Annotated in this window: 56 protein-coding genes and 2 pseudogenes (1 of these 58 running past the window's edge); 36 read left to right on the forward strand and 22 right to left on the reverse strand. The window is 70.7% G+C overall.

Annotated features, from left to right (window positions below):
• Positions 1 to 82: pseudogene (locus AB0M63_RS41245) on the reverse strand (FMN reductase (NADPH)); the annotation flags it as partial.
• Between the two features lie 35 nt (positions 83 to 117).
• On the opposite strand from AB0M63_RS41245, the gene ssuE reads away from it, so the two are divergent.
• From ssuE to AB0M63_RS41265, 4 genes are all read left to right on the forward strand, one after another.
• Positions 118 to 672, forward strand: a complete 555-nt coding sequence (gene ssuE, locus AB0M63_RS41250) for an NADPH-dependent FMN reductase (protein ID WP_355902594.1) — start codon at positions 118 to 120, stop codon at positions 670 to 672.
• A gap of 5 nt (positions 673 to 677) precedes the next feature.
• Positions 678 to 1,898 (forward strand): SfnB family sulfur acquisition oxidoreductase, encoded by a 1,221-nt coding sequence (locus tag AB0M63_RS41255; RefSeq protein ID WP_355902592.1) that lies wholly within the window; start codon positions 678 to 680, stop codon positions 1,896 to 1,898.
• A 34-nt stretch (positions 1,899 to 1,932) separates the two neighbouring features.
• Positions 1,933 to 3,075, forward strand: coding sequence for an LLM class flavin-dependent oxidoreductase (locus tag AB0M63_RS41260; protein ID WP_366022990.1), 1,143 nt, complete (start codon positions 1,933 to 1,935; stop codon positions 3,073 to 3,075).
• 102 nt (positions 3,076 to 3,177) lie between these two features.
• Positions 3,178 to 4,056, forward strand: coding sequence for an oxidoreductase (locus AB0M63_RS41265; protein WP_366022991.1), 879 nt, complete (start codon positions 3,178 to 3,180; stop codon positions 4,054 to 4,056).
• Between the two features lie 286 nt (positions 4,057 to 4,342).
• On the opposite strand, the gene AB0M63_RS41270 is transcribed toward AB0M63_RS41265, so the two are convergent.
• A complete protein-coding gene (locus tag AB0M63_RS41270) occupies positions 4,343 to 5,806 on the reverse strand; it encodes a hypothetical protein (protein WP_366022992.1) in 1,464 nt (487 codons plus the stop codon).
• Between the two features lie 217 nt (positions 5,807 to 6,023).
• Between AB0M63_RS41270 and AB0M63_RS41275 the strand changes: the two genes are divergently transcribed.
• Entirely contained in the window at positions 6,024 to 6,428 is a 405-nt protein-coding gene (locus AB0M63_RS41275) for a hypothetical protein (protein ID WP_366023075.1), read from the forward strand.
• Here AB0M63_RS41275 and AB0M63_RS41280 read toward each other — a convergent pair.
• From AB0M63_RS41280 to AB0M63_RS41300, 5 genes are all read right to left on the reverse strand, one after another.
• Positions 6,329 to 6,634, reverse strand: a complete 306-nt coding sequence (locus AB0M63_RS41280) for a transposase (RefSeq protein ID WP_355902584.1) — start codon at positions 6,632 to 6,634, stop codon at positions 6,329 to 6,331. The two genes, AB0M63_RS41275 and AB0M63_RS41280, sit on opposite strands and share 100 nt — an antisense overlap.
• On the reverse strand, positions 6,615 to 6,956 hold the full coding sequence (locus tag AB0M63_RS41285) for a transposase (protein ID WP_355902582.1): 342 nt from the start codon (positions 6,954 to 6,956) through the stop codon (positions 6,615 to 6,617). The genes AB0M63_RS41280 and AB0M63_RS41285 overlap by 20 nt, the downstream gene beginning before the upstream one ends.
• 45 nt (positions 6,957 to 7,001) lie before the next feature.
• Positions 7,002 to 8,036, reverse strand: a complete 1,035-nt coding sequence (locus tag AB0M63_RS41290; RefSeq protein WP_366022993.1) for an acyl-CoA dehydrogenase family protein — start codon at positions 8,034 to 8,036, stop codon at positions 7,002 to 7,004.
• Positions 8,037 to 8,134: 98 nt separating this feature from the next.
• Positions 8,135 to 9,832: a hypothetical protein gene (locus AB0M63_RS41295; protein WP_355902948.1), complete on the reverse strand. Its 1,698-nt coding sequence runs from the start codon at positions 9,830 to 9,832 to the stop codon at positions 8,135 to 8,137.
• Between the two features lie 212 nt (positions 9,833 to 10,044).
• A complete protein-coding gene (locus AB0M63_RS41300; protein ID WP_366022994.1) occupies positions 10,045 to 11,079 on the reverse strand; it encodes a substrate-binding domain-containing protein in 1,035 nt (344 codons plus the stop codon).
• A gap of 111 nt (positions 11,080 to 11,190) precedes the next feature.
• Here AB0M63_RS41300 and AB0M63_RS41305 point away from each other — a divergent pair, with 111 nt between their 5' ends.
• From AB0M63_RS41305 to AB0M63_RS41345, 9 genes and pseudogenes are all read left to right on the forward strand, one after another.
• Entirely contained in the window at positions 11,191 to 11,655 is a 465-nt protein-coding gene (locus tag AB0M63_RS41305) for a MarR family winged helix-turn-helix transcriptional regulator (protein ID WP_355902576.1), read from the forward strand.
• A gap of 85 nt (positions 11,656 to 11,740) precedes the next feature.
• Entirely contained in the window at positions 11,741 to 12,106 is a 366-nt protein-coding gene (locus AB0M63_RS41310; RefSeq protein WP_355902574.1) for a YciI family protein, read from the forward strand.
• Positions 12,106 to 13,302, forward strand: a complete 1,197-nt coding sequence (locus tag AB0M63_RS41315) for an RNA polymerase sigma factor (RefSeq protein WP_366022995.1) — start codon at positions 12,106 to 12,108, stop codon at positions 13,300 to 13,302. Before AB0M63_RS41310 ends, AB0M63_RS41315 begins: the two co-directional genes overlap by 1 nt.
• 106 nt (positions 13,303 to 13,408) lie before the next feature.
• A pseudogene (locus tag AB0M63_RS41320) lies at positions 13,409 to 14,737 on the forward strand (aldehyde dehydrogenase family protein); the annotation flags it as partial.
• A gap of 61 nt (positions 14,738 to 14,798) precedes the next feature.
• Positions 14,799 to 15,164 carry a metalloregulator ArsR/SmtB family transcription factor gene (locus AB0M63_RS41325; RefSeq protein ID WP_355902571.1) on the forward strand — a complete coding sequence of 122 codons (366 nt, stop codon included), beginning with the start codon at positions 14,799 to 14,801 and terminating at the stop codon, positions 15,162 to 15,164.
• A gap of 10 nt (positions 15,165 to 15,174) precedes the next feature.
• Positions 15,175 to 15,822 carry an SRPBCC family protein gene (locus AB0M63_RS41330; RefSeq protein ID WP_366022996.1) on the forward strand — a complete coding sequence of 216 codons (648 nt, stop codon included), beginning with the start codon at positions 15,175 to 15,177 and terminating at the stop codon, positions 15,820 to 15,822.
• Between the two features lie 68 nt (positions 15,823 to 15,890).
• Positions 15,891 to 16,943, forward strand: a complete 1,053-nt coding sequence (locus AB0M63_RS41335) for an NAD-dependent epimerase/dehydratase family protein (RefSeq protein ID WP_366022997.1) — start codon at positions 15,891 to 15,893, stop codon at positions 16,941 to 16,943.
• Between the two features lie 127 nt (positions 16,944 to 17,070).
• A complete protein-coding gene (locus tag AB0M63_RS41340; protein WP_366022998.1) occupies positions 17,071 to 18,435 on the forward strand; it encodes an RICIN domain-containing protein in 1,365 nt (454 codons plus the stop codon).
• Between the two features lie 42 nt (positions 18,436 to 18,477).
• Positions 18,478 to 19,383, forward strand: coding sequence for an aldo/keto reductase (locus AB0M63_RS41345; RefSeq protein WP_366022999.1), 906 nt, complete (start codon positions 18,478 to 18,480; stop codon positions 19,381 to 19,383).
• Positions 19,384 to 19,396: 13 nt separating this feature from the next.
• Here the strand turns inward: AB0M63_RS41345 and AB0M63_RS41350 are convergent, their stop codons facing one another.
• Complete coding sequence (locus tag AB0M63_RS41350) at positions 19,397 to 19,855, reverse strand: pyridoxamine 5'-phosphate oxidase family protein (RefSeq protein ID WP_366023000.1); 459 nt, start codon at positions 19,853 to 19,855, stop codon at positions 19,397 to 19,399.
• Between the two features lie 302 nt (positions 19,856 to 20,157).
• Positions 20,158 to 20,868 carry a dienelactone hydrolase family protein gene (locus AB0M63_RS41355; RefSeq protein WP_366023001.1) on the reverse strand — a complete coding sequence of 237 codons (711 nt, stop codon included), beginning with the start codon at positions 20,866 to 20,868 and terminating at the stop codon, positions 20,158 to 20,160.
• Positions 20,869 to 21,029: 161 nt separating this feature from the next.
• Here AB0M63_RS41355 and AB0M63_RS41360 point away from each other — a divergent pair, with 161 nt between their 5' ends.
• The 4 genes from AB0M63_RS41360 to AB0M63_RS41375 all read left to right on the forward strand — a co-directional run bounded on the left by AB0M63_RS41360 (position 21,030) and on the right by AB0M63_RS41375 (position 24,068).
• Entirely contained in the window at positions 21,030 to 21,401 is a 372-nt protein-coding gene (locus AB0M63_RS41360) for a BlaI/MecI/CopY family transcriptional regulator (RefSeq protein ID WP_355902558.1), read from the forward strand.
• Positions 21,398 to 22,330 carry a M48 family metalloprotease gene (locus AB0M63_RS41365; RefSeq protein ID WP_366023002.1) on the forward strand — a complete coding sequence of 311 codons (933 nt, stop codon included), beginning with the start codon at positions 21,398 to 21,400 and terminating at the stop codon, positions 22,328 to 22,330. The genes AB0M63_RS41360 and AB0M63_RS41365 overlap by 4 nt, the downstream gene beginning before the upstream one ends.
• 232 nt (positions 22,331 to 22,562) lie before the next feature.
• The gene (locus AB0M63_RS41370) at positions 22,563 to 22,958 is read left to right on the forward strand and encodes a VOC family protein (protein ID WP_366023003.1); all 396 of its coding nucleotides are present in this window, start codon (positions 22,563 to 22,565) and stop codon (positions 22,956 to 22,958) included.
• A gap of 39 nt (positions 22,959 to 22,997) precedes the next feature.
• Complete coding sequence (locus tag AB0M63_RS41375; RefSeq protein ID WP_366023004.1) at positions 22,998 to 24,068, forward strand: adenosine deaminase; 1,071 nt, start codon at positions 22,998 to 23,000, stop codon at positions 24,066 to 24,068.
• Here the strand turns inward: AB0M63_RS41375 and AB0M63_RS41380 are convergent.
• Positions 24,050 to 24,565: a DUF664 domain-containing protein gene (locus tag AB0M63_RS41380; RefSeq protein WP_366023005.1), complete on the reverse strand. Its 516-nt coding sequence runs from the start codon at positions 24,563 to 24,565 to the stop codon at positions 24,050 to 24,052. The two genes, AB0M63_RS41375 and AB0M63_RS41380, sit on opposite strands and share 19 nt — an antisense overlap.
• A 27-nt stretch (positions 24,566 to 24,592) precedes the next feature.
• Positions 24,593 to 25,483 (reverse strand): LysR substrate-binding domain-containing protein, encoded by an 891-nt coding sequence (locus AB0M63_RS41385; protein ID WP_366023006.1) that lies wholly within the window; start codon positions 25,481 to 25,483, stop codon positions 24,593 to 24,595.
• 126 nt (positions 25,484 to 25,609) lie between these two features.
• Between AB0M63_RS41385 and mgrA the strand changes: the two genes are divergently transcribed.
• Positions 25,610 to 26,602, forward strand: a complete 993-nt coding sequence (gene mgrA, locus AB0M63_RS41390) for an L-glyceraldehyde 3-phosphate reductase (RefSeq protein ID WP_366023007.1) — start codon at positions 25,610 to 25,612, stop codon at positions 26,600 to 26,602.
• 12 nt (positions 26,603 to 26,614) lie between these two features.
• Here mgrA and AB0M63_RS41395 read toward each other — a convergent pair whose 3' ends face one another.
• Complete coding sequence (locus AB0M63_RS41395; protein ID WP_366023008.1) at positions 26,615 to 27,598, reverse strand: oxidoreductase; 984 nt, start codon at positions 27,596 to 27,598, stop codon at positions 26,615 to 26,617.
• 114 nt (positions 27,599 to 27,712) lie between these two features.
• Here AB0M63_RS41395 and AB0M63_RS41400 point away from each other — a divergent pair, with 114 nt between their 5' ends.
• The gene (locus AB0M63_RS41400) at positions 27,713 to 28,642 is read left to right on the forward strand and encodes an AraC family transcriptional regulator (protein WP_366023009.1); all 930 of its coding nucleotides are present in this window, start codon (positions 27,713 to 27,715) and stop codon (positions 28,640 to 28,642) included.
• Here AB0M63_RS41400 and AB0M63_RS41405 read toward each other — a convergent pair.
• Both AB0M63_RS41405 and AB0M63_RS41410 read right to left on the reverse strand, forming a co-directional pair.
• A complete protein-coding gene (locus tag AB0M63_RS41405) occupies positions 28,632 to 28,919 on the reverse strand; it encodes a DUF1905 domain-containing protein (RefSeq protein ID WP_366023010.1) in 288 nt (95 codons plus the stop codon). The two genes, AB0M63_RS41400 and AB0M63_RS41405, sit on opposite strands and share 11 nt — an antisense overlap.
• A gap of 75 nt (positions 28,920 to 28,994) precedes the next feature.
• Entirely contained in the window at positions 28,995 to 29,378 is a 384-nt protein-coding gene (locus AB0M63_RS41410) for a nuclear transport factor 2 family protein (RefSeq protein WP_366023011.1), read from the reverse strand.
• A 368-nt stretch (positions 29,379 to 29,746) separates the two neighbouring features.
• Here AB0M63_RS41410 and AB0M63_RS41415 point away from each other — a divergent pair, with 368 nt between their 5' ends.
• From AB0M63_RS41415 to AB0M63_RS41430, 4 genes are all read left to right on the forward strand, one after another.
• Positions 29,747 to 30,157 carry a hypothetical protein gene (locus AB0M63_RS41415; RefSeq protein WP_355902536.1) on the forward strand — a complete coding sequence of 137 codons (411 nt, stop codon included), beginning with the start codon at positions 29,747 to 29,749 and terminating at the stop codon, positions 30,155 to 30,157.
• A 72-nt stretch (positions 30,158 to 30,229) separates the two neighbouring features.
• A complete protein-coding gene (locus AB0M63_RS41420) occupies positions 30,230 to 32,569 on the forward strand; it encodes an FHA domain-containing protein (protein ID WP_366023012.1) in 2,340 nt (779 codons plus the stop codon).
• A gap of 26 nt (positions 32,570 to 32,595) precedes the next feature.
• Positions 32,596 to 33,144 (forward strand): hypothetical protein, encoded by a 549-nt coding sequence (locus tag AB0M63_RS41425; protein ID WP_366023013.1) that lies wholly within the window; start codon positions 32,596 to 32,598, stop codon positions 33,142 to 33,144.
• Positions 33,134 to 34,117, forward strand: coding sequence for a serine/threonine-protein kinase (locus tag AB0M63_RS41430; protein WP_366023014.1), 984 nt, complete (start codon positions 33,134 to 33,136; stop codon positions 34,115 to 34,117). The genes AB0M63_RS41425 and AB0M63_RS41430 overlap by 11 nt, the downstream gene beginning before the upstream one ends.
• Here AB0M63_RS41430 and AB0M63_RS41435 read toward each other — a convergent pair whose 3' ends face one another.
• Together AB0M63_RS41435 and AB0M63_RS41440 are read right to left on the reverse strand one after the other, a co-directional pair.
• The gene (locus AB0M63_RS41435) at positions 34,118 to 34,540 is read right to left on the reverse strand and encodes a nuclear transport factor 2 family protein (protein ID WP_355902528.1); all 423 of its coding nucleotides are present in this window, start codon (positions 34,538 to 34,540) and stop codon (positions 34,118 to 34,120) included.
• 31 nt (positions 34,541 to 34,571) lie between these two features.
• The gene (locus tag AB0M63_RS41440; RefSeq protein ID WP_366023015.1) at positions 34,572 to 35,861 is read right to left on the reverse strand and encodes a streptophobe family protein; all 1,290 of its coding nucleotides are present in this window, start codon (positions 35,859 to 35,861) and stop codon (positions 34,572 to 34,574) included.
• 169 nt (positions 35,862 to 36,030) lie between these two features.
• Here AB0M63_RS41440 and AB0M63_RS41445 point away from each other — a divergent pair, with 169 nt between their 5' ends.
• Positions 36,031 to 37,293 (forward strand): DUF6777 domain-containing protein, encoded by a 1,263-nt coding sequence (locus tag AB0M63_RS41445; RefSeq protein WP_366023016.1) that lies wholly within the window; start codon positions 36,031 to 36,033, stop codon positions 37,291 to 37,293.
• Between the two features lie 83 nt (positions 37,294 to 37,376).
• A complete protein-coding gene (locus AB0M63_RS41450; RefSeq protein ID WP_355902522.1) occupies positions 37,377 to 37,838 on the forward strand; it encodes an ATP-binding protein in 462 nt (153 codons plus the stop codon).
• Between the two features lie 4 nt (positions 37,839 to 37,842).
• Here the strand turns inward: AB0M63_RS41450 and AB0M63_RS41455 are convergent, their stop codons facing one another.
• Positions 37,843 to 38,622, reverse strand: a complete 780-nt coding sequence (locus tag AB0M63_RS41455) for a class I SAM-dependent methyltransferase (RefSeq protein WP_366023017.1) — start codon at positions 38,620 to 38,622, stop codon at positions 37,843 to 37,845.
• Between the two features lie 87 nt (positions 38,623 to 38,709).
• On the opposite strand from AB0M63_RS41455, the gene AB0M63_RS41460 reads away from it, so the two are divergent.
• Positions 38,710 to 39,099: a helix-turn-helix transcriptional regulator gene (locus tag AB0M63_RS41460; RefSeq protein ID WP_366023018.1), complete on the forward strand. Its 390-nt coding sequence runs from the start codon at positions 38,710 to 38,712 to the stop codon at positions 39,097 to 39,099.
• 9 nt (positions 39,100 to 39,108) lie between these two features.
• Here AB0M63_RS41460 and AB0M63_RS41465 read toward each other — a convergent pair whose 3' ends face one another.
• From AB0M63_RS41465 to AB0M63_RS41475, 3 genes are all read right to left on the reverse strand, one after another.
• Positions 39,109 to 39,711 (reverse strand): ATP-dependent Clp protease proteolytic subunit, encoded by a 603-nt coding sequence (locus AB0M63_RS41465; RefSeq protein WP_355902517.1) that lies wholly within the window; start codon positions 39,709 to 39,711, stop codon positions 39,109 to 39,111.
• A gap of 1 nt (position 39,712) precedes the next feature.
• Complete coding sequence (locus tag AB0M63_RS41470) at positions 39,713 to 40,366, reverse strand: ATP-dependent Clp protease proteolytic subunit (RefSeq protein WP_366023019.1); 654 nt, start codon at positions 40,364 to 40,366, stop codon at positions 39,713 to 39,715.
• A gap of 102 nt (positions 40,367 to 40,468) precedes the next feature.
• Entirely contained in the window at positions 40,469 to 41,668 is a 1,200-nt protein-coding gene (locus AB0M63_RS41475; RefSeq protein WP_366023020.1) for an epoxide hydrolase family protein, read from the reverse strand.
• A 133-nt stretch (positions 41,669 to 41,801) separates the two neighbouring features.
• On the opposite strand from AB0M63_RS41475, the gene AB0M63_RS41480 reads away from it, so the two are divergent.
• A complete protein-coding gene (locus AB0M63_RS41480) occupies positions 41,802 to 42,284 on the forward strand; it encodes a VOC family protein (RefSeq protein ID WP_366023021.1) in 483 nt (160 codons plus the stop codon).
• Positions 42,285 to 42,289: 5 nt separating this feature from the next.
• Here the strand turns inward: AB0M63_RS41480 and AB0M63_RS41485 are convergent, their stop codons facing one another.
• Together AB0M63_RS41485 and AB0M63_RS41490 are read right to left on the reverse strand one after the other, a co-directional pair.
• The gene (locus AB0M63_RS41485; RefSeq protein WP_366023022.1) at positions 42,290 to 44,806 is read right to left on the reverse strand and encodes a beta-L-arabinofuranosidase domain-containing protein; all 2,517 of its coding nucleotides are present in this window, start codon (positions 44,804 to 44,806) and stop codon (positions 42,290 to 42,292) included.
• A gap of 166 nt (positions 44,807 to 44,972) precedes the next feature.
• Entirely contained in the window at positions 44,973 to 45,731 is a 759-nt protein-coding gene (locus AB0M63_RS41490; RefSeq protein ID WP_355902507.1) for an ABC transporter ATP-binding protein, read from the reverse strand.
• A 154-nt stretch (positions 45,732 to 45,885) separates the two neighbouring features.
• Here AB0M63_RS41490 and AB0M63_RS41495 point away from each other — a divergent pair, with 154 nt between their 5' ends.
• The 8 genes from AB0M63_RS41495 to AB0M63_RS41530 form a co-directional block, all read left to right on the forward strand.
• Entirely contained in the window at positions 45,886 to 46,920 is a 1,035-nt protein-coding gene (locus tag AB0M63_RS41495; protein WP_366023023.1) for an ABC transporter substrate-binding protein, read from the forward strand.
• A gap of 5 nt (positions 46,921 to 46,925) precedes the next feature.
• A complete protein-coding gene (locus AB0M63_RS41500) occupies positions 46,926 to 47,726 on the forward strand; it encodes a methyltransferase domain-containing protein (protein ID WP_355902946.1) in 801 nt (266 codons plus the stop codon).
• On the forward strand, positions 47,723 to 48,481 hold the full coding sequence (locus tag AB0M63_RS41505; protein ID WP_366023024.1) for an ABC transporter permease: 759 nt from the start codon (positions 47,723 to 47,725) through the stop codon (positions 48,479 to 48,481). The genes AB0M63_RS41500 and AB0M63_RS41505 overlap by 4 nt, the downstream gene beginning before the upstream one ends.
• 163 nt (positions 48,482 to 48,644) lie before the next feature.
• Positions 48,645 to 50,228: an ABC transporter substrate-binding protein gene (locus AB0M63_RS41510; RefSeq protein ID WP_366023025.1), complete on the forward strand. Its 1,584-nt coding sequence runs from the start codon at positions 48,645 to 48,647 to the stop codon at positions 50,226 to 50,228.
• A gap of 2 nt (positions 50,229 to 50,230) precedes the next feature.
• The gene (locus tag AB0M63_RS41515; RefSeq protein WP_366023026.1) at positions 50,231 to 51,187 is read left to right on the forward strand and encodes an ABC transporter permease; all 957 of its coding nucleotides are present in this window, start codon (positions 50,231 to 50,233) and stop codon (positions 51,185 to 51,187) included.
• Complete coding sequence (locus tag AB0M63_RS41520) at positions 51,184 to 52,062, forward strand: ABC transporter permease (RefSeq protein WP_355902497.1); 879 nt, start codon at positions 51,184 to 51,186, stop codon at positions 52,060 to 52,062. The genes AB0M63_RS41515 and AB0M63_RS41520 overlap by 4 nt, the downstream gene beginning before the upstream one ends.
• On the forward strand, positions 52,062 to 53,792 hold the full coding sequence (locus tag AB0M63_RS41525; RefSeq protein ID WP_366023027.1) for an ABC transporter ATP-binding protein: 1,731 nt from the start codon (positions 52,062 to 52,064) through the stop codon (positions 53,790 to 53,792). Before AB0M63_RS41520 ends, AB0M63_RS41525 begins: the two co-directional genes overlap by 1 nt.
• A protein-coding gene (locus tag AB0M63_RS41530; protein ID WP_366023028.1) for a CocE/NonD family hydrolase crosses the window boundary here: on the forward strand, positions 53,789 to 55,052 show its 5' portion. 743 nt of this gene lie beyond the right edge of the window; the window shows 1,264 of its 2,007 coding nt (coding positions 1–1,264); its start codon is at positions 53,789 to 53,791; the stop codon falls past the right edge of the window. The genes AB0M63_RS41525 and AB0M63_RS41530 overlap by 4 nt, the downstream gene beginning before the upstream one ends.

Here is a 55,052-nt window from a genome sequence, read left to right on the forward strand (position 1 = left end):
GGACTATATGGGCCGCACCCATGGAGTTCAGCACCGGGCGGAGCGCGTAGTCGATGGCCCGCACATGTGCGGGCACCCCACCTCCTCGAAAGAGGAGGCATCCCCGAAAGAGGACCCATGGCCACCGTCCTGTCCGTCTCCGGCAGCCCCTCCGTCTCCTCCCGCACCAACCGCCTCCTGCGCCACCTGGACAAGCGGCTGATCGCCCAGGGCCACGAGGTGATCCCGCTCGACGTGCGGACCATCCCCGCAGAGGCCCTGCTCGGCGCGGACTTCCGGCACCCTGCCATCGTCGAGGCGACCGAGTTGTTCGCCCGTGCCGACGGAGTGGTCGTCGGCACGCCCGTCTACAAGGCCTCCTACTCCGGAGTCCTGAAGGCGCTGCTCGACCTGCTCCCGCAGTACGCCCTCACCGGCAAGACCGTGCTGCCCCTCGCCACCGGTGGGTCCACCGCACATGTGCTGGCCATCGACTACGCGCTCCGCCCGGTGCTGAACTCCATGGGTGCGGCCCATATAGTCCAGGGCTGGTTCACCCTCGACAAGGACATCACCGCCCACGAGGACGGCTCGCTCACCGTCGCCCCGGGCACCGCCGAAGCCCTCACCCAGGTGCTGGACCAGTTCTCGACGGCCCTCGGCCGCACCCCCCTCCTGGCGGCGGCGGGCTGACCACCATGACCGACCACGGGACCACCCACGAGCCCGGCCACGAGCCCGCCCATGTGATCGCCGACGACGCCGAGGCCCTCGTCCTCGCCGCCGCGCTGGCCGACGAGTTCCGGGCCACAGCCTCGGCCCGCGACACCGAACGCAGGCTTCCGCGCGCCGAGTTGGACCGGCTCTCCGCATCCGGACTGCTCGCCGTCACCGTGCCCGTCGAACACGGTGGCGCCGATGTCAGCGCCCGGACCCTCGCCGAGATCTTCCGCCTGCTCGGCTCGGCCGACGGCAGTCTCGCCCAGATCCCGCAGAGCCACTTCGCCTACGTCAATGTGATCCGCCGTCAGGGCACCCCGGATCAGCGGAAGTTCTTCTTCGCCGAACTGCTCGCCGGCCGCCGCTTCGGCAACGCCCAGTCGGAGGCCGGCACCCAACACGTCCAGGACATCCGCACCCGGCTGACCCCTCGGCCCGACGGCTCGTACGAACTGACCGGCGTCAAGCACTACTCCACCGGCGCCCTCTTCGCCGACTGGATCCCCGTCCTCGCCCGCGCCGAGCACGACAACCTGCACGTCGCGTACGTCCCGAGCGACGCCGAGGGCGTCACGATCGTCGACGACTGGGACGGAATGGGACAGCGTACGACGGCCAGCGGCACCGTCCGCCTGGAGGCGGTCGCCGTCCCGGCGGACCGGGTCCTGCCGCATCACCTCACCTTCGAGGGCCCCCAACTCCACGGCGCTGTAGCCCAGTTGCTGCACGCGGCCATCGACACCGGGATCGCCGGCGGAGCGCTGGCCGAGGCCGCCGAGTTCGTACGGACGAAGAGCCGCCCCTGGTTCGAGAGCGGGGTGGAGACCGCCGCCGAGGACCCGCTGCTGATCCAGCGGTTCGGCGAACTCGCCCTCCAGGTAAGGGCGTCCGAGGCCCTGCTGATCCAGGCGGCGGCAGCCGTCGACGCGGCGCGCGCGGCCCTGAACGACGACTCGGCGGCGGAGGCCTCCGTCGCGGTGGCGGCGGCAAAGGTGCACGCGGCGCAGACGGCCGTCGAGGTGGCGGGCGCCCTGTTCGAGGTGTCGGGAACGCGCTCGGCCCTCAACTCACTGAACCTGCACCGGCATTGGCGCGACGCCCGCACCCACACGCTGCACGACCCGGCGCGCTGGAAGATCCAGCACATCGGCAGATATGTGCTCAACGGCACCAGGCCACCCCGCCACGGCCTCCTCTGACCCACCCTCAGGACAGTCCGGATCGGAGACCCACATGTCCCTCACCTTCCACTGGTTCCTCCCCACCAACGGGGACAGCCGCCATGTCGTCGGCGGCGGTCACGGCACCCCCGCCACCGCCTCCGGACGGGACCGGCCGCCGACGGTCGCCTACCTCAGCCAGATCGCCCGCGCGGCTGAGGACCTCGGTTTCGAGGGCGCTCTCACCCCCACGGGCGCCTGGTGCGAGGACGCGTGGCTGACCACGGCGATGGTCAGCCGGCACACCGAACGGCTGAAGTTCCTGGTCGCCTTCCGGCCCGGCTTCGTGTCCCCGACGCTCGCCGCGCAGATGGCGTCCACGTTCCAGCGACAGACCGGCGGACGACTGCTCCTGAACGTCGTCACCGGCGGCGAGAGCCACGAGCAGCGGGCCTACGGCGACTTCCTCGACAAGGACGACCGCTACCGCCGTACCGGCGAATTCCTGGACGTCGTCCGGCAGTTGTGGGACGGCAAGACCGTCGATCTGACCGGCGAGCACCTGCGCGTCGAGGACGCGAAACTGGCGCGGCTGCCCGAGCCGGTGCCCGAGGTGTACTTCGGGGGCTCGTCGCCCGTTGCCGGAGAGATCGCCGCCAAGTATGTGGACGTGTACCTCACTTGGGGTGAGCCGCCGGCCCAGGTCGCGGAGAAGATTGCCTGGATCAGAGGGCTGGCGGCGAAGGAGGGACGGTCGCTGCGGTTCGGTATCAGGCTGCATGTGATCACGCGGGACACGTCCGCGGAGGCCTGGGCCGAGGCGAACCGGCTGCTCGAAGGGTTCGACTCCGAGACCGTGAAGTCCGTACAGGCGGGGCTTGCCCGGAGCGAGTCCGAGGGGCAGCGGCGGATGCTGGCGCTGCACGGCGGGAGCCGGGACGGGCTGGAGATCCACCCCAACCTGTGGGCAGGGATCGGGCTGGTCCGCGGCGGTGCGGGGACGGCGTTGGTCGGCAGCCACGAGGAGGTCGCCGAGCGGATCAAGGAGTACGCGGCGCTGGGGATCGAGGAGTTCGTGCTGAGCGGATATCCGCATCTGGAGGAGGCGTACTGGTTCGGGGAAGGGGTGCTTCCTCGGCTGGCAGCGGAGGGGGTCTGGAGGCACCCGGTCGGGGAGCGGAAGGGGTCTTCGGCGCAGGTGCCGTTCGCAAGTTGATGTCTGTGGCAGCCGGTGGCTATTTAGGTACAGTGGACTGTACTCAAAGTCCGGGTCCCGACAACCAGCCCCCGAGATCTGCACGTCAACGAAAGGCACGACATGATCACCGTGACTCCAGGCGGTCCCCTGACCCTGGCCGACGACCTCACCCTGAGCCGGATGGGCTTCGGCGCCATGCAGTTGGCCGGCCCCGGGGTGTTCGGTCCTCCCAAGGACCGCGCCCAGGCGCTGGCCGTGCTGCGCGAGGCGGTCGAGCTGGGCATCACCCATATCGACACCAGCGACTTCTACGGTCCCTTCGTCGTCAACGAGCTCATCAAAGAGGCCCTGCACCCCTACCCGGCCGGCCTGCACATCGTCACGAAGGTCGGGGCCCGACGTGACGAGACTGGCGCCTGGACCATTGCACAGCGCCCCGCCGACCTCGCATCCCAGGTCCGAGAGAACCTCCAGCACCTCGGCCTCGACGCGCTGGACGTCGTCAACCTGCGCATCCCCTCCTTCGACGGCCCCAGCGACGACTCCATCGCCGAGCCGTTCGGCGCGCTGGCCGACCTGCGCCGGCAGGGCCTGATCCGCCATCTCGGGCTCAGCGGCGCAAGCGACACCCAGCTCACCGAAGCGCAGACCATCGCTCCGGTCGTCACCGTGCAGAACCTCTACAACCTCGCCGACCGGCACGACGAGGCGCTCGTGGACCGTTGCGCCGCCGAGAACATCGCCTACGCCCCGTACTTCCCCCTCGGCGGCTTCAACCCGATCCAGTCGCGCGCCCTCGCCGACGTCGCCGCCCGGCTCGACGCCACACCACAGCAGGTCGCCCTCGCCTGGCTGCTCCAGCGCTCTCCCGCCATCGCCCTGATCCCGGGCACCTCGTCCCCGGCCCACCTCCGCGAGAACATCGCGGCCACCGACCTGGTCCTGCCCGCCGACGCGGTCGCCCGACTCGACACGATCGGCGGCAGCGGGCCGGCTTGAGGATGACCCCGCGCCCCTCCTGGGGCCTGTTGCGAAAGGGATCGTCTGTCAGACCTGCCTGGGATGCTCCGAGCATGGAGATGACAGTGCGGCTGCCGATCGACTGCTCCGATCGGCAGAGAATGGTGACTTGGTGGGCCGAGGCCCTGGGCTACGAGAGGTCGGAGTGAGACGCAAGCCAGTCCGGTCTGGCTGCGCCTTGAGTTTCAGTCATACCGCTGCCCCTGACGCCCGAACATCCCCGGCCACGCACCTTCGCCGGCACGAACCTCCTGGTCATCAACCTTTAGACGCCGCGCCGTCGTCGGTACATGACCACCGCCAAAGCTATGGCCAGCATGGCCACCCCCACGAGGAGGGGGACCAGGTGACGCCGGTACAGCGGCGCGGGGGACGCGTCCAGCGGGATGGCCGCGGTGTCGTTGCCGGGGGTGCGGTCGTACGGGTTGTACGTGCGGATGGTGCCCTGTGCGCCGGGGACCTGTCGGTCGATGCGGATGTGGAACGCGATGGCGGTCGTACCCCCCTCGTGCCTCACCTCGTAGAAGTCGTCGGAGCCGATGTCGCAGACGTACGGCCCACCGCGCCTCTTGGGCCGCGCGCACGCCCACTCGCTGCCGTCGCCCTCGAAGACGTACGGAATGGAGGTGACCGTGGTCCCCTCGGGCGGGACCACCTCGAAGCCGCCCATCGACTCGCCGGACTCCAGCCGCCCGGGTCCGAGGTCGCGCAGTCCGAGCCGTACTCTCACCGTGTCACCGACCCGGCCGCGGACGGTCGCCGTCACCGGCTCATAGTCGGCCTGCACGGTGGTCTCGACGCTCACGCTGCCGGTGGCGCCCGTGAGTTCGCGGGCGGCAGCTCCGGTCAGCTCTCTCAGGGTCAGCAAGGCGTCCGTGCCGCGCACGGTGAGGTCGTCGGGGCGCTCGGGCTCTGACGACCAGGTGTAGGAAAGCGAGCCCCCCAGCTCTCCGGGTCCGGCCGTGTACGTGATCGGGGAGCTGGTGGCGTACGCGGTGTGCGGTGCGGCCCTGAAGTTGAACCTGCACCACGCCACGGTGGCGTCGGAGTCGAACCAGCAGTTCTCGGGGCGCGACTTCAGCCGTAGCCCGTCCCCCGCGTTGACCTTCAGGGCGACGCCCCGCTCGGCGGTGAACCGGGTGCGGTTGGCGAACTGTGGGGTCAGCGGCACGGAGGCTCCCGGAGCCACTCCCCGCACCGTCTTCGTCTTCCCGGGTGTGTGCAGCGTGGGGCCGCCCACCGTCATGCGGGTGGTGCCGGTGACGGGGGCCGCGTTGTCGGCGGTGACGGTGTACGTCACTGTCCCGCTGTCGCCCGGCTCGACTCCGTCCACGCCGTGCAGGGTGAAGGGCGCGTTGGCCTCCCCGTCGCCGTTCTGCACATCGCCGTACTCGCAGGTGAACACGCGGTTCTTGCCGGTGCAGTTGCCGTAACCGCCCTTGCCCGCCGTGGCCACGCCCCTCAGGCCCGCCGTGTCCACGACCACCCTGACGTTGTGGGCGGGGCCGCCGTCGCTGCGCACGACGGCCACGGGGACGACGAAGTCACTGTTCGCGGCCTCGGCGCCTTCGTCGGCGTGGTACATCAGGAAAGCCGCCGGAGCCTCAAGCCGCAAGGCGACCTTGTCGGACCCGTCGGCCGCGGCAGGCGTCGAGAGCAGGCCGAGGACGGCGGCGAGGACGGCCACCAGAGGGGCCGGGCGTCTGGTGAACCGTATTCGTCGGGGCATGCGGGCACTATGCCAGCGATTCAGCGACGCCCATGCCGCCGCCAGGCCCTCTAGGGCCTGCATCGGAAGTGGGTTGGAGCGACTCGGTATCTGGGCATACAAGCCTGTCTCGCAAGATTGGCAGCGGTCGATGGGCAGGTGCTGGTAGTAGTCGGCCGTGGCAGGAGATCTGTGGACCCCAGTGATTTCGATGGCCGGTGTGGCTGTAGGTGGGGCGTTGACGTATCTGACCCAGCGCACGACGCAGCAGGCAGCTGACCGCGCTGACGAACAAAAGCGGGCTGCGGCGCGGTCGGAGGAGCGGCGTGCCGAGCAGATCAGGACCGTGCTGGAGTTCATCCGGTGCGCGCTGGCGGCTGAGGGCGTTGCGCATGCGCGGCCACCACAATGGGACGTCGGTGATGACTGGTATGTGACGGCCAGGCCGGCGATGGACGGTCTTCGAATAGCCGAGAAGAGCATCGAGTTGCTGTGTGCCCCAGGCCTGCACTCACCGACGACCGCCTACGCCCGCGCTCTTAATCAAGCGGTCTGGCAGGAGCGTGACGAGGGGAGCCTGGCCGAGCGCCTGGAGCCGTTCAAGGCGGAGTTTCTCGCTGCAGCCCGCCGCAGCCTGACCTGACCTCGCAGGTAGGCGCGGTTCTTCCGGGAGGCATACGCCTTGTCGGCGCGCACTCGATTGGGCCGGGTGCGCGGTCGTCCGGGCCCGATGCGGGACACGCGGACCTTGTCCAGGACGGGCTCGAACTGCGGGGAGTCGCCGCGCTGCCCCGCCGTGATGACGATCGACAGCGGCCTTTGCCGCTGCTCAACAGCCAGATGCAGCATGCTGGTGGGCGCGGACGATGGTGGAATCGACGTTGAGGTCCCAGGTGATCAGGCCCTCGGCGGCGGCCCGGGCCTGCAGCTCCGTGAAGATCCGCTGCCAGGTGCCGTCGCGCTGCCGTCGGCGGAAGAGGTCGTACACCCGGCCCCATGGCCCGTACTCGACAGGTATGTCCCGCCAGGGGACACCGGTGCGGACCCGAAACCGTACGCCGTCGATCAGCTGCCGCCCGGTCCATATCGGTGGTCGGCCGGGCTTCTTGGTTCTGGGCAACAGCGGCTCCAGTACCGCCCACTCCCCGTCCGTCGGATCTCCACGCACCACGAATCAAGATCACCTCATGTCAAAGATCCACTTTCGATGCACGCCCTAGGCGAGACCACCGGACAGTGCGGTCAGATGAGCCCTCCTCGACTCCGTCGTCTGGCCCTGGACCAGGAGGAACAGGGCCTCCCGCGCGAGGCGTTGGGCCCTGCTCGTCAGCGACAGGGATCTGCCGCCTCCGGCCACCACCGCTGCCGTGGTCGCTGCCATCAACACCTCGTACGCCTGTGTCCTGAGCGCCAGCCGTTCCGCCAAGTACTCATGCGGTACGGGGTGTTCGGCCAGGGTGTAGGCCTGCCGCCGTACCTCGTCGAGGCGGGTGCGCAGCTGACCGGAGGTGTCGTCGTCCAGCAGGCTCAGTGCCGCCTGCGCGACTCCGAAGACCGCCGGTGACGCGTTCGTCGGTTTCGGGCGGTCGGTCGCCGCCCACTCCTCGTACGGTGCGCGCAGGACCACGGCCTCCTCGGGCAGCCACAGCCCGTCCAACTCCAGTGACACCGTCCGGGACGCGGTGAGGGCCGCCAGCCGCATCGGCTCGGACGCCCGCATCCCGTCCTGCTCCCGTGCCTCAGTGAACGCGAACAACGCCTCGTCCGCGTCCGTCACCCCCGCGAGCAGCATCACGTCGTTCAGGCCCCAGCCCGTGTACCAGGGCACCGTCCCGTCGAACCGCCGGCCACCCCGCTCCCGCGTCACCCGGACCGGGATCCGGGGATACGCGCGCAGGTGCGCGTAGGCCACTCCCGACATCAGCTCGCCTCGCGAGAGCGGGCCCAGCAGCCGCTCCCGCACCGGCAGTTCACTCTTGGCCAAGGTCATGACCGGCGTGTGGTGCTGGGTCTGCACGAACCAGGTCGAGCAGCACGCCCCGGCCAGGATCTCCGCCGTCTCCCGTGCCACCGCACCGGGCGCGGCCGAGCCGCCGTAGGCCACGGGTGCGCTCACGCCCAGCAGGCCGGACCGCTTGATCGCCTCGATATGGCTCGCCGGGACGCCCTCCTGGTCGACCTGTTCGGCGTGCGGGGCGAGGAGGTCGTCCGCGAGTCGGCGGGCGCGGGTGACGAGAGAAGGGGAGGTCATGCGGGTGATTCTCCCGACCGGCCGCGCCGACCACACGCGCCACGCCATGTCGGCCCGTGTCGCGGGACACGGGCCGACATGGGGGAGTAGCGGAGTGATCAGTCCGCCGAGCGTACGGCGGGCATCGCGAGGTCCACCGGACCCGTCGCCCCCGGTCCGCTCTTGCAGGAGTCGTGGCAGTCCTTCTCCAGGCTGCAGCACAGGGAGCAGATCGCGCCCGCGTGGAAGGGGCAGTTGGCCACGTCGGGGCGTTCGAAGGCCGTCGTGCAGACCGTGCAGGTCAGTTCCACGGCCGAGGGGAGGCCGTCGGGGCCGAGGAGCGGCTCGTCTAGGTCGTCGAGGCGGGCGATGTAGTACTTGCCCTTCGTGAGGACCGCGAACAGGGGCGAGAGGACCATCGCCAGGAACAGGGCGATGAAGGGGGAGTACGCCTTGCCGTAGTCGCCGAACGCCTCGAAGTACGCGGCGATCGAGACGGCCGAGGCGATGAGCATCGAGCCGAAGCCGACCGGGTTGAAGTTGTACAGGTGGGCGCGCTTGAACTCGATGTACGAAGGGCTCAGGCCCAGCGGCTTGTTGATGACCAGGTCGGCGACGACCGCGCCGATCCAGGCGATGGCCACGTTGGAGTAGAAGCCGAGGACCGTGTTGAGGAAGCCGAAGACGCCGCCCTCCATCAGGGCCAGGGCGATACCGACGTTGAGGAAGATGTAGACCACGCGCCCCGGGTGACGGTGGGTCAGGCGGGAGAAGAAGTTCGACCAGGACAGCGAACCCGAGTACGCGTTCGTCGAGTTGATCTTCACCTGGGACAGGATCACGAAGAACGTGGCCAGGCCCAACGCGACCGGGGCGGCGAAGGTCTTGAAGCCGGACACGTACTGCTGGATGGGCTCGTTGGCCTTGGCCAGACCCACGCTGCCCGCGATGTAGAAGGCCAGGAACGCGCCGCCCATCTGCTTCGCCGCGCCGAGGACCACCCAGCCCGGGCCCGCCGAAAGCACCGCGCCCCACCACTTCTTGGCGTTCTGCGGGGTCTTGTCGGGCATGAAGCGCAGGTAGTCGACCTGCTCACCGATCTGCGCGATCAGCGACAGCGCCACACCGGCGCCCGCACCGACACCGAGCATGCTGATGCTGGAACCGGTGGGGGAGTTGCCCGCGAAGTGGGTGAACTGCGAGAACTTGCCGGGCTCCTGGATCGCGATGGACACGAACGGCGCGACCATCAGCACCAGCCACACCGGCTGGGTCCACACCTGCATCTTGGAGAGCGCGGTCATGCCGTAGATCACCAACGGCAGGATGATCAGCGAGCAGATCAAGTAGCCGACGGCCAGCGGGATATGGAGGCCCAGGTCCAGGGCCTGCGCCATGATCGAGCCTTCGAGGGCGAAGAAGATGAAGGTGAAGCTGGCGTAGATGACCGACGTGAGCGTCGAGCCGAGGTAGCCGAAGCCCGCGCCCCGGGTCAACAGGTCCATGTCGATGGAGTACTTGGCCGAGTAGTACGAGATCGGGATGCCGGTGAGGAAGATCGTCACCGCCGCCGCGAGGATCGCCACCATGGCGCTGGAGAAGCCGTTCGAGATGGCGATCGAGCCGCCGATGGCGAAGTCGGCGAGGTAGGCGATGCCGCCCAGGGCGGTGGTGGCCACCACGTAGGGCGTCCAGCGCCGGAAGGACTTCGGCGCGTAGCGCAGCGAGTAGTCCTCCAGCGTGTCGTTCTGCGCCCAGTCGTTGTAGGTCCGTCCGGCGGCCGTTGCAGGCGCCTCTTTGTCGACGATCTCCGTCACGACGCTTCCCTCTTCCACGGGTGTGGTCATCTCCCGGACAGCCCGGGGGAGTTGGACGGAAGAGTCACGCCGAATTGTTTCCCGGCCGTTTCGCGGACTTTAAATGGAGGAGTTTTCAAAATTCTTTTGGCGACGCGCGTAGATTTAATCAATGCTTCCTGTGGAAACTATTCCTGGAGGAAGGTAGTCTCGATCGGAGCAGGTGGGGGAGGTCAGAGTTGGGCGACGATGTCGAAGTCGAAGGCGTCCGCCCGCGCCAGGTACAGCCGTTGGCGGAGGTGATTGCCGTGCAGCCGCAGTACGCCTCTCGGGCCCTCGTACGAAACGGTGCCGCCCAGCGCGCACATGGCGCCCACATCGAGCGACCGTGCCTGCTCGGCCAGTGCCGCCAGCAGCCGTACGCCCTCGAAGCACGACTCGCCGAGGCTGCCCACGACGGGTGCCTCCACGCCGAACCGGGCCGCGTAACGCCCGCTGAAATCAAGGCTTTCGGCCGTGGCGAGGGTCTCGAAGTAGCCCGCCGCCGCCCACAGTCCCTCGGTGGCCTCCGCGCCGGTGGCCAGCAGGATGTTCTCGTCCATGTGCGTGCTCAGCCGCAGACACCGCTGGTGCAACCCGTGCGCGGCGAACGCCCGGTTGAAGCGTGCCGCGTCGTCCCCGACCAGGAGCATCAGCACGGCGTCCGCCTCGCACCGCTCGATCCGCCGCAGCACCGGCCCGAATTCGTACGTCTCCAGCGGCACGAACACCTCGCCCCGCACCCGGCCCCCGCACTCCCGCGCGTAGCGGCGCGCGGCCCGCGCGGTGACGCGCGGCCACACATAGTCGTTGCCCACCGTGCACCAGCGGCGCGCGCCGGTCTCGCCGGTCAGGAACACTCCGGGGGTGCGCTCGCCGCCCTCGTACTGTGCGGTGTAGACGTACGGCACCCGGCCCGCGATGCGCGGCACCAGCGCCTTGCGGACCGCCGAGGTGTGCCAGCCCACCACCGCGTCCACCGCGCGCATCGACACCAGGGCCTCGACCTCGGCCGCCACCTGCTCCGCCGGCGCGCCGCCGTCCACCACGACCAGGCGGACCTCGCGGCCCAACACCCCGCCGGCGGCGTTGAGTTCCTCCACGGCGAGTTGCGCGGCCAGTTCGCAGGACGGGCCGAAGACGCCCGCCGGTCCCCGCAGGGGTACGACCAGCGCCACGACCAGAGTCCTGGTCGGACCGCTGATCCGCCCGGGCGGCAGGGGATGCACCGGAGCACCTCCGTGAGGGTGTGAGGGCACGGATGTCCGTCCCGGCCCCGGCACCCTCGCTGAGGCTCGTAATCTGAACCGCACAGTAGACCTACCGGAAGGACAGCGGCAATGTCGTCCGTACCGTCGCCGGGCCTCGCCCACCTGCTCGCGCACGCCGAGCGGCGCCTGGGCCGGCGCATGGCCGCCGTACTGGCCGGGGAGGACTGCTCGGTCGAGCGGTGGCGCGTCCTGTCGATCATCGCGGACGGCAAGGGGCACCCGATGACCGAGATCGCCGACCAGGTCCTCATGCCCGCCCCGAGCCTGACCAAGCTGGTGGACCGGATGGTCGCCGACAACCTGGTCCACCGCCGCCCCGACCGGGCCGACCGCCGCCGGGTCCTGCTCCATCTCACCGCCCGCGGCCGCACCCTCCACCAGAGCGCCGCGCACCGCCTCCTCGCCGACCAGACCCGGCTCCTCGACGCGATCGACGACCACGGCGACCTCGTACGACTGCTCGCCCGGCTCACGGCGGTCCTCGACCAGGAACCCGCGGACGAACCCACGGAGAAAGTCCTGCCGGTTTCCTGAGGCGCGGTGTCGATCCGGGGGCACGGCATTCGTGTAGGAGGTGAAAGAACCCCACCGCGAATCCCCGATGCCCCTGGAGGACGTCATGCAGCACTACCTGCTCAGCGTGATCACACCGACCGACGGACAGATGCCCTCGCCCGAGGAGATGGCGGAGATCGGCCGCAGGCTGGAGATCTTCCACGGCGAACTCCAGGCCGCCGGTGCCTGGGTCTTCGCCGGCGGGCTGCACGGCCCGGAGACGGCCACCGTGCTGCGCCCCAAGGACGGCAAGGACGGTGACGTACTGATCACCGACGGCCCGTACGCCGAGGGCAAGGAGTACCTGGGCGGGATCTGCCTGATCAAGGCGGCAGACCTGGACGCGGCCCTGGAATGGGGCAGGCGGGCCACCTGGGCCACCACCCTGCCCATCGAGGTGCGCCCCTTCGTGAACGCGTCCGAGGGCTGATGTCGTTCACCACCGACGTCGAGGCCGTCTTCCGTGCCGAGTACGGGCGCGCGGTCTCCGTCCTGGTCCGCTTCCTCGGCGACATCGACCTCGCCGAGGAAGCGGTCCAGGACGCGTTCACCACGGCCGTACAGAAGTGGCCGGAGACCGGTGTGCCGCCGAGCCCGGCCGGATGGATCATCACCACCGCACGCAACCGCGCGATCGACCGGCTGCGCCGCGAGTCCTCGCGGGAGGCCCGGCACGGCGAGGCCGCCCTGCTGTACGCGTCCGACGCGCCCGCCGAGGAGGGACCCGTGCGCGACGACCGGCTCCGCCTGATCTTCACCTGCTGCCACCCCGCGCTCGCCACCCAGGCGCAGGTCGCGCTCACGCTGCGGCTGCTCGGCGGGCTCACCACCGCCCGGATCGCCCGCGCCTTCCTGGTACCGGAGCCGACGATGGCCCAGCGCCTGGTCCGCGCCAAGGCCAAGATCCGCGACGCGAGGATCCCGTACCGGGTGCCCCGCGACGCCGATCTCCCCGACCGCCTCAAGGGCGTCCTGGCCGTCGTCTACCTGATCTTCAACGAGGGGTATACGGACTCGCCCGAACTGTGCGCCGAAGCCCTGCGCCTCGGCCGTCTTCTGTCCGAGCTCATGCCCGATGAGCCCGAGGTGACCGGCCTGCTCGCGCTGATGCTGCTCGTCGAGTCGCGCCGGGCCGCCCGGGAGGGCCCGAACGGTGAGCTGGTGCCGCTGCCCGAACAGGACCGCGCCCGCTGGGACGGCGAGCTCATCGCCGACGGCCAGTCACTCGTCCGGCGGTGTCTGCGGCGGAACAACCCCGGGCCGTACCAGATCCAGGCCGCGATCAACGCCGTGCACAGCGACGCGCCGACCGCCGACGCGACCGACTGGCGACAGATCCTCCAGCTCTACGACCAGCTCATGGCCCTCGCCCCGAGCCCGGTCGTCGCCCTCAACCGGGCCGTCGCGGTCGCCGAGGTGGACGGCCCGGGGCAGGCCCTCGCCCTCGTGGACGAGCTGGCCCTCGACGACTACCACGTCCTGCACGCGGTCCGTGCCGACCTGCTGCGCCGCCTGGGGCGTGGCACCGAGGCCGTGCGGGCGTACGAGGCGGCCATCGCCCGGACGGCGAGTGCGGCGGAGCGCGGCTACCTCGAACGCCGCCGCGAGGAACTCGTCCGCGTGTGACAGCCTCGGTGCGGAGAGCGACCTTCTCGGCGCCGGAATTTATTCCGGCCCATCAATGGTTGGTATATACACCTGACCGTCGAGATTCCCCACGCACCACCAGCGAGGCACCGTGAACCAGTCCAGCCCCGAGCAGCCCGCCGACATCGTGGCCCGGCTGCGCGCCACCTTCCGCACCGGCCGCACCAAGCCCGTCGCCTGGCGCACCGCCCAACTGCGCCGCCTGCGCGACCTGCTCACGGAACACGGCGACGACCTCGCCGCCGCCCTCCACGCCGACCTGGGCAAGAGCGCCGCCGAATCCCAGCGCACCGAGATCGGCTTCACGATCCGCGAGATCGACCACACCCTCGACCACCTCGACGAGTGGCTGAGCCCCGAGTCCGCCCCCGTGCCGGCCCACCTCGGCGTCGACGCCACGGCCTGGACGCAGTACGACCCGCTGGGTGTCGTCCTGGTGATCGCTCCCTGGAACTATCCGCTCCAGCTCCTGTTGACCCCGGTCGTCGGTGCCCTGGCCTCCGGTGACGCGGTCGTCGTCAAGCCCAGCGAGATGGCCCCGGCCACCTCCGCCGCCATCGCCCGGCTGCTGCCCGCCTATCTCGACACCGACGCGGTCGCCGTCGTCGAGGGCGGTGTCCCGGAGACCACGGCCCTGCTCGCCGAGCACTTCGACCACATCTTCTACACCGGCAACGGCGCCGTCGGCCGTATCGTTCTGCGCGCCGCGGCCGAGCACTTGACCCCCGTCGCCCTCGAACTCGGCGGCAAGTCACCGGCGTTCGTCGACCGGGACGCCGATCTCGCGGTCGTCGCCGACCGGTTGGCGCGCGGCAAGTTCCTCAACGCCGGCCAGACCTGTGTGGCCCCCGACTATGTGCTGACCGACCCGGAGACCGCCGCCGCGCTCGAACCCCTGCTGGCGAGCGCGGTCGAGAAGGTCTACGGCGCCGACCCGCAGACCTCCGGCGAGTACGGCCGTATCGTCAACGAACGTCACTTCGACCGGCTCGCCGGACTGCTCGACTCCGGCCGGGTCGTCGTCGGTGGACGCAGCGACCGTGCGGACAAGTACATCGCGCCGACCGTGCTCGCCGACGTGGACCCGAAGGCGCCCGTCATGGCGGAGGAGATCTTCGGCCCGATCCTGCCGATCGTCACCGTCCCCGGCCTCGACGCGGCGATCGACTTCATCAACGACCGCGACAAGCCCCTCGCCCTGTACGTCTTCACGGACTCCGACGGCACCCGGGCCCGGATCGCCGCCGAGACCTCCTCGGGCGCCGTCGGCTACGGCCTCCCGCTCGCCCATCTCACCGTCTCCGACCTGCCGTTCGGCGGCGTGGGGGAGAGCGGCATGGGCAACTATCACGGCCGCTACTCGATCGAGACGTTCAGCCACCGCAAGGCGCTGCTGGAGAAGCCGCTGAACTGAGCCGACGAAGGGCATGCATCACCGGTCGCTTATATAAGTGGCCGGTGATACTTTTCTGTCCATGCACGCATTCGATGTGCTCGGGGACCCCGTGCGCCGCCGCATCCTGGAACTGCTCGCCGAGGGCGAGCAGCCCGCCGGAACGGTCAGTGATGTCGTCCGGCGGGAGTTCGGGATATCGCAGCCCGCGGTCTCACAGCATCTGAAGGTGCTGCGGGAGAACGGATTCGCGACGGTACGGCCGGACGGCACCCGGCGCCTGTACGCGGTCGACTCCGAGCCGCTGCGGGACATCGACGCCTGGCTCGACCGCTTCCGTCGCTTCTGGACCCCGCATCTGGACGCCCTGGCCACCGAATTGGCTCGGGGCAAGCGTGAGCGCCGGCTCCGTGAGGCCGACGACACCCCCGATTCTCCGACGAGTTGAGGTGCACCCCATGATCGACGTGACTCATCAGATCAACTCCGTGAGCCGCCGGGTCGGCCGGCGCGACTTCAAGGCCGGCGAGGCCCGCGTGGTCACCATCGGCCAGTCCTACGACTCACCGCCCGAGGACGTCTGGGACGCCTGCACCGACCCCGACCGCATCCCGCGCTGGTTCCTGCCGGTCACCGGTGAGCTGCGGCTGGGCGGGCGCTACCAGGTGCAGGGCAACGCGGGCGGCACGGTCGAGCGCTGCGACCCGCCCAAGAGCTTCTTCGCGACCTGGGAGTTCGGCGGCGAAGTCAGTTGGATCGAACTGCGGTTGACACCGGAGGGCGACGGAACGCGCTTCGAGCTGGACCACATCTCCCATGTCGACGACCAGAAATGGGCCGAGTTCGGACCGGGCGCGGTCGGCGTCGGCTGGGACTCGATCCTGCTCGGGCTCGGCGGTCATCTCTCGGGCGGCGACTCCGTGAAGCCCGAGGACGCCATGGCCTGGCTGATGTCCGAGGAGGGCCGCCGCTTCGTCACCGAGAGCAGCGAGGCCTGGTTCGCGGCGAACGTCGCGAGCGGCGAGGAAGAGACGGTGGCCCGCGCCGCCGCCGACCGGACGACCGCGGCCTACACGGGGGCCGATGCCGAAGAACGCACCGACTGAACCGCAGACCTGGAGCCGATCACCGTTGTAGCGTGCGCGCTGGACGGCACGGGTGATCGGAGCCAGGGATGAACGACGGCGAGACGGTGTTGGTGACCGGCGGCAGCGGATTCGTCGGCAGCCATCTGGTCCGGCGACTGCTGGAGCGCGGCTACCGCGTGCACACCACCGTGCGGTCCCTCGGCAACGAGGCGAAGGTCGCGCCGCTGCGGGCCCTGCGGGACCAATTCCCGGGCGCGCTGGAGCTGTTCGAGGCGGATCTGCTGGCGGCGGGCTCCTTCGACGCGGCGATGGACGGCTGCCGGGTCGTGTTCCACGTCGCCTCGCCGTTCCTGATGCCGGAGAAGATCAAGGACGGTCACAGGGACGTCGTCGAACCCGCGCTCACCGGCACCCGGAACATCCTCGCCGCCATCCAACGCACGCCCACCGTCGAGAAGTTGGTGTTCACCTCCACGGTCGGCGCGATCTTCGGGGACTACGCCGACGTACGGGCCATGAAGGACGAGATCCTCACCGAGGAGTACGTCAACACCACCAGCACGGTCGAGAACAACCCGTACCACTACGCCAAGACGGTCGCCGAGCGCGCCGCCTGGGACGCGGCACAGGCGCAGGACCGCTGGACCATGGTCGCCGTCAACCCCGGCCTGATCCTGGGCCCTTCACTCACCCCGGCCTCCGACTCCGGCAGCCTGTTCCTCCTCGACGAGCTGTTCAAGGGCTACTTCTTCTACGGGGCACCCGACTTCAGCTTCACCGTCGCCGACGTCCGGGACGTCGCGGACGCGCACATCGCGGCGGCCGAACTCCCCGACGCGCACGGCCGGTACATCGTCGCCGCGACCCGCATGGCGTCCTTCCTCGACATGTCACGAACCCTGCGCCGGCGCTTCCCGCGCAACTACCGCCTGCCCCGCCACGGCCTGCCGCACTGGCCGGTGCGCATCCTGGGGCCCGCGTTCGGGCTCACCCAGGACTACATCCGCAAGCACCTCGGGATCAGGTTCACGGTCGACAACCGGCGGAGCGTGGAGGAACTGGGCATCGTCTACCGGCCGTTGGAGGAGACACTCCTCGATCACTACCTGGCCTGGCGGCAGTTGAGGGCGACGCGATGACCGTCCTCGGCTGTTAACCGCGACGACCGGTCATGGCTCTTGACTGGTTCAGACCAAAGGCGCTTGGGTGTGGCCCGATCACCTTTTCGGTGTCATGAGCCTGACCACACTCGACCGAAGGGCACTCATGCGAACCCCCCACGCCCTGCTCGCCATCACCGCCGCGCTGGCCGCGGCGATCGCCGCCCCACCGGCCGGCGCCGCCGACGCGGCCCCCTCGCCGGGCACCTACTACGTCCAGAGCGCCACGACCGGGCTCAACGCGGCCGACAACGGGGGAGCGGTGGAGCAGCACAACCCCAAGGGCAACGAGGACCACCAGCAGTGGAACCTCCGGACGAGCGGATCCTCGTACGTCCTGGAGAGCACCGACGCGGCCGGAAGCTGCCTGGGCCGCTCGGGCGGCCAGGCCCGGACCGTCGCCTGCACGAGTGCCGACGCGGCCTGGCAGATCACGCCGACCGGCGGCGACCAGTACACGCTCCAAGTCCCGGGCACGACAAGCTACTTGACCGTGGGCGCCAAGCCCTCCGGCGCCAACTACCCGGCACAGTTGGCCATCGGTACGTCCGGCGGCCTCGCCTCCTGGTACCTCACCCCGGTCACCTCGCCCACCAGCCCGATCCCGGCACAGGACCAACGCACCCTGGACCAGGTCACGTTCCTCACCGCGCACAACGCCTACGCCAACGGCGTCGACGGCGGCTTCGCCCCGCCCTTCGTGAACTTCTTCCCCAACCAGTCCCGGGGTATCAACCAGCAACTCTCCGACGGAGTACGGGGGTTCATGCTCGACATCCACCAGACCTCCGACGGCGCGATCCTCTGCCACGACAGTTGCACCCTGGTCAGCAAGCCCGTCGCCCTCAACGTCGACCTCCAGCGCATGGTGGACTTCCTCAAGGCCCACCCCGACCAGTTCGTCACCGTCTTCCTGGAGGACTACGTCGACCCGGGCGTCCTGCAGAGTGAACTCGCCCGCGTCAACGGCCTGTACGACGTCCTCTACCGCCCCGACCAGACCGGGGTGAAGCAGAACGGCTGGCCGAAGATGGCGGACCTGATCGCGGCCAACCACCGGCTGCTGATCTTCACCGACCACAGCCGCGCCTCCGACGAGTCCGCCGGACTGACCCGGGACAGCTTCGGCGTGATGTACCAGCGCGAGTGGACCGTCGAGAACTACTGGTCCATGGGCTCCGGCGCGAGCTCCTCCGACTGGTCCTGCTACAGCCGCTGGTACGGCAGCGACCTCAACGTCCCGCTCACCCAGACCTATTCGGGCTTCCGCCCGCTGTTCGTCATGAACCACTTCCGGGACGCCACCATCGCCGGCACCGCACAGACCGACAACACCAAGGTCCTCGACCGGGCCCAGCGGTTCTGCCAGCCGGCCGCCCGCAAGAAGCCCAACTTCCTCGCCGTGGACCGCTACGACCTCGGCGACCCGGCCTCCGCCGTCAACTCCCTGAACACGTACACGTATCCGTAAAGCGATGGCGGCCGAGCGGTGGGCGTGTGCGAAACTCCGCTGATGACTTCGGAGAAGATCACCGCGGCCGCCGCGGGCACCTGGAAACTCGGCGACCTGACCGTCAACCGCGTCGGCTTCGGCGCGATGCGGCTGACGGGCAGCGCCGCCTTCAATCTCGGGGCGCCGAGCGACCGCGACCGCTCGATCGCCGTGCTGCGCAAGGCCATCGAGCTGGGTGTGAACCACATCGACACGGCCGCCTTCTATTTCTCGTCGCTGCGCTCCGCGAACGAACTCATCAACACCGCGCTCGCCCCCTACCCGGACGACCTCGTGATCGCCGCGAAGGTCGGCCCCTTCCGCACCTACTCGGGGGAGTGGGGCACTTCGGCCCGCCCCGACGACCTGCGCGGCCATGTCGAGGAGAACCTGCGCCAGCTCGGGCGCGACCACATGGACGTGGTCTATCTGCGCCGGATGGGGCAGGACTCGATCGCCGAGCACTTCGGCGCGCTCGCGGACCTCCAGGAGGAGGGCCTGGTCCGGCATCTCGCGCTCTCCGACGTCGAGCCGCGGCACCTCGCCGAGGCGCAGGCGATCGCCCCCGTGGTGAGTGTGCAGAATCGGTTCGGGCTCGACTCCTCCCGACCCGAGACCGAAGACATGCTGCGGATCTGCGGCGAACAGGGCATCGCCTTCGTGCCGTTCTTCGCCATCGCCGGCGATGGCGGGGCCAAGGGCGCCACCACCGCCCACGACGACGAGGTACTGGCCATCGCGGACGCCCATGGCGTGACCCCGGCGCAGATCCGCCTCGCCTGGTCCCTCGCCCAGGGACCGCACGTCCTCGCCATCCCCGGCACGGGCAACCCCGACCACCTCGTCGAGAACGTGGCCACGGGCGCGATCCGGCTCGCCGAGGACGAGCTCGATCGCCTCAACGAGCTGCACAGGAAGGCCGGTTGAGCGAGAACGGGGCTCACGCCAGCCAGGTGCCGTCCCGCATCAGGTGGCGCCCGGACAGTTCGTGTTGCTCGTGCCACGCCTGGACGGCGAGCGGCCTTACCCGGAAGAAGGAGTAGGGCGCGCGGTCCTCGCGGGGATCCCAGCCGTACTTTGTGCGCAACGCCTCGACCGCGACGGCCGGGACGACCTCGGCGGTGAAGGCCGTCGCCTCGCCGTCGATGAGCACGACGTCCCGGGTGTCCGCGAACGCGAGCCGGGTCCGCCGCCCGTCGGCGAGATTGCGGCCCGTGGGGTTGGTGGGCCGGGTGGACAGCCAGACGGCCCGTCCGTCCCAGACGAACCACAGCGGCACCAGACAGGGCAGCCCGTCGGCGTCCGCCGAGGCCACCCAGATGTCCGACTCCCGCTCCAGCCGGGCCAGTACGTCACGCCTGCGTTCCTCGGGGCCGCGGGGCGGCACGGTGATCTTCATGCCGGGGACGCTACCGGCGGGGCTCGCGTGGCGCCTCGGGCCAGGGGCGTAGGACTTCAGGCCCTGTCGGCACCTTCCCGTCGTCCGGCCGGGCCGTGAATGTTCCCCCGCGTACCAAGGGCGTGCGAGGTGTACCCACCCGCCGGACCGGGCCCGGACTCGACTACGTCCGGTGCGCGGGCCCGGGCACGGCACACCTTCGGCCTCTGGCCCGGGGACCCCGGAGCACGCGTCCGAAGCCGCCGGGCCCGTCCTCCGGGGGAGATGGTGACAACGGGACCCGGCCCTAGGGTGCCCTGGTGTCAGCCCAGTTGCTCGTGCAGGAACGGCACCGTGCTCGCCCAGGCGCGGGTGGCGGAGTCGGCGTCGTAGGACGGGCGGCCGTCGTTGAAGAAGGCGTGGCCGGCCGGGTAGAGGCGCAGGTCCGCGGTGATGCCGGCCTGGCGCTCGATGGTCTCGCGCAGGGCGTCGAGGCTCTTCGGGGGGATGCTCTCGTCCAACTCGCCGTAGTGACCGAGGATTTGTGCCTTGAGGCGGGAGAAGTCGGGCAGCTCGCCCTGGATCACGCCGTAGAAGGGCACCGCCGCGCTCACCCGCGGGTCGGCCGCCGCGAGGTACAGGACGAAGCCGCCGCCCATGCAGAAGCCGACCGCGCCGACCGTGTCCGAGGTGACCTCGGGCAGGGACAGCAGATGGCCGACCGCGCCGGAGAGCAGTTCGACACCGGTGGCGACGGGGAGGGCCCGCATCATCCGCAGGGCCTCCTCGCTGTCGTGTGCCACGTTCCCGCCGTAGAGGTCGGGGGCGAACGCGACGAAGCCCTCACGGGCGAGCCGGTCGGCCACGTCGGCGATGTGGTCGGTCAGGCCCCACCACTCCTGGATGACGATCACGCCAGGGCCGCGCCCGGACGGCGGCAGCGCCAGGTATCCGTGGGCGGTGCCCCCGGCGCTGGGAAAGGTGACGTTCTGACGGGCCGGGGCTCCGGTCGACTTCGGCAGCTCGGAGGACAAGGCGCTCAACTCCTGTACGGCAGTGCTCGATGGGATCGTCCCTTCCATAATGGGCTCCCGGGACGGGCGCACGGATGCGGTGACGGCACGGCACGCGGGTGACTACAATTCTGTAGACGATCCACTGAACGGTGGACGAGGACGGGGTGAGGATCGTTCCCATGGCCGACGCGAAGGACGAACGCCGACCGGCGGGTGAGCTGGAGGCCACCGTCATGGCCGCCCTCTGGGCCGCCGGTGACCCGCAGACCCCCGGGGAGGTGCAGCTCAGCCTCGGTGCGGATCTGGCCCGCACCACGGTGACGACGATCCTGACCCGGCTGCACGGCAAGGGTGTCGTCGACCGAAGGCGCCGGGGCCGCGGCTACGCCTATTTCCCGGTGCAGGACGCGCAGGGGCTCACCGCCCGCCGTATGCACACCGAACTCGACCGGGACGGCGACCGGGAGACGGTCCTCGCCCGTTTCGTCGCCCAGCTCAGCCCGGACGACGAGCGTGTCCTGCGTGTCCTCCTCGAATCCGGCGAGCAATGACCGCCCTCCTGCTGCTCCCGCTCGTGCTGCCGTTCGCGCTGCGGCCAGTGGCCCGGCGCGCACTGGAGCGGCTCGCGCCGGGCACCGCGCTGTGGCTGCTCACCGGCTCCGCGGTGGTCGCGGCCTGCTGCTCCCTCGCCGCGCTCGGCGCGTTCGTCCTGCCAGGGCTGCTGAGGGTGCCGTTGTTCGCCGCGCTCGGTGAACTCGTCCACCCGTTGCGCACCTCCGCCGACGGTCTGGTCGTCCCGGCGGCCGTGCTGTCCGCCGGCGCGCTCGCCGTGTGCGCCTGGTCGCTGGTCCGCTGGGCGCTGCGCCAGTCCCGCGCCTTCCGCGCCGCCCGCACGGAGGCCGGGCGAGGGCCCGTCGCGGGGGACCTCTGTGTGGTCGACTCCCCGCACCCGGACGCGTACGCCCTGCCCGGGCGGCCGCACCGCATCGTCGTCACCGCCGGGATGCTGCGCAGCCTCGACGCCGCCGAGCGCGAGGCCCTGTTCGCGCACGAGAGGGCGCACAACGCGGGCGGCCACCACCACTTCCTGCTCGCCGCCGAACTCGCGGCCCGCTGCCACCCCGCCCTCCGCCCGGTCCGCGACACGATCCGGCTCGCCGCCGAACGCGCCGCCGACGAGGCCGCGGCCACCGCCGTCGGCGACCGGCGTCTGCTCGCCCGTGCCATCGCCCGCGCGGCACTCGCCGGACAGTCGGCCCGCTCCGGGCGCCCGGACTTCGTCCCCGGCGCCACGACCGGCCCCGTCCCGCACCGGGTCAAGGCCCTCCTCGCGAACCCGCGCCCCGCTCACCGCACCGCCGCCTGCGGACTCGCCGCCCTGCTCGTCGCCTGCGTCACGCTCTCCGCCGCCGCCTCGGCCACCGAGATGATCGACGTCCACCACCGGGTGGAGGTGGCGCAGGGCGAGGAAGCGAGGTGAGGGGCGGTTCGGCGGGGCGCGTGGCTTCGCGGGTCGTCCGCGGGTGCCGGTGCAACCCGTGGCGTCCGCTGGTCGGCCTCCCGCGTTCCCATCGGCCCTCCGGTGCGCACCCCTCCAAGGCCCTCGAAGTCCCCCGGTACCACCCTCACCGAATCGGACTGGCGCCCACGACGTTTTACGTATAACCTCACCCGTCAATCCCCCCGAACGGAACCCGCGCGGAGAACCCCCGATGAGCCGTATCGCCCTGGTCACCCTCGTCGTCGACGACTACGACGACGCGATCCGCTTCTACACCGAAGCCCTCGGCTTCCGCCTCGTCGAGGACACGCCCCGCCCCGACGGCTCCCGCTGGGTCGTCGTGGCCCCGCCCGGCACGGACGACACCGGCACCGGGCTGCTGCTCGCCCGCGCCAAGGGCGAGGACCAGCGTGGCCGGGTCGGTGACCAGACGGGCGGCCGGGTCGGGTTCTTCCTGCACACCGACGACTTCGCCCGCGACCACGCCCGGATGACCGCCGCGGGCGTGACCTTCCTGGAGGAGCCGCGCCACGAGTCGTACGGCTCGGTCGCCGTCTTCCAGGACCTGTACGGAAACCGCTGGGACCTGCTCCAGCCCGCAGCCTGACCGAACCCGCTCACCCGAACCGCCGAGGAACCACCGCACATGACTTCTACGCGCATAGACACCGACCTTCTCCGCCGGCTCCCCAAGGCCGTGCTGCACGACCACCTCGACGGCGGCCTGCGCCCCGCCACCGTGGTGGAGCTCGCGGAGACGGTCGGTCACACGCTGCCCACCACCGACCCGGACGAGTTGGCCGCGTGGTACTTCGACGCCGCCAACTCCGGTGACCTGGTGCGCTACATCGCCACCTTCGAGCACACCCTCGCCGTGATGCAGAACCGCGAGGGCCTGCTGCGCACCGCCGAGGAGTACGTCCTCGACCTCGCCGCCGACGGCGTCGTCTACGGCGAGGTGCGCTACGCCCCCGAGCTGAACACCGGCGGCGGCCTCGCCCTGGCAGAGGTCGTCGAGACCGTCCAGGAGGGTCTCGCGGCCGGTATGGCCAAGGCCGCTGCCGCCGGAACGCCGGTCCAGGTGCGGACGCTGCTGTGCGGGATGCGAATGTTCGACCGCGTCGCCGAGGCCGCCGACCTCGCGGTGGCCTTCCGGGACGCCGGCGTCGTCGGCTTCGACATCGCCGGAGCCGAGGACGGCTTCCCGGCCGCCGACCACCTCGCCGCCTTCGAGCACCTGCGCCGCGAGAGCGTCCCGTTCACCATCCACGCCGGCGAGGCCTACGGCCTGCCCAGCATCCACCAGGCCCTCCAGGTGTGCGGCGCCCAGCGCATTGGCCACGGCGTCCGTATCACCGAGGACATCGTCGAGGGCAAGCTCGGCCGTCTCGCGGGCTGGGTCCGCGACCGCCGCATCGCCCTGGAGATGTGCCCGACCTCCAACCTCCAGACGGGCGCGGCCACTTCGATCGCCGAGCACCCGATCACCGCCCTGAAGGACCTCGGCTTCCGCGTCACCCTCAACACCGACAACCGGCTGGTGTCCGGTACGACGATGACGCGCGAGATGTCCCTGCTGGTCGAGGAGGCGGGCTGGACGGTCGAGGACCTGCGCACGGTCACGGTGAACGCCCTCAAGAGCGCCTTCATCCCCTACGACGAGCGCAAGGCCCTCATCGAGGACGTCGTCCTGCCGGGCTACGCCTCCGCGCTCTGAAGCAGCCCCCGCACATACGCGGCCTGTCCGACGTGCTCAAGATCGTCGGACAGGACGCTGACCAGCCGTACTCCCAGAGTGACCGGCGGGTCCCAGCGTTCGTCCACGATCCGCTCGTAGTCCTCCGGGGCCAGTCCGCGCAGATACGCCAGCGTCTGCTCGTGCACGGCGTCGTAGTACCCGGTCAACTGCCCGGCCGACTCGACCCGCACCTTGCCGACCTTCGCCGAGGTGTGGCCGTATCCGATGTCCCGGGGCGGCAGGTCGAGCCCGAAGCGCTTCTCCCAGCCCTGGGTCAGCCACACCTGGTCGAGGCCGGCGGCGTCGCCGACGTGGTCGTCCTGGACGCGGGTGAGATGCCAGATCAGCCAGGCGATGGAGTTGGCGTCGGCGGTCGGCCGGGCGTGCAGTTGGTCGGGTGTCAGGCCGTCGAGGGTGGCGTGGACCTCTTCCTGGACGCGGCCGAATCCGTCAATGAGGATGTCGTTGGCATGCATACGACCACCATCGCGCATCGCCGTCGTTCACGCGGCCGGAGTCCCCGTTTCGAGGAGGGTCATCAGGGCCCGGGCCGCCGGACTGGTCGCCTGCGGAGGCGGCAGCAGGGCCACCGTCTCGTAGACCTCCTCGCCGGGCCCCTTCAGGGAGAGCGCGGTCAGGGTCTCGCGCTTGTGACGGAAGTGCCGGGGGACCACCGCGACACCGAGGTTCTCGTCGACCAGGTCGAGGAGGCTGTGCACGTCGTTGACCTCCAGGGCGACCGTCCGTCGTACGCCCGCCGCGGCGAAGGCCGCGTCCGTGGTGCGCCGTGAGGCCCAGTCCGGGTGGAAGTCGACGAAGACCTCGCCGCCGAGGTCCTCCGGAGTGACCGCCGCGCCGCTCTGTGCGAGCCGGTGGCTGGGATGGCACAGCACGGTCATCGGCTCGCTGGTGAGCGACACCGAGCGCAGTTGGTCGGTGTCCGCCTGGGTGCGGTAGGCGAAGGCCAGGTCGAGCCGCCCGGCCGCGACCTCCTCCGCCAGCGCCCCGGAACCCGCCTGCCGCAGCCGGATCTCCACATCGGGATGCCGGCGCCGGAACGCGGCCAGCAGCCCCGCCACATGCACCCCGGCGATGCACTGCTCGGTGCCCAGGGAGAGGGTGCCGCGCAGCACACCCTGCACCGCGGCCACCGCCTCGTGAGCGGAGCGCACCTGCGCCAGAATGCGCTCGGCCTCCCCGAGCAGCGCCCGGCCGGCCTCGGTGAGCGTGACCCGGCGGGTGGTACGCACGAACAGCGGGGTCTGCAACTCCCGCTCCAGGGCGCGGATCGACGCCGACAGGCCCGACTGGGACACCATCAGCCGCTCCGCCGCCCGGGTGAAGTGGTGGTCCTCGGCGACGGCGATGAAATGCTGAAGATGACGCAGCTCCATGATTGAGAAGCGTAACCGCTGAATTCCATCGGATTCTTCTGTTGGACCACTGCCCGCAGGTCACGAAAGAGTGGGTGGCGGTTCCCTGGAACCGGTATCCCGTGTGCCAACCCCTCTGGAGTCGCGTTGTACACCGCACACCCCGACCGCTACGCGGACCTGCCCTACCGGCGCACCGGACGCAGCGGTCTCAAGCTCCCCGCGATCTCGCTCGGTCTGTGGCACAACTTCGGGCCCGACCGCCCGGTCGACACCCAGCGCGCCATCCTGCGCCGCGCCTTCGATCTCGGCGTCACCCACTTCGACCTGGCCAACAACTACGGCCCGCCGCCCGGCGCCGCCGAGTCCGCCCTCGGCGAGGCGCTGAAGGCGGACTTCGCGTCCTACCGCGACGAGCTGGTGATCTCCACCAAGGCCGGCTATCTGATGTGGCCCGGCCCCTACGGCGAATGGGGTTCGCGCAAGTACGTGCTGTCCTCGCTGGACCAGAGCCTGAGCCGCATGGGCCTGGACTACGTCGACATCTTCTACTCGCACCGCCCCGACCCGGAGACTCCCCTGGAGGAGACGATGGGCGCCCTGCACTCGGCGGTCCAGCAGGGCAAGGCGCTCTACGTCGGCATCTCCAACTACTCGGCGGAGCAGACCCGGGAGGCCGCCCGCATCCTCGGCGAGCTCGGCACCCCGCTCCTGATCCACCAGCCGCGCTACTCGATGCTGGACCGCCGCCCCGAGGACGAGGGCCTGCTCGACGCCCTCGATGAACTCCAGGTCGGCTCCATCGTCTTCTCCCCGCTGGAGCAGGGCCTGCTCAGCGCCCGCTACCTGGACGGCATCCCGGAGGGTTCCCGGGCGGCGAGCGACAGCCCCTTCCTGAACTCCGACGCCGTCACCGAGGACCTCGTGGGCCGGCTGCGCGCCCTCGACGAGATCGCCAAGGGGCGCGGCCAGACCCTCGCGCAGCTCGCCCTGGCATGGGTGCTGCGCGGCGGCCGGGTGACCTCGGCGCTCGTCGGCGCGAGCAGCCCGCAACAGATCGAGGACAGTGTCGCGGCCACCCGCGACCTGGACTTCGACGCCGACGAGCTGGCCCGCATCGACGCGATCGTCAGGCCGTAGCGCAGGAGTCGGTCAGGCCGTCAGGCGTTCGCTGACCTCCCAGAGCCGGGCCGCCGCCTCCGGGTCCGCGGCCCGGGGCAGTACGCCGGGGGTGTTCTCCCCGGCGTACCAGGCTGCCTCGTTCTCGGGGGTCACCAGCGGGCTGATGTCGACGTTCTCGCAGTAGACCCCGCCGAGACCGGCGAGTTGGGGGCTGGTCGCGCACCAGACGCCGGTGGCGGAGCCCTGCTGGACGGTCTTCATCTGCCGCTCGGGATCGCGGACCGGCCTGCCCTCGTCGTCGATCGTCCCCGCGGCCCGCAGGAACTCCGGGTCGATGTGCTTGACCAGTCCGGTGTCGATGATCAGGCCCGGGTGCACGGAGAACGCCCGGATGCGGTGCTCCTTCCCGCGCCGGTCCAGCTCCACCGCGAACAGGGCGTTGGCCGTCTTCGACTGGCCGTAGGCCGCGAAGGGATCGTAGTCCCGGTGCTCGAAGTGCAGGTCGTCGAAGTCGACGCCGCCGAAGCGGTGGCCCCGGGACGAGAGCGCCACGACCCGCGCGCCCCGCGCCGCGACCAGCGCGGGCCACAGCCGTTCGGTCAGCTGGAAGTGGCCCAGGTGGTTGGTGACGAACTGCGCCTCGTGACCGCGCGCGTCCCGCGCCAGCGGAGTCGCCATGATCCCGGCGCTGTTGACCAGCAGGTGCAGCGGACGTCCGGAGTCCAGGAACCGCTGTGCGAAGGTGTCGATCGACGCCGGGTCCATCAGGTCCAAGTGCTCGACCTCGGCTCCGGGCAGGGCCTCCAGCGCTGTACGCGCCCGGTCCACGTCCCGTGCCGGTACGACGACCTCGGCGCCGGCCGCGCGCAGCAGACGGGCCGTCTCCAGTCCGATGCCGGAGTAGCCGCCGGTGACGATCGCGACCTGGCCGGTCAGGTCTATGCCCTTGATCACCTCCTCGGCGGTGGACGCGGCGCCGAAGCCGGAGTTCAGGGGCTGCTGTGCGGTGGTCATGTCGGGTCTCTTCCCATCTCTGCTCATCGGCTTGAGCTGTCCGGACCACCGTAGAGTGACGGATCCGTACGATGAATACTTGAGAATCCGCATTACTTGCGTGATAGTTCGAGCATGTCCGTGGATCCGCTGTCCGACGCCCTCGCCGTCGCCGACGCCCGCAGTGTGTTCTCCGGCGGCTTCACGGCCGGCGGGGACTGGGCCATCCGACTGCGCGGCCGCGACCGGCTGAAGGTGAATGCCGTGGTCCGGGGCGGCTGTCTGCTGGTCCGCGAGCCGGCCGGCGAACCCCTGCGGCTCACCGAGGGGGACGTGGTGATCTCCGACGGCGGACAGCCGTACACGCTGTGCAGCCGGCCCGGGGTCGAGCCCACCGACTCCGAGGACGTCGTCATGGACCCGGCGACCCGGATGGGCCGGCTCGGGCCGGGCGAGGACGTGGACGTCGTCTGCGTGTCCGGGCACATCGACCTGAGCCGGGACCGCGGGGACCTGCTGCGGCGGGCGCTGCCGGAACTCGTCCACGTACGGGCCGACTCGCCCGAGGCCGGTGTACTGCGGTGGCTCATAGGGCAGTTGGCGGCCGAGATGCGGACCCGCCGGGCCGGGGTCGAACTCGTCTCGGCCCAGCTCGCGCAGTTGATGTTCGTCCAGGTACTGCGGGTCTGTCTGGCCGAGTCGGACGGGCTGCCGCCCGGCTGGCTGCGTGCCATCGCCGACGAGCGGCTCGCCCCGGCGCTGCGCCTGATGCACGGCGATCCGGCCCACCCCTGGCAGTTGGAGGAGCTGGCCCGGGCGGCGGCGATGTCCCGCACCACGTTCGCCGTACGGTTCAAGGAGGCAGCCGGGGTGCCGCCCCTGACGTATCTGCTGAACTGGCGCATGAACCTCGCCGCCCGGGCCCTGCGCCAGGACACCGCCCCGGTCGGGGCGCTCGCCCGGTCCGTCGGCTACACCTCCGAGAGCGCCTTCAGCAACGCCTTCAAACGGGCGGTCGGGGTGGCCCCCCGGCGTTACCGCGAGGAGGCTCTGGCTAGGAGCTGAGCCGTTCTTCGAGCCGTACGGTGACCCGGTCCCCCTCGCCCTTTCCGATGGCCTTGCGGAGATCGGCTTTCACGGGCAGTTTGTGGGTGCCGTCGCCCAGGGCCATGAACGAACTGCGGAAAGGGTGGCCGTCGATCGTGCCGCGGACTTTCACGAGACCGCGGGTTCCGAAGAACGCGACGGACTCCGGCCAGACCAGATAGGTCCAGCCGGCGTCGTTCGGGCTCTTGATCAATTCGGCGGTGAATTCCTCGTTCAACGGGGTGTTGGTGCTCATGACGTCCTCCGCTCGGGGTGGCCTGCGGAACAAGAGACCGCCCCGAGCGGCGAAACTCATCGCGGACGCCGGCTCTCAGGCGCCGGCGGGCACCCGGTCGAGGAAACCGAGCACGGAGCGGATACGGCCGTCCGCGTCCAGCGTGATCACGTCGAAGCCGGCGACGGGAGCCGAGCCGTCAGCCTCGCTCACCAACTCCCAGGCGAAGCGCGCGGTGTCGTGGTGCCCGTCGACCGTGGCCAGCGGACGGAAGGCGAACCCCGGAAACTGCTCTTGGGCTCCGGCGATCAGCGCCGCGATCTCCGTGTGGCCGGTGACTGCCGCCAGCGGGTCGGTGTAGGTACCCTCGACGGACCAGGCGGCGGCGACCGCCTTCGTCAGCGCCTCCGGATCGCCCGCGTTCCAGGCCTCGAAGTAGCGGGCGACGGCATTCTCGTACCGGTCGGTGTTCTCGGACATGGTGAATCAGCCTCCGTCGAGGTCGTTCGTACTGGTCAGGGGCCGGGTATCGGTCTCTGCCGACCCGGTGCCTCCACCATGCCGGGGCCCGCGCGAAGCGTCGATTACCCCTCGGGTAATGGCGGCGGGAGATCGCCGGAAAGGGCCTCCGAAGCATTTCGGCCAAAGAAGGCTGTGAATATGCCAAGAGACTGGCTAAAAAGTCGTGGTGACAGTGTTTCAGGAGTGAACATACTCGACTGCTAGGACACTTCTTCACGATGCGAATCCGCCATCGTGCGCACCACCTGAGCCACCCGAGCCGCCAGCAGAGCCGCATGGAAAGCGAGGCCCGACCGGCATTCGAGACACGCGACGGGGGAGTGATCGTGCACGACGAATTCCTGTGCCATGTCACCGCGTACGGCAGTTGCGGCGGACAGCGCGTCGGGGTGCCCTTGGGGACCTACCGCGCTCCCACCCTGGCACTGGCCCTGTGGTGGTTACGGGACCGGGCGGTCTGGATGGCCGACCGGCTCGACCCGCAACCCGACAACCCGCGCTTCCCCAGGAGCGCCCTGGTACCGGTCGCCGACTCGGTGGTCGACGTACCCCGGGCACTGCGCACCTGGAGCCGTGACGTGTCCCAACAGGAGGTCGTGGCCTACGAGTTGGCGGCCGGACGATTAGTCCGGATCGCCATCAGTGACGACACCACCGAGTACGAACTGCTCGCCGAATCGGTGGACGCCCTCCGTATGCAGCGGACCGCTCCGGCACTCGTCGTTCCTGTCGCCTGACACGTGTCGCCCGTGGCGCAGCCCTGACCGCTGACCGGGCACACATATGGACGAATCGGTAGAATTCAGGGCATGTCAGAGCGGCCGATGGCGCCGGCGGCGCCCGAACTCCTGCTGGAGACCGAGTCGGGCTCCACGGTCATGACCCCGGGCCGCGACTACCACGTCGGGCGCGATCCCCTGAGCGACATCGTCATCGACGACGCCCGGGTCTCCTGGCACCACGCGGTCCTCCGCCCCGAGGCCGACCACTGGACGCTGGCGGACGAGCACAGCACCAACGGCACCTACGCCGACGGCCGCCGCATCCAGGAGTGGGGCGTCGGCCCGGGCAGCGTGATCCGCTTCGGCAATCCGGCCGACGGCCCCCGCGTCGTGCTGGCCGGCCGCCCCGCCCCGGCCCCGGAACGCCCCTCGGCCGTGTCCATGCCCGCCTTGACCGGCACCTTCAAGCAACCGACCACCGTAAGGCCGCTGCCCGCCCGTACCGTCCGCATCGGCCGGGCCGCCGACAACGACCTCGTCGTCGACGACCTGACCGTCTCCCGCCGTCACGCCGAACTGCGCGCCCTCGCCGACGGCACCTACGAGATCGTCGACCTCGGCAGCCACAACGGCACCTACCTCAACGGCCAGCCCGTCGCCCGCGCCCCGATCGGCACGGGCGACATCGTCGGTATCGGACACTCCGCGTTCTGTCTCGTCGGCGACCAGTTGCAGGAGTACGTCGACACCGGCGAGGTCTCCCTCGACGTGCAGGACCTCACGGTCGCCGTCGACCACGGCCGCAAGGTCCTCCTCGACCAGGTGTCGTTCCCGGTCGGCGAGAAATGCCTGCTCGCCGTCGTCGGACCCAGCGGCGCCGGAAAGTCCACCCTCCTCAACGCGCTCACCGGCCAGCGCCCCGCCGACCGCGGCACCGTCCTGTACGACGGCCGCGACCTCTACCGGGACTACGCCGAGCTGCGCCAGCGCATCGGCCTGGTCCCGCAGGACGACATCCTGCACGCCCAGCTCACCGTGCGCAGCGCCCTGTCCTACGCGGCCGAACTGCGCTTCCCGCAGGACACCGCCAAGGCCGAGCGGCGGGCCCGGGTCGACGAGGTGATCCGTGAACTCGGGCTCGAACAGCGCGCCGGGCAGCCCGTGCACAGCCTCTCCGGCGGCCAGCGCAAACGTGTCAGCGTGGCCCTGGAGCTGCTGACCAAACCGTCGCTGCTCTTCCTCGACGAACCGACCTCCGGTCTCGACCCGGGCATGGACCGCTCGGTGATGCACATGCTGCGCGGCCTCGCCGACGACGGCCGTACCGTCATCGTCGTCACCCACAGCGTCCTCAGCCTCGACGTGTGCGACCGGCTCCTGGTGCTCGCGCCCGGCGGCAGGGTCGCCTACTACGGGCCGCCCGGCGACGCCCTCGCGTTCTTCGGCTTCGAGCACTGGCCGGAGGCCTTCGAGGCCTTCGAGCGGGATCAAGAACGGGACTGGGCGCGGGAGTTCGCGGAATCGCCCTTCCACCGCCAGTACATCCGCAACTCGACCGCGCAGCCGCACCAGCTCGGCGACGGCCCGGTCGCCGTGGCCCCACCGCCCAGACCCCGCAGCCGCGGCGCCCAACTCGGCACGCTGGTACGGCGCTACACCGCGGCCCTCGGCGCCGACCGGACCTTCCTCGCCATCATGATCGCGCTGCCGTTCGTGATGGGCGCGATGGCCCGCGCGCTCGCCGGGAGCAAGCTGACCCAGGAGACGGCGATGAACGCGCTGCTCATCCTGTGCGTCGGCGGAGTCCTGACCGGAGCGGCCAACGCGGTGCGCGAACTCGTCAAGGAACGCGCGATCTACCGGCGCGAGCGAGCCGTCGGCCTGTCCAGATCGGCCTACCTGCTCTCCAAGGTCGTCGTCCTGGGCGCGATCACCGTCGCGCAGGCCGTGGTGCTCACCCTGGTCGGCCTGTTCGGCGTGGATCTCAACGCGCCGGGCGGTAAAGGGGTGTTGATGCCACCACTGATCGAGATCACCGTGGCCGTCGCACTGTTGGCGTTCACCGCGATGATGCTCGGCCTGCTGGTCTCCGCGATGGTGCGCAAGGAGGAGGTGACGATGCCCCTGCTCGTGCTGCTCGCCATCGTCCAAGTGGTGTTCTGCGGCGCCCTGTTGAAACTGCACGGCGTGCCCGGCCTGGAACAGCTCTCCTGGCTGGTGCCCTCGCGGTGGGCGCTCGGCGGGATGGCCGGCACCGTCGGCCTTGCCCGGATCGTGCCGGGCGAGCTGACCGCCGATCCACTGTTCCGGCACTCGGCCGGGGTGTGGCTGCTCAACATGGGCATGCTCATCGTGCTGTCGCTGCTCTTCGGCCTCCTGGTGTCCCGGCTGCTGCGGCGGCACGAACCCGCCGTGATGCGGAAGTAGGGGCCACCACGATGACCATGACGCCCATGACGCCGACCCCCGGATTCCGGCCGACGCACGTCGTCCCCGAGCACGGGATGCCCGCCTGGGAGGCCCCGGACCCCGCCCGCCCCACCGTGCCGCTCGACGCACTGCTTCCGGTCCAGCTCCTCGAACGGCGCGGCGACTGGGCCCACGCCCTGTGCTCCAACGGCTGGTCCGCCTGGGTCGACGGCCGCCAGCTGATCTCCGTCGCCCAGGAACCACCGGCGGCCGGCGGCCCCCTCACCCGCACCGCCGACCCACGCCCTCTGCTCGCCCGCGCCGAACAGGCCCTCACCCGCTACCGGAGCGCCGTCGAGGACCTCGCGGGCGGCGGCCTCGACGGCGCGTCCTTCGCGGCCCGCACCAAGGGCCTGCGGATCGGGGTGGTCGTCGACGGCGAATCCGTCTGGCTCTACGACGCCGACCACGAACGCTGGGTGCACAGCGACGGCACCCGCATCAGCACCTTCGCCTCGGACGACGGACCCCGCGCCGAACCGGCCGACCCCGGCCACGCCCCCACCCAGGTCGTGAGCCCCGATGGCCCGTGACGCGAGCCTCTTCTCCGGCCGCCCCTCCGAACTCGTCGGGCAGCAGATCGCCGGCTACCGCATCGAGGACGAGATCGGCCGCGGCGGCATGGCCGTCGTCTACCGCGCCCACGACCTGCGCCTGGACCGCACGGTCGCCCTCAAACTGCTGGCCCCCGAACTGGCCCGCAACGACACCTTCCGCAAACGCTTCACCCACGAGTCCCGGGTCGCCGCCGCGATCGACCACCCGCACATCGTGCCCGTCTTCGAGGCGGGCGAGACCGACGGCGTCCTCTACATCGCCATGCGCTACGTCGCCGGCAGCGATCTGCGCCATCTCCTGGACCGTGCGGGCCCGTTGGCGCTCCCGACGGCCGTCCGCATCGCCACCCAGGTCGCGTCCGCGCTGGACGCCGCCCACGAACACGGCCTGGTCCACCGGGACGTGAAACCGGGCAACATCCTGGTCGCCCGCGGCACCGACAGCGACCACCCCGAGCACGTGTACCTCACCGACTTCGGCCTGACGAAGAAGTCGCTGTCCCTGACCGGCTTCACGACGGTGGGCCAGTTCGTCGGCACGCTCGACTACGTCGCCCCCGAGCAGATCTCCGGGCGGCCGGTCGACGGGCGCTGCGACGTGTACGGCCTCGCCTGCGTCGTCCACGAGACCCTCGCGGGCCGGCCACCGTTCCGCCGCGACGACGACATGGCCCTGCTCTGGGCCCACCAGTACGACCTGCCGTCCCCGCTCACCGAATCCCGCCCGGACCTGCCCGCCCACGTCGACACCGTCTTCGCGAAGGCACTGGCCAAGAGCCCCGACGACCGCTACGACTCGTGCCTCGCGTTCGTCACGGACCTGCGCGGAGGCATCGCCGGGCACGCGCCCACCGAGGTCGACCTGCGGGTAGCAGCCGGAGCCGTGCCGAACGAGCGGCCTCCGGAACCGCCGTCATGGGCGGAACCGGTGTTCAGACGACGCCCCTAGTCACAGCCCGGTCTCCGGTGCCGGCCCGTTCAGTGGCACTCGTCGCGCCACCAGCTTGCGCTGCGAGATCCGCCAACCCGCCCCCACCCGCACCACCGTGTCGATGTACGTCACCGACCCGCACGACCCGTCCGCCTTGACCCCCAGCCCCTTCGACCGGACCCGGACCCGTCCCTCGACCGGCTCCTCGATCACCACGTTCGTGACGTGATGCGCGACGGGGTTCCCGGCACCCAACGCCAGTGCCGCGTCCACGAAGGCGGTGAGACCGGTGACCGTGCCCTGGCCGAAGTCGCTGAGGTCGTACTCGACGTCCGGGGTGAACACCTCGGCCACCCGGTCGAGTTCGCCCTCGTCGACCAGGTGGCCGTGGAGTGCGATCAACTCCTGGATGGCCAGGCGGTCTTCGAGAGCCAATGCCATGTCTGCCCTTCCCTCGGCTGCGCGCACACTCTCACGCCGGACGCCGAGGCCGCGCGGGAATTTCGACCTCGCCCCGCTTCCGCACCGGCCGAGCCACCAACGCCCCCAGGAACCCCGCCACGAACCCCCACAGCGCGGCCAGCCCCACCGCCGACCACAGCTCCGGCTTCAGGAACAGGTCGCCGGAGAGGCCGCCGCCCACGTCGCCGATGCCGAGGAGGGAGAGGCCGTAGTGGGCGGAGACGCGGCCGACCAGGCAGATCATGAGGACCGCGAGGGCGAGGGCGACCGCGAGGTGGACGGCGTGCTGCCAGGCGCGGACGTGGGACGGCGAGCGGACGGCCATCAGGAACGCGGCGGACAGGAGCAGGACCGCGTTCACGACGAGGAGCCACCACACCCGGCCGTCGTAGGCGGCGAGGGAGCGCAGGTTCAGGGTGGAGACGTCCGGGGTGCGCAGGACCTCGTCCAGCAGGTGGGGCATCGGCAGGCCGAAGGGGCCGTGCACCCGGCCGTTCCAGGTGGCGCCCAGGCCGATCGTCAGGGCCAGCCAGACGAGGTTCGGCATGCCGAGCAGGATCAGGGCGAGGGACTGGGTGACTTGGCCACGTGTCGCCGCGACCACGAGGCAGACCACGATGCCGAGCGCGACGTAGACGAGCAGAAGGGCCACCACCGCGTACGCGGCCGGGCGCACCGACGCGTGGAAGCGCAGCAAACGGGCGGGGAGGGGTGCCCCCGGCGACACGAGGAGGGCGAGCACCAGGACACCCGCCAGCCACAGCAGACCGAACAGGACCGTCTGTGCGACGTCCGCCTCGAAGCCGACCTCCGGTGACGCGCCGAGCAGGTCGCCGATGTCGCCGAGGGTTCCGTTGCCCAGGGAGATCGAGAACTTCTGGCGCGCGCCGAGGGCCAGTCCGATCAGACCGAGCAGCCACAGGACGGCGACACGGGCTGCCCAGCCGGCGAGTTCCCCGGCCGAGGCGACCGCGCGGTGCCGCAGCGGCCGTAGGAAACCGGCGGCGGTCGTGAGGGCGCCGGCCAGGGTCACCGAGAGGGGGATGACGGTCAGGCCCGCCTTCGTGTCGGCGAGCGAGCCCGCGTTCCCGGCGAGTTTCACCGTGCCGCCGACCGCCGTCACCACCGTCGCCGTGACGACCCGGGGGAAGGCCCCGTCCGGGAGGTCCGTCGCGCCCGCCGCCCACAGGCCCAGCGCGGCGACCACACCCATGGTGAGCAGCCCGGCCAGGACCGTGGTCAGGGCCTGGACCCAGCCGTGGCGGGCGACTGCCTGGTCAGAGGGGGTTTCGGGGCTCACGCTGCCACCGTAGGCAGCGCTCGCGGAGCGCGCCCGCCGGGAGGGCCGTCCGCGTCGGCTTGCGAGCGGACCGGGACCGGAGCACACAATGGGTTCGTTGCGGATAAGTGGATATAGCGGCATGAACCATCAGAAATGCCGCTCTAGCCCGCGTCGGGAAGAAGAGCTCGTGAGCGTCGAACCTCCGTCTTCAGGCCGCCCCACCGGACCGCCCTCGGGTCCGCTGTCGGGACCCTCCCAGCCGCCTTCGGGCCCGCCCTCGCAGCCCACGGGCGGCGGTGGGCCGGGCGCACCCGAGCCACATCGCCCCTGGTGGAAGTCGGCCCCACGCGTCGCGATCCTCACCACCGCCGTGGTGGCCGCCGTCGTCCTCGCCGTGGTCCTCACCACCCGCTCCGACAGCGGCGGCTCGACCAGCACGGCGACCAAGGGCGAGGTCTTCCTCCAGGCCGCGGCGAAGACCGGCCCCGACCCGTTCACCGAGTCCTCGGCGACCGAGAACTCCGCCCCGCCCGTCTCCGCCTCACCCACCGCCTCGGAACCGGCGAACGCGGTCCGCGGTGTCGAGGGCGGTGCCCCCGGCCTCTACGGCGGCACCCAGAACGTCTCCAGTTGTGACGTGGAGAAGCAGATCAAGGCCCTCCAGGCGGCCCCCGCGAAGAACACGGCGTTCGCGTCCGTCGTCGGCGTCCAGCCCGCCGGAGTCCCCGCCTACCTGCGCTTGCTCACCCCCGTACAACTGCGCATGGACACCCGCGTCACCAACCACGGCTACCGCGACGGCGCCGCCACCAGCTACCAGGCCGTCCTCCAGGCCGGCACCGCCGTCCTCGTCGACGGCCACGGCGTGCCCCGCGTGCGGTGCGCCTGCGGCAACCCGCTGTCGCCGCCCGTCGCCCAGCAGACGACCCCCAAGCCGACCGGCGACACCTGGTCGTCGTACCGGCCGCAGAACGTCGTCGTGGTCACGCCCGCACCGCAGATCATCAACATCTTCGTGATCTACGACCCCCACAACGGCCACTGGTTCGGCCGCCACCACGGAGACACGGGCCGGCACGACCACCGGACCCCGGCGCCGCTGAACCCGGCCAGCCCCTCGGTGACCGTGTCCCCGCCGACCTCGCCGTCCTCCAACTCGCCGTCGCCGTGCGCCTCCTCGGCCCCCGGCACTCCGGGAACGCCCGGCACGTCAACGAGCCCGTGCCCGCCGACGTCGAGCAGCCCGTCGTCCCCGTCCTCCCCGTCCTCCTCGTCCCCGAGTACGGAGTCGCCGTCCTCCGAACCGCCGTCGACCGAGTCCTCCGCCGCCTCGTCGGCCTCGTCGTCCCCACCCGAATCGCTCGCCTCCGACACGACGACCTCGGCGTCGACATCGGTCTCCACCCTCAGCGCGCCGGTTTGGTCGGCGACGAGTCCACCGTCACTCTGATAGGGGGACTGCCGAGCGTGTTGCTGGGTACGAGCACTGATGCGACAGCAACAGACCGGCGCCCGCTTTCGAGAGAGACACGCATGATCGACCACCGGGACGGGGTAGTGATACCGACTCGTTTCGACGTGCCCGTGGAACCGCTGAGGCGGGCGGCGCACTACACCGGCGAACCAGGCTGCATCTCTGCGGCACGGCACCTCACGCACATGTTCCTGGAGCAGCTCAGGACAGAGTGGTGCGCCACGATCGACGACCGCGCCGACAGCGAACTGCTGCTGGTCGTGAGCGAGTTGGTCACCAACGCGGACCGGCACAGCAACGGCCCGTACATCCTGGAGCTGGAGGGCACGGACACCGCGGTGACGGTGTCCGTCTGCGACAGCAGCATCGCCCTGCCCCGGCTCTTCGCCCGGGACCCCGAGCGCATCGGCCGGCACGGTCTGGAGATCGTCCACGCCCTCGCCGCGCAGGTGACGGTCGAACGGGTACCGGTCGGCAAGCGGGTCCGGGCCGTGGTGCGGCTGAGCGGCGAGGACCGCTAGAAGCTCAGGTCCCGGTGCGGGTGGCGGTGATCACCTCGTGCAGGTATCGCTTGGTGACCCGGCCGCCGTGCCGGGTCTCCAGCAGCTCGCGGAGACATGACAGAAGGCCCTCGCGGGAGGGCTCGTCCAGGGCGAGATGGTTCGAGTACGTGAGCAGGACGTCGAGGTACTCGTCGGTCGTGTACGTGATCTCCCGTGCGCCGCGCCACACCCGCACGCCCTCGAAGTGCTCCGAGCGCTCGAACTCGCCGGTGTCCGTCACGGACTCGTCCTCGGTCGGACTCCGGAAGCCGGGCGGGGTGGTCGGGTCCCAGCGTTCGTAGCAGCGCTGGGAACGGTCGAAGAACTCCTGCGTGCCGCCCGCGACATGGTGGGTGGTGACGACCGCGAACGTCCCGCCGGGTCGCAGCGCGGACGCCACCCTCGCGACCCGCGTCCTGGGATCCAGCCAGTGGTACGCCGTCGCGATCACCGCCAGGTCGAACGGCTCGTCCGGCAGCTCCCACCGCTCGAAATCCGCCACCCGCACCTCCGCCCGCGGGAACGCGCTCAGATTGCGCCGGGCCACCGCCGCCAGCGACGGACCCAGCTCCACGGCGGTCAGTCGGCAGCCGAACTCGGCCAGCGGGACGGTGAGTTGGCCGGTACCGGGGGCGATCTCCAGGACCCGGCTGTGCGGGCCGAGAGCGGCGGTGCGGGCCAGTTCCTCGACCAGCGGGCGCGGATACCGGGGGCGGGCCCGGTCGTAGCGCTCGGCCGCCCCGTCGAAAGTGTCGCGCAGCACCGTTCTCGCACCCTTCGTCCCGGCGATTCCACCCAGGGCAGAATGCTCATCCCTTGCCCTGGCGTCCAGCGCTTTTAGTCTGAGGGGGTGAGCAACCAAGCGCCGAACCAAGCCCGCGTGATCCCCCTGCGCCCGCACGAGCCGGCCCCTCACCTGCCGGAGCCGACGGTTCCAGCGCCCAAGGAGCCGCTGTGGCGCGACCTGGTCGGTGACGTCCTGCGGCGCGAGCGTCTCGCCCAGGAGCGCACCCTGAAGGACGTGGCCGACGCCGCCCGGATCTCCATGCCGTATCTCTCGGAGGTGGAGCGGGGCCGCAAGGAGGCCTCCTCGGAGGTGCTCGCGGCCGCCGCCCACGCCCTCGGTCTCGACCTCGGCGACCTGCTGTCCCTGGCCCGGGACGAATTCACCCAGCACCGCAACAGGCAACGGAGCAGGGTGAGTTCGCCGTACAACGGGCTGTGCCTGGTCGCCGCCTGACGAGGTCGCTCAGGCCGCGACGAGGCGCCTGCTGACCACCTCGTCGGCGAGGCCGTACGCCACCGCCTCGTGCGCGGTGAACACCTTGTCGCGGTCCATGTCGGCGCGCAGCGTCGCGATGTCGTGGTGGGTGTGCCGGGACAGCACCTCCTCAACCTGGGCGCGGATCCGCACCATCTCCTTCGCCTGGAGGGCGAGATCGGAGACCATGCCGCGCTGCCCGCCGCTCGCCGGCTGGCCGAGCAGTACCCGCGCGTGCTCCAGGACGAACCGCCGCCCCGGGTCGCCGCCCGCGAGCAGCACGGCCGCCGTCGAGGCGGCCTGGCCGACGCAGAAGGTCGAGATCGGGGCCTGTACGTACGTCATCGTGTCGTAGATCGCCATCAGCGAAGTGAACGATCCGCCGGGGGAGTTGATGTAGATCGCGATCTCGCTCTCCGGGGACGACGACTCCAGATGGAGGAGTTGCGCGATGACGACGTTGGCGACGCCGTCGTCGATCTCGGTGCCGAGGAAGATGATCCGCTCGGCCAGCAGCCGGCTGAACACATCGTAGGACCGCTCGCCCTGCGGGGTCCGCTCGACGACGTTCGGAATCGTGTACGTCCCCATGTCAGAGCCCCATCCGTCGCTTGGAGGCGGCCGGGCGCACGTCGGCCAGTGAGGCGACGACCTGGTCCACCATGCCGTACTCCTTTGCCTGTTCCGCCGTGAACCAGCGGTCGCGGTCGCCGTCGCGGGAGATCGTCTCCTCGGTCTGGCCGGTGTGCTGGGCGGTGAGGCGTTCGATGGTCCTCTTCGTGTGCTCCAGGCTCTCCGCCTGGATCTCGATGTCGGCGGTGGTGCCGCCGATGCCCGCCGACGGCTGATGCATCATGATCCGCGCGTGGGGGAGCGAGTAGCGCTTGCCGTGGGCGCCGACGCTGAGCAGGAACTGGCCCATGCTCGCCGCGAAGCCCATCGCCAGCGTCGACACGTCGTTCGGGATCAGCTGCATCGTGTCGTAGATGGCGAGGCCCGCCGTCACCGAGCCGCCGGGACTGTTGAGGTACAGGCTGATGTCCGTGCGCGGGTCCTCCGCGGACAGGAGCAGCAACTGCGCGCAGACCCGGTTCGCGGAGACCTCGTCGACCTGGGTGCCGAGGAAGACGATCCGCTGCCCGAGCAACTGGGCGGCCAGGTGGTCGTCGAAGCGTGAGGACGGGGTGTCGAGTTCCTCGGCGCGTGGCATGAAGGGCGGCGCGAGACCGGCGGTGAGTGGAGACATCGGTCCTCCTTGTCGAGGCTGTGTGATGTCTCCACTGTCGACCGGGAAGCGCCCGAACTGCGGGTTTCTAGGCTGGTAGCAGATTCGCCGTGGGCAGAGCGGTCACTTCTCGCGGAGTTGGCGGAAGAAGGCCTGGACGTCGGCGGCCAGCAGGTCCGGTTCCTCCATGGCGGCGAAGTGGCCGCCCCGGTCGAGCCTGGTCCAGCGCACGATGTTCTCGGTCCGCTCGGCCTTGTGGCGCAGCGGGAGCTGGATCTCGGCGGGGAAGACGGCGAGTGCGGTGGGGACGGTCGACGGGAGGGTGGGTGCGGCGGCCCGCGCGCCGGTGGCGTGGGCCCGCTCGTAGTAGATCCGGGCGGCCGAACCGGCGGTCCCCGTGAGCCAGTACAGCATCACGTTGGTGAGCAGCCGGTCCCGGTCGACGGCCTCCTCGGGCAGTTCCTCCGAGTCGGTCCACTCCCTGAACTTCTCGACGATCCAGGCGAGTTGGCCGACCGGCGAGTCCGTGAGGCCGTAGGCAAGGGTCTGCGGGCGGGTGGAGTGCAGGACGGCGTATCCGGTGCCCTCACGCGACCAGGCGGCCCAGCGGCGCCAGGATTCCAGGGCGTCCGCCCGCTCCTCGGGGCCGAGCGCGGCCAACTCCTCGGGGGTGGGTTCGGTGAGCGCCTGCGCACCCGGCAGCAGGTTGAGATGGACGCCGATCACCCGGTCGGGGTGGGCGCGGCCCAGCTCGCGGGAGATCGCCGAGCCCCAGTCGCCGCCCTGCGCGCCGAACCGCTCGTAGCTCAGCCGGCTCATCAGCTCGGCCCAGGCGTCGGCGATGCGGCCCGCCTCCCAGCCGGTGTCGGCGGGCGGCCCGGAGAGGCCGAACCCGGGGATGCTCGGCACGACCACGTGGAAGGCGTCGGCCGGGTCGCCGCCGTGGGCCGCCGGATCGGTCAACAGGCCCACGATGTCGACGAATTCGACGATCGAGCCCGGCCAGCCGTGGGTGAGGACCAGCGGGGTGGCGTCCGGTTCCGGGGAGCGGATGTGCGCGAAGTGGATGTTCGAGCCGTCGATGGTGGTCGTGAACTGCGGCCACGTGTTCAGCTCGGCCTCGGCCGCACGCCAGTCGTACTCGTGCCGCCAGTACCGCACCAGCTCCCGCAGATAGCCGGCCGGTACGCCGTACGCCCAGCCGGTGCCGGGCAGCTCGTCGGGCCAGCGGGTGCGGTCGAGGCGGGCGTGCAGATCGTCGAGGTCGGCCTGGGGGATGTCGATGCGGAACGGGCGGACGCTGTCTGCCTGCGGATACGTCATGGACTGCGAGCCTAGTCGCGGGCCGGGGGTCGGCCATCTGGATTATTCGGCCGCCCGACCGATGAGTTTCGCGGGGAGGATCGGTCGATACAGATGACCGTGTTCGATGCCCCAGGAGCCCATGGAGGAACGCATGACCACCGACGGATTCACCACGTGTCTCTGGTTCGACGGCCAGGCCGAGGAGGCCGCCCAGCTCTACGTGTCGATCTTCAAGAACTCCAGCATCGGCCGCACCAGCCACTACGGCCAGGGCGCCCCGCAGCCGGAGGGCTCGGTGCTCACCGTCGAGTTCACGGCCTTCGGCCAGAAGTTCGTCGCGCTGAACGGCGGCCCGGAGTTCAAGTTCACCGAGGCGATCTCCTTCCAGATCCCGTGCGAGAACCAGGAGGACATCGACTACTACTGGGCGAAACTCATCGAAGGCGGCGGTGAGCCCGGCCCCTGCGGCTGGCTCAAGGACAAGTTCGGCCTGTCCTGGCAGGTCGTCCCCAACCGGCTGATCGACATGATCACCGACCCGGACCCCGCGAAGGTCGCCCGGGCGACCGAGGCGTTCATGAAGATGAGCAAGTTCGACCTCGCCGCCTTGGAGAAGGCCTTCGCGGGGGAGTGACCCGGTTACCTCGGCTGCGCCAGCGCCGCCACCTCGGCGGCGCTCAGCGCCCTGCCGTACACCCGGAGGTCGTCGACGGCGCCCTTGAGGTACGGGTCGGCGTACTGCGACCTGCCGACATACCCGGCCCGGATGTGGTTGCCGAAGCGGCGCGGCTCCACGGTGACGGCCGCGTTCCGGCCGGCCTCCGCGCCGTCCACGTACAGGACCGCGGTCCCCTCGCCGTAGGCCACCGCCACATGGACCCAGCGGTCGGTGGGCAGCGGGTCGGCGTCGATGCGCTGCTCGGCGCCCGCCCCGCCCGCGGTGATCGCGTACCGCAGGGTGCCGTCGCCGCTGAGCGGGGTCAGGAACATGTTGGCGGTGACACCGGTACCGAGGTCGAGGATCCGGCTCCAGACGCCCGGCCGGCCGTCCAGCCGGACCCACGCGGCCAGCGAGTAGGCCGAGGCTCCCGCCAACAGGTCCTCGGCGAGGGCGACATGGCCGTCGACACCGTCCAGCGCGACCGCGCCGCCGAGGCGGCCGTCGCTCAACCATGAGGCGCCGCCGACCAGTTGGGCCGTACGGCCGTTGCCCGTCGCGTCGGACGCCGTGGTCCCCGAGGTCTCGTCGAAGCGATGCCAGGCGGCGAACTCCGGGGGAGGGGGCGGGGGTTCGCCGGTCAGCCAGTACACCGAGTAGTGCTGGTGATGGACGCGGGCGACCGGCAGCAGGGGCACCTCCACGCCGTCCGCGCGGGCGGTGAAGCGCAGCGGGTCCGAGGACTCCTGCCGTAAGGAGTCGACGTCCAGGCGGGACAGCCACGGGTCCGCCTGGTCACCGAACGCCCCGGCCAGCACCACCGGCCCGTGCAGCACGGCCCGGACATCGGGGTCGTCGGGGGTCGCCTCGACGACCGTGCGCATCGGCAGGGACACCTCGACCCGGTCACCGGTGCGCCATGTGCGGTCCAGGGTGAGCCAGGTGCCGGGCTTCGGACGGGCGGGCAGCGGACGGCCGTTGAGGGTGGCGCGGGCGCCGGCGGCCCAGGCCGGGATCCGCACGCGCAGCCGGTGCGCGGCCCGGCCCGCGGTGACCGTCAGGGCGGTGGTGGAGCGGTCCGGGAAGCCGGTGGTCTGCCGCCAGGTGATGCCCCGCTCGTGCCAGACGACCTCGGACGGGATGAACAGGTTGACCAGCAGGCCGAGTTCGTCGTGCGTGTAGATCGTGTCGGCGAACTTGGCCTGCGTCTCCATGCCGGTGCCGTGGTCGCACGAGAAGTTGTCGTAGTCCGTGGAGTACACGTCCGGATCCGCGCCCATGAACGACGGCTGGCGCTTGAACGAGCCGGGCGCGAGACCGGTGTAGTAGATGTTGAAGCCGTGCTCGGAGTCCGGGTCCTGCTCGCCCAGCATCTGGTTGAACAGGACGCGTTCGTAGAAGTCGAGCAGCTCCGTGCGGTCCGGCGTGTGCAGGTGCAGCAGCCGGGTCAGCTTGAGCATGTTGTAGCTGTTGCAGTTCTCGCAGGTGTTGTCCGACAACTGCCCTGCCACGACGTCCGGTTCGTGGAATGCCTCGCCGTTGCTGTTGCCGCCGATGACGTACGAGTGGTGCCCGGTGACGATCTCCCAGAAGTTGGCGGCGATCGTCCGGTACCGGTCGGGCAGGCCCTCCTCCCACAGCCGCAACGCGCCGACCATCTTCGGGATCTGCGTGTTGGCGTGCAGTCCGGCGAGTTGGTCCTCGTTGCGGGCGAGGGGGTCGAAGACGCGGGCGTGGGTGAAGCGTTCGGCCGCCTCGAGCCAGACGCCGTCACCGGTGAGGGCGTGCAGATCGGCGAGCACGTCGTTCATCCCGCCGAACTCGGTCTCCAGCACCCGCTGCATCTGCTCGTACGACAGCCTCGCGGTCCGCGCGTCGACCCAGCGCGCCTGCTGCAGCACAACGTCCAGCGCCTGCTCGTTCCCGGCCAGCCGGTATTGCTCGACGAGCCCCGCCATGATCTTGTGGATCGTGTAGTACGGCGCCCACACCCCGGTCCCGGCCTCCAGCCGGTCGAAGAAACTCTCCGGGAACGCGGACAGATAGCCCGTGCCGAACCCGGCGGCGGGGGAAGCCGCCTGACACTTCGCCAGTTCGGCGACCAGCGCACGACCCTTGGAAATCAGCGCCGTGTCACCGGTGTTGGCGTACGCGAGGGCGAGTCCGGAGAGCAGATGCCCGGTGGAGTGGCCGCGCAGCTCCACGTCCGGTCCCTCCCAACCGCCGCACGGCTGGGCACTGCTGGGCAGGCCGACATTGGTGCGGAAGGTGTGCAGCAGCCGGTCGAGGTCGACGAAGCGCAGATAGGCCGAGTTGCGGCGCTGGTTGTCCCGGAACGGACTGTCCAGCAGGGTCACGGCGGCGAGCGGGAAGGGGCGGGTGCGGGTGGCCGTGGCTCGGGGTGTGGCATGGGCGGTTCCGCCGCCGGTGAGGGCGAGGGCCGCCGAGGTGGCACCTGCGGCCGCGAGCAACTGACGTCTGCCCAGGGGTGGGGTCATCACCAAGGTCCTTCGCATGCCGAGGAGTCGGGGCGGCGGTGTCCCTCCATCGCCCCAACTCTGTTCGAAATCACGGATGTTGTGCGACATGCTGTGCGCTGGACACGCTATGCGCCTGCTGTGTGATGTCAACAGGGCATGGAGGGGCGGCGGTTGCCGGTGGGGATCAGGTGTCGCTGTTCAGCAGCAGGGCGTGCAACTCGGCCGCCCGTCCGGCCAGTTGCTCCGCCTGGCCGGCCTCGGCGCGGGTGCGCGGCCGGGGCAGGGTGATGTCGAGGACCGTACGGATCCGGCCGGGGCGGGGCGTGAGCACCACCACCCGATCGGCGAGCAGCACCGCCTCGTCGACGGAGTGGGTGACGAGGACGACGGTGGACGGATGCTCACGGTGCGTCCGCTGCAACTCGGCGCACAACTCGTCCCGGGTGAGCGCGTCGAGCGCGGAGAACGGCTCGTCCATCAGCAGCACCCGGGGCCGCAGCATGAGCGACCGGCACAGTGCCACCCGCTGCTGCATCCCGCCGGACAGCTCGTGCGGCAGGCGCCGCTGGAAGCCGTCCAGGCCCATCGTCTCGATCAGCCCCAGCGCGAGTTTCCGCGCGCCGTTGCGCCGCTCGCCCGCGATCTCCGCAGGCAGCAGCACATTGTCCAGCACCGACCGCCACGGCAGCAGCGCCGGACGCTGGAAGAGGACGGCGCAGTCGGGGCGCGGCCCGGTGACGGCACGGCCGCCCACCATGACCTCCCCCCGCGTCGGCGGCACCAGCCCGGCGATCAGCCGCAGCAGCGTCGACTTCCCGCAACCGGAACGCCCGACGACCGCCACGAATTCACCGTCGTCGGCCTCCAGATCGATGCCGTGAAGCGCTTCGACGGAGCCCCGCCGATGCGTGAACTCCTTGGAAACGCCCCGTAATTGGATCACGCGTCGACTCCCGTCGGCCGCCGTGCGCGGAGTACCGAAAATCGCTCTGCTGGATTGTGGCATACCCGCGTACGCTTTTCCGGATCGCGCCCCCCGGCGATAACCCCCACCGACTGCCGTCGTCCCCCCACCCATTCCCCACCGGGGAGGTCGCATGATCCGCTCGAACCGTACGACCACGGTGCTCTGCGCGGCGCTCACGCTCCTGGCCGCCGCTGCCTGCGACTCCAACTCCGGCTCCAAGAGCACGAGTTCGGCCAAGGAACACATCACCTACGTCACCGCCTTCGGCGCGGCGGGACGGGACGCGTTCGCCTGGGTGGCCGAGCAGAAGGGCTATTTCCGGGACGCCGGAATCGACGTACAGATCGAACTCGGAAAAGCCGCCGGAGAGAACCTCAAGGCCCTCGCCTCCGGAAAGGCGCAGTTCACGACCCTCGACCTGACGGGCGCGATGATTTCCGCCGGGGCCAAGAACTCCACGGCCTATCGCGACTTCCGCGCCGTGCTCGCCGTCCATCAGCGCACCCTGGTCTCCATCATGGCGATGCAGGGCTCGGGCATCGCCACCCCGAAGGACCTCAAGGGCAAACGGATCGCGGCCGCCGCCAACTCCGTGAACCAGATGCTGTTCCCCGGTTATGCCAGGCTCGCCGGCATCGACGCCACCGGCGTCCGCTGGATCGCCGTCCAGCCCGTCCAGTTGGGCCCGGCCCTCGCCAGCGGTAAGGCCGACGCGCTCAGCACGTTCCTCATCGGCCGGCCCACCATCGAGAAGGCCACCGTGCAGGCCCGGTCGAAGCATGTCGTGGTGTTCCCCTACAGCACCTACCTGCCCGACCTGTACGGCAACGCGACCGTCACCTCGGCCTCCCTCGCCGCGAAGAGCCCGGACCTGGTCAAGCGCTTCCGCACCGCCCTGCTCAAGGGGCTGAAGTACACGATCCAACACCCCGACGAGGCCGGGAAGTTGCTGCACGCCAAGCACCCGGAGACCGACGCCGCGGCCGCGACCGCGGAGATCAAGCTGATGACACCGTCCGTGACGGCCGAGGGCACGGAGAACATCGGCCTCATCACCGAGACACGGATGCAACGGGCCATCGCCAGTCTGCAGAGTGCCGGTGTCATCCAGCCCGGGATGACACCGCAGGACGTCGTCGACTTCGCCGCCATGAAGACGAGTTGACGGCCGTGGAGACCCCGCTCTCGTACGTCTTCGACAACGACCACCCCGAAGCCGTCGACCGGCACGGCCAACTTCCGGCCATCCTGGACGAGTTCACCATCTCGCGGCTCTCCTCCCTCGGCGACCTGACCGGTCTGCGCTGTCTGGAGACCGGTGCCGGGGGCGGCAGCATCGCCGCCTGGCTCGCCCGGGCGACGGGACCCACGGGGCGGGTGCTGGCCACCGACGTCAACACCCGCCATCTGCCGCCGAGTCCGCCGTACGACGTGCTCGTGCACGACCTGGAGGGCGAACCGGTGCCGGACGGCCCCTGGGACGTGATCCACGCCCGGCTGGTGCTGCTGCACCTGCCCGGACGGGAGACCGTGCTGCGCGGGCTCGCGGAAGCCCTCGCGCCCGGTGGCGCACTGGTGGTGGAGGACTTCGAGACGACCTTCCGCAAGCTGGTGCTGGCGGCCCCCACTCCACAGGCCACCCAACTGGTCGACCGCTACCACGAGTTGCTCGTCGAGCGTGTGCTGCCCGCCCACGGCAACGACCCCACCTGGGCAGGACGGGTGCCCGCCGTCATGCTGGACGCGGGCCTCACCGACATCGACACCGTGATCCACTCCCGGTCCTGGCCGGGCGGCACCGCGGGCGCGCTGCTGATCGGCGCGAACATCGCCCAGGCGCGGGAGGACTTCCTGGCGGCGGGCATGACCGGGGCCGAACTGGACGAGCTGAGCCGACTGGTCGCCGACCCCCGGCTCCTGCTGCGCGGCCACTTCACCTACTCGACCATCGGCCGCAGGCCCCCGGCGTGAGACGCGTCCTGTCGGCGGGCCCGCCGCTCCTGGCGGCGGTGTGCGCGCTGGCGGGGTGGTGGCTGGCGACCGTCGTCTTCGGCATCCGGCCGTTCCTGCTGCCGTCGCCGCCCGACGTCGTCCACGCCTTCGACCGGCTGCCCGGGTATCTGCTCCGCCAGACCTGGCAGACGTTCACCGAGACGGTCGTCGGCTTCGGCCTCGCCGTCGGCGCGGGACTGGCGACCGCCGTTCTGCTCACCGCCTCCCGCGGCGTGGAACGCGCGGTCATGCCGCTGCTGGTCGCCGTGAACGCCGTCCCGAAGATCGCGGTGGCACCGCTCCTCGTGGTCTGGCTCGGCTTCGGGACGGCGCCGAAGGTGTTCATGGTGGCCCTGCTCGCCTGGTTCCCCGTGGTCGTGTCGGCGATGGCCGGGCTGACCTCGGTCCCCCTGGAACTGACCGAGCTGGCCCACTCCCTCACCGCCTCCCGCTGGCAGACCTACCGCAAACTCCGCATCCCCTGGGCCCTGCCCCAGGTCTTCACCGGACTGCGCCTCGGCGTCACCCTGGCCGTCGTCGGCGCGGTGGTCGGCGAGTTCGCGGGCGGCGACCAGGGCCTCGGCTACGTCATCGTGGCCTCCGGCGGCAACGCCGACACCCCCCTCGCGTTCGCCGCGATGGCCTTGCTCAGCGCCATGAGCGTGCTGCTCTTCTACGCCGTCGTCCTCGCCGAGCGGGCACTGCTGCCCTGGGCCCGCGAGATCACCGGCTGAGCCGACCCGGCGCGACTCCTCCCCGTAACCACTGCGTTTCGGACGTTAATTTCCGTGCCCAAAGGGTTGGCGGGAAACCATCCCCTCGTTATCGTTCACGCACTTCACTCAATCGTTCCGCTGAACGAATAGCTGAACGAATAGCGACAAGGACGGTCGGTACATGTCCGACATCCACCACCCGGGCCGCCGGTCGGTACTCGCCGCGGGCGCCGCCTCGGCCGCGGCGCTCGGCGGGTCCTGGCTGCTGACCGGCTGTACCGGGGCGGCGGCCGCCCCCGTCCTGCCGGCCGCCGCCCAGAAGGGCGCCCCCGACCGAGGCGGCACCCTCCGCATCGCCCGGCCGCCCGCCTCCGACGCCGAGACGCTCGATCCGGCCAGCTCGCTGTCGGCGTACGAATACCTGGGCGCCCTCTACAACCGACTCGTCCGCATCGGCACGGACGGCGAGCTCGCCCCCGACCTCGCCGAGTCCTGGGAGCCCGACGCCAAGGCCCGCACCTGGACCTTCCGCCTCCGCAAGGGCGTCACCTTCCACAACGGCCGCGCCTTCACCTCCGCCGACGCCGCCTACACGCTGCGCCACATCCTGGACAAGGCGACCGCCTCGCCGCAGGCCGCCGTGCTCGCCCCGCTCATCGATCCGGCGAAGCTGGGCACGCCCGACGCCCACACCCTCGTCGTCCCGCTGAAGACGCCGAACGCCGAGTTCCCCAGCCTGCTGACGCACTACAACTGCTACGTCGTCCCGGACGGCAGCGCGAAGTCCGTCGGCCGCACCGGCATCGGCACCGGCCCCTTCAAGCTGGAGTCGTTCGCACCGGCGGGCCCCGGCCGCGTCACCGCCTACGCCGACCACTGGGCGGGCCGCCCGGTCCTCGACGCCATCGCCTTCTACTCGGTCGCCGACATGTCGGCGAGGTCAAACGCCTTGCTGGCAGGCCAGGTCGACCTCCTCTCCCAGACCAACCTCGACTTCGCGACCGCCCGCCTGGTCGCCGCCTCCGACCGCGCCACCATCGCCCGCGTGAAGAACGCCCAGTGGTACGTCCTCCCGATGCTCACCACCGAGAAGCCCTTCACCGACGTACGCGTCCGCCAGGCCATGAAGCTCGCCTACGACCCCGAGCACGTCGTAAAGGTCGCCCTCCAGGGCGCGGGCACGGCGGGCTGGGACAACCCGGTGCCGCCCAGCGACCCGGCATACATCTCCGCGCACCCGAAGCACGACCCGGAACAGGCCAAGTACCTGCTCAAGCAGGGGGGCCACGAGGGTCTGGCGATGGACCTCTACACCTCCTCCTACGACCCGCTGTTCACGCCGATGGCGCTCGCCTACCAGGACTCGGCGAAGCGGGCCGGCATCCGGATCAAGGTCAAGACGGCCTCCGCGGACTCCTACTACACACAGATCTGGATGAAGAAGCCGCTGATGGCCACCTACTGGTTCACGGGCCGTCCCGTGGACCAGCTCTTCACCCAGATCTTCCGCAGCGGTTCCTCCTACAACGAGACCGCCTGGTCCGACAAGGGCTTCGACGCCGTGCTCGACCGGGCCCGCGCCGAGCTCGACGACACCAAGCGGCGCGAACTGTACGGCGAGGCGCAGACGTTGGTGATCGAGAGGGGCGGGGCGATGACCCCGATGTTCGCCGACCGGCTCGTCGGCATCTCCCGCAAGGTGCGCGGATACGCCGAGCACGGCTTCGAGTTCGACTACCTCGGCATCGGCCTGAAGGGAGCCTGACCATGCTCTCCTTCATAACCCGCCGCATCGCAGCGGCAGTTGGCACCCTCTTCCTCTCCTCCGTCCTCGTCTTTCTCGCCGTCCAGGTGCTGCCCGGCGACGTCGCCACCCAGATCCTCGGCAAGGACGCGACCCCGGACGCGGTGGCCGCCCTGCGCACCGAGCTGGGGCTCGATCAGCCCGCCTGGGAGCGGTACTTCCACTGGGTGCGCGGCGCCCTGCACGGTGACTTCGGCACCTCCCTCGTCTCCGGCAAGGCCGTCGGCGGCGAAGTGTCCATGTACCTCGGCAACTCCGCGCTGATCGCCGTCGTCACCGTCCTCTTCGCGGTCACCGGCTCGATCGTCCTCGGCATCCTCGCGGGCCTGTACCGCGACCGCTGGCCCGACCACCTCATCTCCACCGTCAGCCTCATCGGCATGAGCGTCCCCGAGTTCGTCGTGGCCACCGTCCTGGTCCTGTGCTTCTCGGTCGCGCTCCCGTGGTTCCCCGCCGTCGTCCTCTACGGCCCCGACGCCACGGTCGGCCAACTCCTGCCCGCCGTATGGCTTCCCGCCCTCGCACTCGCCGTGGTGATGGCCGCGTACATCGTCCGCATGGCCCGCACCTCGGTCATCGACGTGATGGCCACCGAGTACGTCACCACCGCCCGCCTCAAGGGCCTGACCACTTGGCGGGTCGTCACCCGGCACGCCCTGCCCAGCGCCCTGCTGCCCACCCTGCACGTCATCGCGCTCAACATCGCCTGGCTGGTCGGCGGGGTCGCCGTCGTCGAGAACGTCTTCAACTACCCGGGCATCGGCAAGCTGATGCTCTCCTCGGTGCAGAACCGGGACCTGCCCACCATCCAGGCCATCGCCCTGATCAGCGCGGTCGTCTACGTCGTCTGCAACCTCGCGGCCGACCTGGCGACCATGGCCCTCGACCCCAGGCTCCGCACCCGAGGGAGGACCCGATGACCACGCTCGACACCGCACCGACCATGACCGCACGCGGCACCCGCGCCTGGCGCACCCTGACCACCTCCCGCACGGCGCTCGTCGGCCTCGCCATCGTCGCGGTACACGTCCTGATCGCCCTGCTCGCCCCCCTCCTCACCTCCTACGACCCCATCGCCAACGACGCCAACCACGCCCTGCTCGGCCCGAGTTGGAGCCACTGGGCCGGCACCGACCAGTACGGCCGCGACGTCCTCGCCCGCGTCCTGTACGGCGGCCGGTACGCCCTCGGCATCTCCGTCGCGGCCACCCTCCTCACCGTCGCCCTCGGCACGGTGATCGGATGCGCGGCGGCCCTGCGCGGCGGCTGGTTCGACGACGTCCTGGGACGGGTGCTGGACGCGATCCTGTCCATCCCGGCCGTCCTGGCACTCCTCGTCGTCGTGACCGCCCTCGGCACCGGTCCGGCGGTCATCGTCCTCGCCGTCGCGATCGTCTACGTCCCGCAGGTCATCCGGGTCGTCCGCGGCGCCGCCCTCGCGGTCGTCCCCGCCGACTACGTGACCGCGGCCCGCGCCCGTGGCGAGAGCACCTGGTCGATCCTGCGCCGGGAGATCCTGCCGAACATCACGGACGTGGTGTGCGTGGAGTTCGCGATGCGGGCCTCCTGGGTCGTGCTGCTGATCTCCTCCCTGTCCTTCCTCGGCTTCGGCGCCGACCCGCCCACCCCCGACTGGGGATTGATGGTCGCCGAGAACCGCACCGCCATCACCGTGGTCCCCATGGCCAGCCTCGCTCCCATCATCGCCCTGGCCACCCTCGTGGTCGGGCTCAACCTCGCGGCCGACGGCCTGTCCAAGGCGTGGGGCGTCGACCGGATCAGGGAGGGCTCCTGATGACCCCGATCGTTTCCGTCAACTCCCTGTCCGTGGCCTACCGTTCGGGCGGCCGGGACGTACCGGTCGTGCACGAGGTGTCGCTCGACGTCGCCGAGGGACGCACCCATGCGCTGGTCGGCGAGTCGGGCAGCGGCAAGTCGACCGTCGCCGCGACCCTCCTCGGCCATCTGCGGCACGGCTCACGGATCACCGCAGGATCGGTGCAGGTGGCCGGCGCCGACGTATTCGCCCTGCCCGCACGGGAGTTGCGGCGCCTGCGCGGCGGCACGGTCGCGATGGTCGGCCAGAACGCCGGCCACGCCCTCACCCCCTCCATGCGCATCGGACGGCAGATCGCCGAGGCGGGCGGAACCGTGCCCGTCACGGACCTCCTCGAACAGGTCCGGCTGCCGCGCCCGGCGGAACTGGCCCGCCGCTATCCGCACGAGCTGTCCGGCGGCCAGCAGCAGCGCGTCGCCATCGCCATGGCCATCGCCGCCCGCCCCAAGGTGCTGGTCCTCGACGAACCGACGACCGGCCTGGACGTCGTCACCCAGCGCGGCGTCCTCGACCTGATCGCCGCCCTGCGCGACGAACTCGGCCTGGCCGCCGTGCTGGTGAGCCACGACCTCGGCGTCGTCGCCCACATGGCCGACGAGGTGACCGTCCTGCGAGCGGGCCGGGTGGTGGAGTCGGCGCCCACCGGGCAGCTCTTCGCCCAGCCCCAGGACCCTTACACCCGGCGCCTGTTGGCGAGCGTGCCGCGCCTGGACGACACCGGCCTCGCGGTCGTCGGCGAGACGGGGGAGCGCGAGGTCAGGCCGAAGGCGGAGGTACCCGCCGCCGCCCCGGTGGCCGTGTCGGTTCAGGACGTCACCATCGACTACGGCAGCACCCGCGCGGTGCACGGCGTCTCCTTCGACGTCCGGCGCGGCGAAGTCCTCGCCCTCGTCGGTGAGTCCGGCAGCGGAAAGTCCACCCTCGCGTGGACCCTGGCCGGATTGCGCACCCCCTCCGGCGGCACCATGCGCCACGAGGACGGCGACCTGGCCCGACCGGCCCAGCGACGGCCGCTGTCCCTGCGCCGCCGGGTCCAGCTCGTCTTCCAGAACGCGGACACCTCGCTCAACCCCCGCCGCTCCGTGGGCGACGCGGTCCGGCACCCCCTCCGGTTCTTCGGCACCGCGACCGACCGCACCGACGCGGCCGAGCGGGCCCGGAGGCTCATCTCCGACGTACGGCTCGACCCTGCCCTCGCCGACCGCCTCCCCGCGCAGCTCTCCGGCGGCCAACGCCAACGCATCGGCATCGCAAGGGCGTTGGCGGGCGAGCCGGACGTGCTGATCGCCGACGAGATCACCACCGCCCTGGACGTCTCCGTCCAGGCCGATGTGCTCCGCCTCCTCGACGACCTCCGGCGTGAACGCGACCTGGCCTGTCTGTTCATCAGCCACGACCTGGCCGTCGTACGGGGCATCGCGGACCGCGTCGTCGTACTGCGCCACGGAGTCGTCGTCGAAGAGGGCCCCACGGAAGCCGTGTTCGCCGACCCCCGCCACCCCTACACCCGCCAACTGATGGCCGCCGCCCTCGAACCCGACCCCGACGCGCGGCCCTACGTCGACGACACCGCCGACTGGGCCGACGCGGCGGACGGGGACGACATCTGGACCGACCACGGCGAGGACGGCCACCGCGTCCGACGCTGGCGCCTGGTCAACGCCCCTGTGGCGGAAGGAGTTTCGTGAAGTACCGCGAGCAGTTCGAGCGCCGGGTCGTCCGCGAGGACGTCTGGATCCCCACCCGGGACGGAAGCACCCGGCTGCACGCCCGTGTCTGGCGCCCCGCCGACGCCGAGTCGGACCCGGTGCCCGCGCTGCTCGAATACCTCCCCTACCGCAAGAGCGACTGGACCGCGCCCCGCGACGCCCAGCGCCACCCCTGGTACGCGGGCCACGGCTACGCCTCCGTCCGCGTCGACATCCGGGGACACGGCGACAGTGAGGGCGTCCCCGGCGACGAGTACGACGCCCAGGAACTCGCCGACGGCGTCGATGTCGTCAACTGGCTTGCCGCGCAACCGTGGTGCATCGGCAAGGTCGGTATGTTCGGCATCTCCTGGGGCGGTTTCAACTCGCTCCAGATCGCGGCCCTCGCCCCCGAGCCCCTCAAGGCGATCGTCACCGTCTGCTCCACCGACGACCGCTACGACAACGACGTCCACTACACCGGCGGCGCCGTCCTCGGCATCGACATGCTCGCCTGGGCCGGCACCATGCTCGCCTTCGCGTCCCGCCCGCCGGACCCCGCGAACGTCGGCGCGGACCGCTGGCTGCCGATGTGGCGCGAGCGCCTCGACGCCCTCGAACCCTTCCTGCATACCTGGCTCGCACACCAGCAGCGCGACGACTACTGGAAGCACGGCAGCGTCTGCGAGGACTACGGCGCGATCGACGCGGCCGTCCTCGCGGTCGGCGGCTGGAACGACCCGTACCGGGACGCCGTCCTGCGGCTCGTCGAGCACCTGCCCGAGGACCGCGTCCGGGGGATCGTCGGCCCCTGGTCGCACCAGTACCCCGACCGGGGACTGCCGCCGGGACCCGCGATCGGCTTCCTTCAGGAGACCCTGCGCTGGTGGGACCAGCACCTCAAGGGCATCGACACGGGAGTCATGGACGAGCCCCTGCTGCGGGCCTGGATCACCGACCCGGTCCCGCCGCGGACGTCGTACGACGTGCTGCCCGGTCGATGGGTGGGCGACGTCAACTGGCCGAGCGACAAGGTGCGTTGGGACTCAAGGGCCCTCGGCGCCGACACCGAGCCCGTCCTCGTGCGCTCCCCGCAGCACACCGGGATCGACGCCGGGCGCTTCTTCCCCTTCGGGAACGCGAGCGATCTGCCGCCGGACCAGCGCGAGGAGGACGGCCGCTCGGTCTGCTTCGACTCCGAACGGCTCACCGAACGGGCCGAGATCCTCGGCCGCCCGCGTGTCCGGCTCCGCCTCGACA

The sequence above is a fragment of the Streptomyces sp. NPDC051576 genome, assembly GCF_040681835.1.
In the GTDB taxonomy this organism is placed as follows: domain Bacteria; phylum Actinomycetota; class Actinomycetes; order Streptomycetales; family Streptomycetaceae; genus Streptomyces.

What these genes read in the sequence shown, in the direction of transcription:
- AB0M63_RS41525 (WP_366023027.1), top strand. Translation starts at nt 52,062, where the DNA reads ATGACCCCGATCGTTTCCGTCAACTCCCTGTCCGTGGCCTACCGTTCG.
- AB0M63_RS41405 (WP_366023010.1), bottom strand. Translation starts at nt 28,919, where the DNA reads ATGAGCACCAACACCCCGTTGAACGAGGAATTCACCGCCGAATTGATC.
- AB0M63_RS41520 (WP_355902497.1), top strand. Translation starts at nt 51,184, where the DNA reads ATGACCACGCTCGACACCGCACCGACCATGACCGCACGCGGCACCCGC.
- AB0M63_RS41420 (WP_366023012.1), top strand. Translation starts at nt 30,230, where the DNA reads ATGTCAGAGCGGCCGATGGCGCCGGCGGCGCCCGAACTCCTGCTGGAG.
- AB0M63_RS41385 (WP_366023006.1), bottom strand. Translation starts at nt 25,483, where the DNA reads ATGGAGCTGCGTCATCTTCAGCATTTCATCGCCGTCGCCGAGGACCAC.
- AB0M63_RS41375 (WP_366023004.1), top strand. Translation starts at nt 22,998, where the DNA reads ATGACTTCTACGCGCATAGACACCGACCTTCTCCGCCGGCTCCCCAAG.
- AB0M63_RS41325 (WP_355902571.1), top strand. Translation starts at nt 14,799, where the DNA reads ATGCACGCATTCGATGTGCTCGGGGACCCCGTGCGCCGCCGCATCCTG.
- AB0M63_RS41510 (WP_366023025.1), top strand. Translation starts at nt 48,645, where the DNA reads ATGTCCGACATCCACCACCCGGGCCGCCGGTCGGTACTCGCCGCGGGC.
- AB0M63_RS41255 (WP_355902592.1), top strand. Translation starts at nt 678, where the DNA reads ATGACCGACCACGGGACCACCCACGAGCCCGGCCACGAGCCCGCCCAT.
- AB0M63_RS41330 (WP_366022996.1), top strand. Translation starts at nt 15,175, where the DNA reads ATGATCGACGTGACTCATCAGATCAACTCCGTGAGCCGCCGGGTCGGC.
- AB0M63_RS41400 (WP_366023009.1), top strand. Translation starts at nt 27,713, where the DNA reads ATGTCCGTGGATCCGCTGTCCGACGCCCTCGCCGTCGCCGACGCCCGC.
- AB0M63_RS41410 (WP_366023011.1), bottom strand. Translation starts at nt 29,378, where the DNA reads ATGTCCGAGAACACCGACCGGTACGAGAATGCCGTCGCCCGCTACTTC.
- AB0M63_RS41280 (WP_355902584.1), bottom strand. Translation starts at nt 6,634, where the DNA reads ATGCTGCATCTGGCTGTTGAGCAGCGGCAAAGGCCGCTGTCGATCGTC.
- AB0M63_RS41395 (WP_366023008.1), bottom strand. Translation starts at nt 27,598, where the DNA reads ATGACCACCGCACAGCAGCCCCTGAACTCCGGCTTCGGCGCCGCGTCC.
- AB0M63_RS41515 (WP_366023026.1), top strand. Translation starts at nt 50,231, where the DNA reads ATGCTCTCCTTCATAACCCGCCGCATCGCAGCGGCAGTTGGCACCCTC.
- AB0M63_RS41360 (WP_355902558.1), top strand. Translation starts at nt 21,030, where the DNA reads ATGGCCGACGCGAAGGACGAACGCCGACCGGCGGGTGAGCTGGAGGCC.
- AB0M63_RS41450 (WP_355902522.1), top strand. Translation starts at nt 37,377, where the DNA reads ATGATCGACCACCGGGACGGGGTAGTGATACCGACTCGTTTCGACGTG.
- AB0M63_RS41475 (WP_366023020.1), bottom strand. Translation starts at nt 41,668, where the DNA reads ATGACGTATCCGCAGGCAGACAGCGTCCGCCCGTTCCGCATCGACATC.
- AB0M63_RS41370 (WP_366023003.1), top strand. Translation starts at nt 22,563, where the DNA reads ATGAGCCGTATCGCCCTGGTCACCCTCGTCGTCGACGACTACGACGAC.
- AB0M63_RS41310 (WP_355902574.1), top strand. Translation starts at nt 11,741, where the DNA reads ATGCAGCACTACCTGCTCAGCGTGATCACACCGACCGACGGACAGATG.
- AB0M63_RS41305 (WP_355902576.1), top strand. Translation starts at nt 11,191, where the DNA reads ATGTCGTCCGTACCGTCGCCGGGCCTCGCCCACCTGCTCGCGCACGCC.
- AB0M63_RS41465 (WP_355902517.1), bottom strand. Translation starts at nt 39,711, where the DNA reads ATGGGGACGTACACGATTCCGAACGTCGTCGAGCGGACCCCGCAGGGC.
- AB0M63_RS41270 (WP_366022992.1), bottom strand. Translation starts at nt 5,806, where the DNA reads ATGCCCCGACGAATACGGTTCACCAGACGCCCGGCCCCTCTGGTGGCC.
- AB0M63_RS41480 (WP_366023021.1), top strand. Translation starts at nt 41,802, where the DNA reads ATGACCACCGACGGATTCACCACGTGTCTCTGGTTCGACGGCCAGGCC.
- AB0M63_RS41495 (WP_366023023.1), top strand. Translation starts at nt 45,886, where the DNA reads ATGATCCGCTCGAACCGTACGACCACGGTGCTCTGCGCGGCGCTCACG.
- AB0M63_RS41265 (WP_366022991.1), top strand. Translation starts at nt 3,178, where the DNA reads ATGATCACCGTGACTCCAGGCGGTCCCCTGACCCTGGCCGACGACCTC.
- AB0M63_RS41290 (WP_366022993.1), bottom strand. Translation starts at nt 8,036, where the DNA reads ATGACCTCCCCTTCTCTCGTCACCCGCGCCCGCCGACTCGCGGACGAC.
- AB0M63_RS41345 (WP_366022999.1), top strand. Translation starts at nt 18,478, where the DNA reads ATGACTTCGGAGAAGATCACCGCGGCCGCCGCGGGCACCTGGAAACTC.
- AB0M63_RS41365 (WP_366023002.1), top strand. Translation starts at nt 21,398, where the DNA reads ATGACCGCCCTCCTGCTGCTCCCGCTCGTGCTGCCGTTCGCGCTGCGG.
- ssuE (WP_355902594.1), top strand. Translation starts at nt 118, where the DNA reads ATGGCCACCGTCCTGTCCGTCTCCGGCAGCCCCTCCGTCTCCTCCCGC.
- AB0M63_RS41380 (WP_366023005.1), bottom strand. Translation starts at nt 24,565, where the DNA reads ATGCATGCCAACGACATCCTCATTGACGGATTCGGCCGCGTCCAGGAA.
- AB0M63_RS41350 (WP_366023000.1), bottom strand. Translation starts at nt 19,855, where the DNA reads ATGAAGATCACCGTGCCGCCCCGCGGCCCCGAGGAACGCAGGCGTGAC.
- AB0M63_RS41485 (WP_366023022.1), bottom strand. Translation starts at nt 44,806, where the DNA reads ATGACCCCACCCCTGGGCAGACGTCAGTTGCTCGCGGCCGCAGGTGCC.
- AB0M63_RS41435 (WP_355902528.1), bottom strand. Translation starts at nt 34,540, where the DNA reads ATGGCATTGGCTCTCGAAGACCGCCTGGCCATCCAGGAGTTGATCGCA.
- AB0M63_RS41340 (WP_366022998.1), top strand. Translation starts at nt 17,071, where the DNA reads ATGCGAACCCCCCACGCCCTGCTCGCCATCACCGCCGCGCTGGCCGCG.
- AB0M63_RS41315 (WP_366022995.1), top strand. Translation starts at nt 12,106, where the DNA reads ATGTCGTTCACCACCGACGTCGAGGCCGTCTTCCGTGCCGAGTACGGG.
- AB0M63_RS41260 (WP_366022990.1), top strand. Translation starts at nt 1,933, where the DNA reads ATGTCCCTCACCTTCCACTGGTTCCTCCCCACCAACGGGGACAGCCGC.
- AB0M63_RS41430 (WP_366023014.1), top strand. Translation starts at nt 33,134, where the DNA reads ATGGCCCGTGACGCGAGCCTCTTCTCCGGCCGCCCCTCCGAACTCGTC.
- AB0M63_RS41335 (WP_366022997.1), top strand. Translation starts at nt 15,891, where the DNA reads ATGAACGACGGCGAGACGGTGTTGGTGACCGGCGGCAGCGGATTCGTC.
- AB0M63_RS41470 (WP_366023019.1), bottom strand. Translation starts at nt 40,366, where the DNA reads ATGTCTCCACTCACCGCCGGTCTCGCGCCGCCCTTCATGCCACGCGCC.
- AB0M63_RS41425 (WP_366023013.1), top strand. Translation starts at nt 32,596, where the DNA reads ATGACGCCGACCCCCGGATTCCGGCCGACGCACGTCGTCCCCGAGCAC.